Consider the following 55,889-nt stretch of genomic DNA (forward strand, 5'->3'; position numbering starts at 1 on the left):
CGTGGCCGCGCTCGGCGGCGCGGCCTGGTTCCTGCAGCCCTTGTGGCGGCCGCTGCTCGGCGCCGCACCGGCGCCTGCGCTGGCCGAGACGCGGCCGGCACCCGCGCCCGAGCCGGCGCGCAGCCTCATGCCCGCGCCCGCCCTGCCGGGCGTGGCCGGCCCCGTCGTGCTGGTGCCGCCCGCCACGCGCGTGACGAATGGCGCGACGGCGACGATCACGCGGCTGCACGTCTCCCCGGCGGGGGAGGCGCCGGGCGGGGAGGACTGGCTCGGCGCGGCGCAGATCACCCCCGGCAATGCCGTGCTGGTGCGCGCGCCGCCGGGGCGGGGTTGCCTGTTCGACCTGCGGGCCGTCTATGTTGACGGCGCCACCGAGGATCGTCCTGGAACAGACCTGTGCGCCGTGTCGGAACTGCGATTCGAAGGGGGCAAGACGGCCTCCGCCGCGCCGCGGCGGTGACGCTGGCGGCCCTCGCGCTCGGCGCGCAGGCGGATGCGCGGGCCCGCAGCTTCACCTTGGTCAATGCCGGCCCCGCCACGATCCTCGCCGTCGAGGTCTCGCCGTCGGGGCGGGGCCAGTTCGGGCCGTCACTGATCGGGCGCGTCGAACTGCCGCCCGGCAATGCGCTGCACATCACCATGCCGGCCCGCGCCGCCTGCCGCGGCGACCTGCGCATCCTGTGGGATGGCGGGCGCGTGGAGCAGCGCGCCGACGAGGATTTCTGCCAGGGGCCGCGCGTGCTGCGCCTTTCGACGCCCCAACCGTGAAGGAGCCCGCATGAGCCCGACCGAGACCTGGCGCGCCCGCGCCGGCACGCGCTTCGCCTGCGAGAAACGCCCCGCCGCCGGCACGCGCGGCATGGTGGTGACGAACCATCCGCTCGCCTCCGCCGCCGGGGCGGAGATGCTGGCCGAAGGCGGCAATGCCGTGGACGGCGCCATCGCCGCGCTGTTCGCGCTGTCCGTCGTCGAGCCGATGATGGTCGGGCTGCTCGGCGGCGGCATGGCGCATCTGCGCCTGCCGGACGGCACGCATACGGTCATCGACGGCATGGCGACCGTCGCATCGGCCGCGCGGCCCGACATGTTCGCGCCGGCCGAGCCCGGCAACCCGCGCAACCTCGAGGCCGTGGGCCGGGCCAATGCCGTGGGCGGGCTGGCCGTGGCGACGCCCGGCAACCTCAAGGCGTGGTGCGAGATGCTGGCGCGCTTCGGCACGCTGCCGCTGGCCGATGTGATGGCGCCGGCGATCCGGCATGCGGAACGCGGCTATCGCGCCACGCCGTATCTGGCCGAATGCGTCGCCGAAGCCGCGCCGGACATGGCGCGGGACCCCGCGATCGCCGAGATCTACCTGCCTGGCGGCGCGCCGCTGCGGCCCGGCCATCGCGTGGTGCAGGGCGCCTATGCCGAGACGCTGCGGACGGTGGCGCGCGAAGGCGCCGCGGCGCTGGACGGCGCGCTGGGCGATGCGATCGCCGCGGGGATCGCGCGCGCGGGCGGCATCGTCTCGGCGGAGGATGTCCGCGGCTACCGCACCATCGAGCGCGCGCCGCTGCGCGGGCCCTATCGCGACGTCGAGGTGCTTCTGCCGCCGCCGCCCGCCGCGTCGGGCGTGCATGTGCTGCAGATGTTGAACATCCTGTCGCACCACGACCTGCGCGCGCTCGGCTTCGGTACTGCGGACACGCTGCACCTGCTCGCCGAATGCCTGAAGATCGCCTTCGCGGATCGTGCTGCCGCGTCCGGCGACCCGGCCTTCGTCGACGTGCCGGTGGCGCGGCTGACCTCGGCCGCCTATGGCGCGGAGCGCGCCGCGTTGCTCGACATGACGCGGGCGCAGGCCTGGGGCGCTGGCGTGGCCGGTGCGGAGAGCCCGAACACGACGCACCTGACGGTCGCGGATTCCGAAGGCCGGATCGTCTGCGCGACGCAGACCATCAATTCCACCTTCGGCGCGCGCTTCCTCGTGCACGGCACGGGGATGATCCCGAACAACTACCTCGCGACCTTCGACCCGCGGCCGGGCCGCGCGCTGTCGATCGCGCCGGGCAAGCGCGTGACGACATCGATGTCCCCGATGATCGTGCTGCGCGAAGGCAAGCCGGCCTATGCACTCGGCATGCCGGGCGGCCTGCGCATCTTCGGCTCGGTCATGCAGGCGATGCTGAACCTGGTGGACCACGGCATGTCGTTGCAGGAGGCGGTGGAGGCGCCGCGGCTCTGGACCCAGGGCGACGCGGTCGAGATCGAGCCCGCCTTCCCCGAGGATGTGCGCGCCGCGCTCGCCGCGCGCGGGCACACCTTGTCCCGCCTGCCGCATGTCGGCGGCGGGATGTGCGCCATCGGCTTCGGCGCGGATGGCGCGATGGAGGGTGCGGCCTGCTGGCGCGCCGACGGCACCGCGATCGGCGTCGGCGGCGGGCTGGCAAGGGAAGGGGTGCGCTTCTGGCCGGATTCGGCCGGGCCGCGCTGAGCGAGGCCGGTCAGGCCTGCGCGGTGGGCAGCGCGATCCGCACGCGCAGACCCGGTGCCGCGTCCTCGAGCGCGATGGAGAGTCCGTGCAACTCCGCGACGGCCTTCACGAGCGCGAGGCCGAGGCCGCTGCCGGGCGTGGAGCGCGCCGCGTCCAGCCGGTGGAAGCGGCGGAAGACGCGTTCCCGCTCGGCCTCGGGGATGCCGGTGCCGTCATCCGCGACGATGATGGCCTGCGGCGTGACGCTCAGCGCGATGCGTCCACCCTCCCGCCCATGGCGCACAGCGTTCTCAACGACGTTCGCGAGCATCTGCGTCAGCAGCGCCGGGTCCCCGACGATTGTCACCCCGGGGGCGACGGTCGCGTCCAGGCGCTGCCTGCGCTCCGCCGCCGCTGGCGCATAGACCTCGGCGACGGACTCCACGATCGCCGACAGATCAACCTTCGTGAAGCCGGCGCGGCGCGTGCCCGATTCCACCTGCGCGATGCGCAGCAGCGCGGAAAAGACCTCGAGCAGCGCATCGGCCTCACGCTGCGCGGCGGCGATCGCTTCGGCGGTCGGCGCCTCGGCGGCGGCGTCGAGCCGCTGGCGCAGCCGCGTCAGCGGTGTGCGCAGGTCGTGCGCGATGTCGTCGGTCACCTGCCGCAGCGCGGCCATCAGCGCCTGGACGCGATCAAGCGTTGCGTTGATGCGCGCGGCGAGGCGGTCGAACTCGTCGCCCCCCGTGCCGACCTGCAGCCGCCGGTCCAGTTCGCCGCGCTGCACGGCGGCGAGCACGCCGTCCATCGCCGCGGCCCGCCGGGCCACGCCGCGCCCGATCAGCCAGCCGCCGGCGAGGCCGAGCGCGAGCACCGCGCCGCCGACCCAGAGCGCGCCGGCGAGCAGCCGCTGTTCCAGCGCGCGGGCAAGCGAGAGGTCGCGGCCCACGACCAGCACGCCGCCGGCGGGCAGGGGGGCGGCGAGCATCAGCACCGGCACCTCCCCGCCATCCGGGCGGCGCGCGACACCTTCCCGCCATCCCGGGGCGGCGGCCGGCCGATCCGCCAGGTTGCCCGCGACGCGCTGCCCGTCCGGCGCGGCGAGCAGGTAGAATTCCTGGCCCGTCCGGTCGGCTGCGAGGCGCGCCTCGATCGAGAGCGCGATGCCGCGCGCCCCGGACAGCGCGCCGGACTGCAGCAGCACGCCCATGCCGCGCTCGATCTCGGCAGCCGCCTGGCGCGCGGCGAAGCCCGCCGTCGTCCACCAGGCGACCCCGCCGACGAGCGCCGTGCCCGCGAGCGTCAGCAGCAGGTGCCACAGCGTGACCCGGAAGGCGGTGGTGCGGGCGAAGGCCCAGCGCGTCGACGCCTCAGCCATCGGCGCGGATGACGTAGCCGGCGCCGCGCACCGTGTGGATCAGCTCCCGCCCGAAGCCGCGGTCGATCTTGGCGCGCAGGCGGCTGACATGGGTTTCCACGACCGACGTCTTGGGGTCGAAGTGGAAGTCCCAGACGCCTTCGAGCAGCATGGTGCGCGTGACCACCTGGCCTTCCCGGCGCATCAGGAATTCCAGCAGGCGGAACTCACGCGGCTGGAGCTCGATGCGCTGGCCGGCGCGCGTCACGGCGCGGCGGATCAGGTCCATCTCGAGGTCGCCGACGCGCAGCACGGTCTGTTCGGCCTGCAACGGCGGGCGGCGGGCAAGCGCGTTGACGCGCGCGAGCAGCTCGGCGAAAGCGAAGGGCTTGGCGAGGTAGTCGTCGCCGCCGGCCTCGAGCCCCTCGACCCGGTCGCCGACGCCGGCGCGCGCGGTCAGGAAGATGACGGGCGTCGCGATGCCGGCTGCGCGCGCCGCGCGCACCATCGACAGCCCGTCGAGCTTCGGGATCATCCGGTCCACCACCATCACGTCGTGCCCGCCGCCGGTCGCGAGGAACAGGCCGTCCTGCCCGTCCGTGGCGCGGTCCACCACATGGCCGGCTTCCTCCAGCCCGCGCGCGACGAAGCGGGCGGTCTCGGCATCGTCCTCGACGAGCAGGATGCGCAAGGGCACCTCCGGCGCTGCTGGCCCCAGCATACGGATCGGTAAGCGGCGGGACAGGGGGCGGGCATCGCCGGGGCGCTTCCATGCGCCCATCGCCCCGCCAGCCAGGCGGGGCACCGACATCCCAGGAGACCGACCCATGGCCCTCTTCCGCACCCCGCCGCGCCGCGCGCTCGCCGCCGGCGCGCTCGCCCTCGCGCTCGGCACCACGGCGCTGACCGCGCTGCCCGGCCTTGCCGAGACCCGCGCGGCGCCGCCCATCGTCGCGCCGGCGCGCCTGGCGGGGCCCGACTTCGCGGATGTGGCGGCGCGCGTCGCGCCGTCCGTCGTGCGCATCTCCGTCGCCGAAGCCGCGCGCCCGGCCGCGCTCGACGCGCCGCGCCGCGCCGGCCAGGGCTCGGGCTTCGTGATCGACGGCGCGGGCTACATCGCCACCAATGCGCATGTCGTGGGCGAGGCGCAGCGCGTGCGGGTCGGCCTCGCCGACGGGCGGGAATTCGAAGGCCGGGTGATCGGCCTGGATCGCGCGACGGACATCGCGCTGGTGAAGGTCGAGGCCGGCGCGCCGCTGCCGGCGGTGACGCTGAGCGACAGCGACGCCGCGCGGGTGGGCGAATGGGTGATGGCGATGGGCAATCCCTTCGGCCTGGGCGGCTCGGTCACGGCCGGCATCATCTCGGCCCGCGGACGGCAGATCGGCGCCGGTCCCTATGACGACTTCATCCAGACCGACGCGCCGATCAACCCGGGCAATTCCGGCGGCCCGCTGTTCAACGCGGCGGGCGAGGCGGTGGGCATGAACACGGCGATCTTCTCGCCCTCCGGCGGCAATGTCGGCATCGGCTTCGCGGTGCCGTCGAACATGCTGCGCCAGGTGACGGCGGAGTTGCGCGAGCATGGCCGCGTGGACCGCGGGCGGCTCGGCGTCGCGCTGCAGCCTGTCGATGCCGAGATGGCGGCGGCGCTCGGCCTGGCCGGGCCGGGCGGCGCCCTGCTCTCGACGGTGGAGCCCGGCAGTGCCGCGGCGGCCGCCGGGCTGCGCCCCGGCGATGTCGTGGTCGCGGTGGCCGGGCGCGAGGTGAAGGCGCCGCGCGATCTCGCCGCCGCCATCGGCGCCGCGCGGCCGGGGAGCACCGTCGCGCTCGACGTGGTGCGCGACGGCGCGCGGGCGGAACGGAGCGTCACCCTCGGCGGGGCGCAGCGGCGCGAGGCGGCGGCGGCTGAACCGGCGAGCGGCGCCACGCCCGCGCTCGGCCTCGGCCTCGCGGCGCGTCGTGAGGGCGGCGTCGCGGTCGCCTCGGTCGTGCCGGGCAGCATTGCGGCCGAGCGCGGCCTGCAGCCGGGCGACGTGATCCGGCGCGTCGGCGGCCGTGTGACGGAGACGCCGCGTGACGTGGTCGAGGCGGTCGGCGCGGCGCGGGACGCCGGGCGCGGCTCCATCGCGCTGCAGGTCGAGCGCGAGGGGGCGAGCCGCTTCGTGGCGCTGCCGCTGCGCGCGGCCTGAGCGTCCGGCGGCCGGGACCAACCCCTTCCCGGGCGCCGGCAGGCGCCGGCCCCGCCGCGACACGGGCGGCGGCCGGTGCCGACGTGCCGCCCGGCCGCGCCGTGCGGCCGGGCGTGCCGGTCAGAAGGTCAGCACCGCGCGCATGCCGAGCACGACCGCATCGGGCAGGGCGCGCGTCCGGTCGCGGCGTTCATCGGGCTCGCCCGCCGCGGGATTGAACAGCAACTGCGCCAGCGGGCGGAGCGACAGCCGGTCCTCGATCACGACGGCGTCGTAGTTCAGTTCCACCACCGTCTCATGGCTGCGCACCGGGCGCGTCGTGCCGAAGGCGATGAGGTCGCGGTCGAAATCGCGGGAGCGCGCGCCGATGCGGGCCCACGACACTCCGAGGGAGAGCGTGTCCCCGCCGCGCCCGAAGGGGCCGCGCCAGGCGAGGCCGCCATCGAGCTGGAGATCGACCGCGTTGCGGTCGCCGGGCTGCGCGAAGGCGCGGCCGAAGACGGACACCCAGCCTTCCTCGCCACGCCAGAGCGTCGCTTCCGCCACCGCGTAGCCGCCGTAGTTGTTGCCGAAGCGCCGCGGCGTGCCGCTGCTCGCGGGATCGGCGAGCGAGAGGCCGGCATCGTCGAAGCGGACGGAATCGAAGCCGCCCGTGTGGTACCAGCCGCCGAGCTTCAGCACCCAGGGGCGGGGCGCGTCCTCGCCTTCCGGGGCTTCGCCGCCGGTCACCGCCTCGGCCAGGTAGAAGGCGCCGCCGCGCGTGCTGAACAGCGTGCCGTAGCGGTTGTGCCGCTGCGGGTCCGTGCCCTCCCCATAGGCGCCGCCGGGGTCGCCGGAGAAGACGCCGAGGCGCAGCCCCGTCGCGCCCTCCGGATCGCCGAGCGCCAGACGGATGCCCGGCGTGGCGAGCGGATAGGCCGGCCCGCCGGAGGGCAGCGCGCCGGCGAGCGCGACCGGCCATCCGAAGGTGCCGTTGACGAGGTTCGCCGCGCCGGAAGCGGCGGCGAATTCCGCATCCGCCGCCAATTGCCCGAAGCGGAGCGAGCCCCACTCGCCGAGGGACCGCTCGGCCCAGAATTCGAACAGGCGGACGGTCGAGAGCGCCTCGATGTTCGAGACCGGGGCGAGGCTGCCGACGCGCGTCGCGGTGGGCTGCCGGCCATAGATCGCGAAGGCGCTGGCCGCCATCCGCCAGCCATCGAGCCCGGCCAGCGTGCCGAGGTCCGCCGTCAGGTCGAGCCGGAGCTGCCCGACCGCCGCCGCGCCGCGCCGGATGCCGCCCGAGACGTTCGCCATCGCATCGCCGGTGAGCGTGCCGGCGAGGCAGAGGCCGGGGGCGAGCGCGGTTCCCGACTCGCAGGCGGGCGGGGTTTCCTCGGCCCGCGGCGCGGCGGGCAGGGCCAGCAGGGCAAGGGCGGCCAGGGTGGTGCGAAGGCGCATCGGGCGGATTCCGTTCACTTCATCCGCCCTTAGTCCCCCGGAATGAAGATTTCGTCGACGCGCCGGCTCAGGCGACCGGCGTGCGCCAGGCGGCGTGCGCGTCCGTCGTGCCGCGCACGACCGATTCATAGGCCTGCTGCAGCCGCATCGTGATCGGCCCTGGCTTGCCATCGCCGACGGGAAGCCTGTCCACGCTGGTGATGGGCGCGAGTTCCTGGCCGGTGCCGCAGAGGAACACCTCGTCGGACACGTAGAGCTCGGTGCGGTCGGCGCGGCGTTCCTGCACCGGCAGCCCGTGTTCGGCGGCGAGCGCAAGGACGGTGTCGCGCGTGACGCTTTCCAGGATGTCGCTGTCGCGCGTGGGGGTGATGACGACGCCGTCGCGCACCAGGAACAGGCAGGCCGCCGCCGTCTCGCTGACCTTGCCGTCGCGCGTCAGCAGGATCGGCATGTCGTAGCCATCCGCGCGCGCCTGCAGCGTCGCGATGCGCCCGGCATGGTAGTTCGCCGTCGCCTTGATGCGCGCCGGCATGGTGTTGTCGGCGATGCGGGTCCAGGAGGAGACGCAGGCGGCGATGCCGCTTTCCCGCTTCGTCGAGCGTTCGCGCGGGATGGCGGCGCAGACCCAGCCGACGGGGCCGGTGGTGGATTGGTTGCCGCGCGCCTCGATATGCACCTGCAGGCGGATGTAGCAATCGTCGTCCGGCGCGTTGGCGCGGATGGAATCGAGCACGCCCTGGCGCAGCGCGTCGCGCGAGGGTGGGCTGTCGAAGCGCATGAACTTCATGCCCTGGTCGAGCCGCGCGAGATGTTCCTCGAGCCGGAACACCGAAAGCCGCTTTGTCGAGGGGTTCATGTAGGCGCGGATGCCCTCGAAGACCGCGGCGCCATAGGCGAGGCCGACGGACAGGGCGTGGACCTTGGCGTCCTCGAAGGGAATCGCCTTGCCGTTCTGGATGATGGTGTGCGCGGTCCAGGCCATGGTCGTCTTCCTTCAGGTCAGTCGGGATGAGGTCGGTTTCGCGGGCTTCGTCGCGAGGTCGGCGGCGAGGCCCAGCGGCGCGTCGGCAAACAGCCGCGCATCCATCGGGCGCAGATCCGGCGCGATGGCGGGGCGGAAGCCCATCGCCGCGATCACGTCGCGCTCGGGGTCGAGGCCCGGCGCGATCTCGGCCAGCACGGGGCCTTCCGCTTCCAGGCGGAACACCGCGCGTTCCGTCACGTACAGCACCTTCTGCCCGCGCTGCCGCGCATAGGGGCCGGAGAAGGTGACCTGCTCCACCCGCGCGACCGCCTTGGGCTTGCCGCCCGCGGTCAGCGTGCCGCCGAAGACGAGGTTGCGCGCGCCCTGGCTGATGTTGATGAAGCCGCCGGGCCCGATCAGCTTGTCGCCGAAGCGGGAGACGTTGACGTTCCCCTCGGCGTCGAACTCGGCGAAGGAGAGGAAGGCGAGGTCGAGCCCGCCGCCGTCGTAGAAATCGAACTGGTAGGGCTGGTCGACCTGCGCCTGCGGGTTCATCGCCGCGCCGGCCTCGTTCCCCGAGGCGGGCGCGCCGCCGATATTGCCCTGCTCGTTGGTCAGGCAGACGGCGTCGAGCACCGCTTCCTCGGCCGCGACATTGGCGATGCCCGTGAAGATGCCCGATCCGAGGTTGCAGACGGCGCCGCGGAACAGCTCGAGCGCGCCGCGGCGCGCCACGACGCGCCGCGGGCCGGGGCCGAGGCGCGGGATGTCGCCGAGCGGGATGCGGAACTCGCCTGAATAGGCGGGCGAGTAGAAGGTCCCGAAGGTCTGCCACTGCCCCGGCTCGACGACGACGAGATCCACCAGGATGCCCGGGATCTTCACCATCTTCGGGTGGATCGAGCCTGCGCGCGCGATGCGTTCCACCTGCACGATCACGATGCCGCCGCAGCGCTTCGTCGCCTGGGCCTCGGACAGCATCTCGAGCGTCACCGCCTCCCTCTCCATCGAGACGTTGCCGTCCTCATCCGCCGTCGTGCCGCGCAGGAAGGCGACATCGACGTGGTAGGGCTTGAAGAAGAGGTATTCCTCGCCGCGGAAGTCGACGAGCTCGACGAGCGGCTCCGTCGCACTCGGCGATTGCGCGCCGCCGCCCAGGCGTGGGTCGACGAAGGTGTGCAGGCCCGTCTTGGTCAGCAGGCCCGGCCGTCCGGCCGCCATTTCCCGCATCAACTGGCTGAGCGCGCCCTGGGGCAGGGACCAGGCCTCGATCTCGTCGCGGAAGGCCATGGCGGCGACGGGCGGGCTGTTGACGTAGGAGCCGGCGATGTTGCGCTTCAGCAGGCCCTTCTGCGCGAGGTGCCCCAGGCCGCGATTCTCCCCATCGCCCACGCCGACCGGGTGCAGCGCGGTGATGGCGCGCGGCGACCCGCTCTCTCGGAACCGCTTGCCGAGGGCCGCGAGCAGCGCGTCCGGCACGGCATGCCCGCCGCCGGAGCCGCCGATCAGCAGCGTATCCCCGTCGCGGACCAGCGCGGCCGCTTCCTCGGCCGTGGCTCGGCGCATGGCGTTTCCTCGTCACCCTTCGGCGCCTAGGCTAGCCGCACGGCGTGTGGCGGCAAGGGGAGGACGCGATGGACGGCGAGGTTCACCTGTTGAAGGGGGCGGATGGGGTCGCCGAGCTCGTGATCGACCGCCCCGCCAAGCACAACGCCGTCACGCCGGCCATGGCCGCGGCGATCGCGGCGCATGCGCGCGCGGTCGACGCTGATGGCGATGTGCGCTGCCTGCTGCTGCGCGGCGCGGGCGACCGGGCCTTCTGCTCGGGCACGGACCTCAATGCGCTCGCCGCCTATCCGGATCTGTGGGCGTTCCGCAACCGCGTCGAATACAGCACAGCGATCCGCGACATGCGCAAGCCCGTCGTGGTGGCGATGAAGGGCTGGGCGCTGGGCGGCGGCTTCGAGATGGCGCTCGCCGCCGATATCCGCGTCGCCGGGCGCAGCCTCAAGGCCGGCTTCCCGGAAGTGACGCGCGGCTGGGTCGGCGGCGGCGGCGCCAGCCAGATGCTGCCGCGCCTGATCGGCTACGGCCAGGCGATGCGCCTGCTGCTGACGGGGGAGAATGTGGCGGCGGAGGAAGCCCGCGCCCTCGGCATGGTGGAGATCGTCGCGGAGGATGCGGAGCATGAGGAGCTGGCGCGCGGCATCGCGCGGCGCATCGCCTCCTTCAGCCCGGTCGCGACGCAGAGCGTCAAGGCCTCCGTCCGCATGGCGCTGGCCGCACCGCTGCCGGCGGGCCTCGCCTATGAGAACGAGATGAACGTCCTGTGCTTCGCCGCCGGGGACCACATGGAAGGCATCCGCGCCTTCGCCGAGAAGCGGGACGCCGCCTTCAAGCGCTGACCCGGCCGCGCTAGATTGGCGCGGCAAGGCCGGAGGAGGCACGCATGAGCGCGGCGAAGGACATGGCGGGCGATGCCCCGCTGCTGCTGCGGGAGGATGGCGCGGACGGCGTGACGGTGCTGACGCTGAACCGGCCGGCGGCGCGGAACAGCCTCTCGCTCGTGATGCTCGAGACGCTGGAGAACGCCTTCGCCGCGATCGGCGAGGATGCCCGCGTGCGCTGCCTGGTGCTGGCGGCGAACGGGCCGGTGTTCAGCGCGGGGCATGACCTCAAGGAAATCACGGCGCACCGGCAGGACCCGGATGGCGGCCGCGCCTTCTACGACCGAGCCATGTCGACCTGCGCGCGCGTGATGCAGGCGATCACGGCGCTGCCGCAGCCCGTCATCGCGGCGGTGCAGGGGGTGGCGACCGCGGCGGGCTGCCAGCTGGTCGCGACCTGCGACCTGGCGGTGGCGGCGGAGGATGCGCGCTTCGCCACGCCGGGCGTCGATATCGGCCTGTTCTGCACCACGCCCTCGGTGCCGCTCGCGCGCGCGGTGCCGCGCAAGGCGGCGATGGAGATGCTGCTGACGGGCGAGATGGTCGATGCGCCGACCGCGCTGCGCATCGGCCTCGTCAACCGCGTAGTGCCGGGGCCGCTGGTGATGGAGACGGCGCTCGGCCTCGCGCGGCACATCGCCGCGCGCTCCGCGCTGACCGTGCGGACCGGCAAGCGGGCCTTCTACGCGCAAATCGAGCAGCCGCTGGCGGAAGCCTACGCGCAGGCCGCCTGCGTGATGACCGAAAACCTGATGGCCCATGACGCGGCGGAAGGCATCGGCGCCTTCGTGGCGAAGCGCAAGCCCGTCTGGGAAGATCGCTGAGGACCGGCATGACCGACTACGAGACCGGGTTGGCGCGCAACGCCGCCAACCACCAGCCGCTGACGCCGCTGCTGTTCATGGAGCGCGCGGCGCAGGTCTTCCCCGACCATCTCGCCGTGGTGCATGGCGCGGTGCGGCGCAACTACCGGGAATTGCGCGATCGCTGCGTGCGGCTTGCGCACGCCCTGTCGCGGCGCGGCATCGGGCGCGGGGACACGGTCGCGGCGCTGCTGCCGAACATTCCGGAGATGCTGGAATGCCACTACGGCGTGCCGATGGCCGGCGCCGTGCTGAACACGATCAATACGCGGCTCGATGCCGGCACCATCGCCTATATCCTCGACCATGGGGAGGCAAAGGCGATCGTGGTGGACCGGGAATTCATGCCGATGCTGCGCGTCGCGCTTGCCCAGGCCAAGGCCCGCCCGCTGGTGATCGAGGTGGCGGACCCGCTCGCGCCCGCCGCGCTGCAGGGGGAGACGCTGGGCGGCATCGCCTATGACGCGCTGCTCGTGGAAGGCGACGCGGCCTTCGCCTGGCCGATGCCGGCCGACGAATGGGACGCGATCACGCTGAACTACACATCCGGCACCACGGGGCGGCCCAAGGGCGTGGTGTACCACCATCGCGGCGCGCAGCTGCTGGCGGTGGGCAACGTGCTGTCCGCCGGGATGGGCAAGCATCCGGTCTATCTGTGGACGTTGCCCATGTTCCACTGCAACGGCTGGTGCTTCCCCTGGACCGTCACGGCGCAGGCCGGCGTCCATGTTTGCCTGCGCGCCGTGCGCGGGCCCGACATGTGGCGGCTGATGGCCGAGGAAGGCGTGACCCATATGTGCGGCGCGCCGATCGTGATGGCGACGATGCTCAATACGCCGGAGGCGGAGAAGCGCGCCCTCGCGCGCCAGGTGCAGTTCGTCGTCGCCGGCGCCCCGCCGCCCGAGGCGGTGCTCGCCGCCATGCGCGCGGCCGGCTTCGCCGTCTGCCATGTGTATGGCCTGACGGAGGTCTATGGCCCCTCCGTCGTCAACGAATGGCACGAGGCGTGGAACGCGAAGCCGGGGCCGGAGCAGGCCGCGCTGATGGCGCGCCAGGGCGTGCGCTACCTGGCGCTCGAGGGTCTCGACGTGATGGACCCCGCGACGATGCGGCCCGTGCCCGCCGACGGCGCGACGCTCGGCGAGGTGATGATGCGAGGCAATGTCGTGATGAAGGGCTACCTGAAGGACCCGGCCGCGACGAACGCGGCCTTCGCCGGCGGCTGGTTCCACACCGGCGACCTCGCGGTGAAGCATCCGGACGGCTACATCCAGCTCAAGGACCGCTCGAAGGACATCATCATCTCGGGCGGGGAGAACATCAGCTCGATCGAGGTGGAGGACGCGCTCTACAAGCACCCCGCCGTCGCGGTGGTGGCGGTGGTGGCAAGGCCGGACGAGAAATGGGGCGAGACGCCCTGCGCCTTCGTCGAGCTCAAGCCGGGCGCATCCGCGACGGCGGAAGAGCTGATCGCCTTCGCGCGCGAACGCCTCGCGGGGTTCAAGGTGCCGCGCCACGTTGTCTTCGCCGAACTGCCGAAGACATCCACGGGCAAGATCCAGAAGCACGTCCTGCGCAGCCAGGCGAAGGGGGAATGATGGACGTCGACAAGGTTCTGGCCGCCGCGGCGGCGGGGCGGGAGGCGTCGCGCGCGCGCTGGTTCGAACTGCTGCGCATCCCTTCGGTCTCGGCGCAGCCGGCCCATGCCGGGGATTGCCGGCGCGCGGCCGAATGGGTGCGCGCGCAGCTCGCGGGCATGGGCTTTCTCGCCCAGGTGCGGGAGACCGGCGGGCATCCGGTGGTCGTCGCGCAGCATCCCGGGCCGACGGGCACGGGGCCGCACCTGCTGTACTACGGACATTACGACGTGCAGCCGCCGGAGCCGCTGGAGCTCTGGTCGAGCCCGCCCTTCGAGCCGGTGATGACGGAAGGCCCGAACGGCCCGCGCGTGGTCGCGCGCGGCGCGGTGGACGACAAGGGCCAGACCATGACCTGGCTGGAGGCGCTGCGCTTCTGGCACGAGACCGCGGGCGGCCCGCCCTGCCGCGTCAGCGTGCTCATCGAGGGGGAGGAGGAGGTCGGTTCGAAGAACCTCGCCGCCTTCCTCGAAACTCATGCCGAGGAACTGCGCGCCGATGTCGCCGTGGTGAGCGACACCAACCAGTGGGATGCGGCCACACCCGCGATCAGCACGCGGCTGCGCGGCATGCTCTACACGCAGATCGACATCCGCGCCGCGAACAAGGACCTGCATTCGGGCCTGTTCGGCGGATCGGCGCTGAACCCGATCAACCTGCTGACGCGCATCCTGGGCGAGCTCAAGGACGAGGCCGGGGTGATCCAGATCCCCGGCTTCTACGACGACGTGCCGGAACTGCCGGCGGCACTCGCCGCGCAGTGGAACGCGCTGGGCTTCGACGAGCGCGCCTTCCTGGGCGGCGTCGGCCTGTCCGAGCCCGCGGGCGAGATGGGCCGCGGCGCGCTTGAACGGCTCTGGGCGCGGCCGACCGCCGACGTCAACGGCATCTGGGGCGGCTATACCGGCGAAGGGTCCAAGACCGTCATCCCGGCGGAGGCGCATGCGAAGGTGAGCTTCCGCCTCGTGCCCGGCACCTCGCCGACCAAGGTGCTGGCGGGGCTGCGCGACTTCATCGTCGCGCGACTGCCGGAGGATGCCCGGGTCTCGATCCAGGTCTTCTCGATGAGCGAGGGGATCAAGGTACCGGCCGATAGCCCCTATGTCGAGGCCGCGAAGGGCGCGCTCGCCGCGACCTTCGGCCGCGCGCCGGTGCTGATGGGCTGCGGCGGGTCGATCCCGGTCGTGTCCAGCATGAAGCAGATCCTCGGCCTGGACAGCCTGCTGGTCGGCTTCGGGCTGGAGGACGACCAGGTGCACAGCCCGAACGAGAAGTTCGACCTGGCCTGCTTCGAGAAGGGCATCGACAGCCACATCAGGCTGCTCGACGCGCTGTCGCGCATTCAGCCGCGATAGGCGGTGCCGTCGGTCACGTATCCGGCGGCGATGTCGGCGGCCAGCGCGCCGGGATCGCGCGCGCGCGGGTCGCCATGCCCGCCGCCGCCGGGTGTTGCCATCGAGACCGTGTCGCCGCGCTTGAGAACGTATTGCCGCTTGGGGTCCGTGCGCTCGCCATTGATGCGCAGTTCGCCCGGCGCGCCGGCCTTGCCGCCCTCGACGCCGAAGGCGGGGAAGATGGTGCGTTCGGCGAGGAAGGAGACGGCGATGGGCGTCTCCGACCGGCTCTCGATCAGGATTTCCTGGCCGAGGCCGCCGCGATGCCGCCCGGGGCCGCCAGAGTCCAGCCGCAGCCGCTTGTGGTGGAAGCGCAGCGGGGCGATGTGCTCGCTGATCTCGACCGCGGTGGAGGAGACGTTGGACGGCCAGGACAGCGTCGTCACGCCATCCCCGCGCATGTTCCCGCCCATGCCGCCATTGTAGAAGAACATGTTCGCGTAGGGCTTTCCGCCGGGGCGCACGCCCGACTGGTTCATCCCCCACATGGGCGAACCGCAGGCGGCCATCACGCGGTCCGGCACCACCTGGCCGAGGCAGCCGAAGACCAGCATCGGCAGGTAGTGCCCGATCAGCATGCGCGATCCGCCGGGCGCGGGGAATTGCGGGTTCACGATGCATCCCGGGGGGGCGACGATGCGGATCGGCCGCCAGGCGCCCTCGTTGTTCGGCAGGTTGGGGGAAGTGCAGACCTTCACCCCGTACATCGACATGGCATAGGTGTAGCAAAGCGCGCAGTTGATCGCCCGGTCCACCTGCGCATCCGTGCCGGTGTAGTCCATGGTGATCTCGTCGCCCTTCACCGTCAGCGCGAGGCGGATGGTGATGGGCGTGTCCATCAGACCATCGGTCTGCAACTCGCTGCGGTAGGTGCCGTCGGGCAGGGCGGCGATGGCGGCGCGCATAGCGGCCTCGCAGCGGCCCTGGATCTCGGCGGCGAGGTCCGTCAGGTCCGGCAGTCCGGCCTGGCGCATCAGCCCGACGAGCCGGTCCTCCATCAGGTCGAGTGCGACCACCTGCGCCCAGAGGTCGCCCAGCGTCTGGTCGGGCGTGCGCACGTTCTGGCGCAGGATCGCGACCAGCGTCTCGTCCGTCGTGCCCGCGCGCATCAGCTTCAGCGGCGGGATCTGGAGGCCTTCCTCGAAGACCTCCCGTGGCTCGGGGCTGCGGATCTTGCCGCCGATGTCGGGTGCATGCGCCGTGCTGGCGCTGAAGGCGACCAGGCGGCCATCGAGGAAGATCGGCTTGGCCACCGTGATGTCCGGCAGGTGCCCGGTGCCGAGCCAGAGGTCGTTGGTGATCAGCACGTCGCCGGGGCTGAGCGTCTCGGCCGGGAAGAAGCGGATGAAGTGCTTCACCGTCTCGGGCAGCGTGCCGATGAAGGACGGGATGCTCTCCGTCGCCTGCACCAGCGATTCCCCCCGCGCATCGGTGACGACGCAGGAAAAGTCGTAGGATTCGCGCACCAGCGTGGAGAAGGAGGTGCGCACCAGCGCCGCCGCCGCCTCATCCACCAGGGAGATCAGGCGCCGCCAGAGCAGTTCGAGTTCGACGGGATCGAAGCGGCGGGTCATGCGGGGTCGTCCTGCATCTCGGCGGAGAGCGATCCATCGGGCAGCATCGTGATCCGCGCGCCGGGGCCGACGATGAAGGTGCTCTCGTTCTCCTCGAACACGGCGGGGCCGTCGCAGGCGAAGCCGGGCGCGAGCGCGTAGCGGTCATAGACCGCGGTCTCCATCGTGCCGCCCGCATCGGGGAAGTGGACGGCGCGCATTCCTTTCAGCGCGGCCCCGGCGGGATGCGCCGGCAGGCGGAGCAGGCCCTCCGCGCCCGGCACCGGGGCGGTCAGCGCGAGCCGCAGCGCGACGAACTGCGCCGCGGCCCCCGGCGGCGTGCGGGCGAACAGGGCGCGATAGGCGGCTTCGAAGGCCTCCCGCACCGATGCTTCGTCCAGCGTGCCGGGCAGGGCGACGGTGATCTCGCTGCCCTGGCCGATGTAGCGCATGTCCGCCAGCCGCGTGACGACGCGGCGGTCGAGGTCCGCGCCCGTGCCGTCCACCAGCGCCAGCGCCTCCTGCTCCAGCCGCGCGAACAGCGCCTCGATCCCGGCCCAGTCCGCCGTGGCCAGCGGCACGTTCAGCGAGGCGACGCGATCGACGCGCGCGGGGGCCATCAGCATGCCGATGGTGCTGCCCGCGCCGGCGCCGGGCGGGCAGACGACGCGCCGCACGCCGAGCTTGCGCGCGACGTTCCAGGCATGCACGGGCGCCGCGCCGCCGGTCGCCATCAGCGCGTATTCGCGCGGGATGCGGCCCCGTTCCGCGATGGCGACGCGCGCAGCGCCCGCCATGTTCTCGTTCACCACGTCATGGATGCCGAAGGCGGCGCGATCCGCGCCGATGCCGAGGTCCGTCGCCAGCGCGCCGAGCGCGCGCCGCGCCGCGTCCATGTCGATGCGCATCGCCCCGCCGAGGAAGAAATCGGCGTTGAGGTAGCCCAGCGCGAGGTCCGCATCGGTCACCGTGGGCTGCGTGCCGCCGCGCGCGTAGCAGGCGGGGCCGGGCTGCGCGCCGGCGCTCTCGGGCCCCACATGCAGCGTGCCGAGCTCCGAGCGCCGCGCGATGGACCCGCCGCCGGCGCCGATCTCGATCAGCTCGACGGTCGCGATCTGCACCGGCAGGCCCGATCCGCGCAGGAAGCGCTTTTCCCGCGCCGCCTCGAAGCCCCAGGCGACCAGCGGCTGCCCGTCATCGACCAGGGCGAGCTTCGCCGTGGTGCCGCCCATGTCGAAGGCGAGCACGCGGTCGAGCCCCGCATGGCGGCCGAACCAGGCGCCCGCCAGCGCGCCCGCGGCGGGCCCGGATTCCAGCAGCTGGACCGGCGCGCGCTTGGCCTCGGCCACATGCGTCAGGCCGCCATTGGACAGCATCAGGAACAGCCCGCCCGGGATGCCGGCCGCCTTCAGGTCCTGCTCGAGCCGATCGAGGTAGGTCTCCGCGATCGGGCGGACATAGGCGTTGCAGACGGTGGTGCTGGCGCGCGGGTATTCGCGGATCTCGGGCGCGATGTCGCAGGAGAGGGAGAGCGACAGCGCGGGGAAGCGCCGCGCGATGGCCTCGGCCGCCGCGCGTTCATGCGCGTCGTTGGCGTAGGCGTGCAGGAAGACGATGGCGAGGCTCTCGACGCCGTCGGCGACGAGCGCCTCCGCCTCCCTCAGCACGTCGTCGATGTCGAGCGGCACCTCGACGCTGCCATCGGGGGCGAGCCTTTCGCGCGCCTCCCGCCGCCAGGGGCGGGGCACGATGGGCTTCGGCATCTCGATGAACAGGTCGTAGAGCTCGTATTTCCGCTCCCGCCCGATCTCGAGCACGTCGCGGAAGCCGGCGGTCGTCAGCAGGCCGGTGCGCGCGCCCTTGCGCTCGATCAGCGCATTGGTGAAGAGCGTCGTCGCATGCACCACGCGGCCGATCTCGCCGGGCGCGATGCCGTGGGTTTCCAGCAGCCGCCGCGTGCCGGCCAGCACGCCGCGCGCCGGATCGTCGGGCGTCGTGCTTTCCTTCCAGATGAAGGCGCGGCCGGTGGTGGGGTCGAAGGCGACAAGGTCGGTGAAGGTGCCGCCGATGTCGATGCCGAGCGAAAGCGTCATCCGTCTGCCCTGATATTCGCCGCGCGCGCGACCGCGCCCCAGCGTTCGCGGTCCGCGCGGATCCGCGCGGCGAAGGCGGGCCCGATCTCGGGCAGCGGGTCGAGCCCGCGCGCCGCCAGCACGGGCAGCGTCTGCGGGTCCGTCATCGCCTCGGTGAACAGCCGCGCTGTCGCCTCGGCGATCGGCGCGGGCAGCGCGGCGGGGCCGAACAGGCCGAACCAGTTGTTGATCTCGAGCGCCGGGTAGTCGCGCGTCAGCAGCGGCAATTCCGGCACCATGGCCGAGGGGCGCGTGGCGGCGAGCCCGAGGCCCTTGACCTGCCGGTCGCGGATCATCGTCGCGAACTCCGCGACATTCCCGAAGAAGATGTCGACCCGCCCGGCCATCAGGTCCATCCCCGCCGGCGCGCCGCCGCGATAGGAGACATGGACCATCTGCAGCCCGGCTTCGCGCGCGAGGTATTCGGCGGCGAGTTGGTTGGTCGATCCGTTGCCGGTGGAGGCGTAGGTCACGCGCCCGGGCCTCTCCTTCGCCCAGGCGACGAATTCCGCGAGCGTCGAGAAGGGCGCGTCCGGCCGCGCGATCAGCGCCATCGGCGTGCCGGCCAGGTTGCACACCGGCAGCAATTCGCGGTCGAGGTCGAGCGGGATGGTGGAGCCCGGCACCGCGGGCGCGACGCTCATGTTCCCCATGATGCCGATGCCGACGGTGAGCCCGTCCGGCGCGGCGCGCGCCGTGCCCTGCAGCGCGATGAAGCCGAGCGCGCCGGAGCGCGTTTCGACCACCACCTGCCGGCCGGTGCGGCGCGCGATCGCCTCCTGCGCGATGCGCGCGACGATGTCGACTGCACCGCCCGGCGCGAAGCCGGACAGCACGCGGATCGGCGGCGCCGTTCCCTGCGCCCGCGCGCCGCTCGCCATGAGCGCGGCGGCCCCGCCGAGAAGCCCGCGTCGCGATGCCTGGATGCGCGCCATGATCCGCCCCTGTCGCTGCGTCATGTCGATCATGCGTCCGTCCCCGGATGGTGGGAAGGGCAGGGGGCGCGCTAGACTGGTAGCATGAGCGGTTTCCACGGCGTCTTCCCCTATCTCGTCTCCCCCATCGCGCCGGATGGCGCGGTGCTGGAGGGCGAGCTCCGCCGCCTGGTGGAGCATCTCATCGCGGCCGGCGTGCATGGGCTGACGCCGCTCGGCAGCACGGGGGAATTCGCCTACCTCGACGCGGCGCAGCGGCGGCGCATCGTCGAGATCGTGGTCGACCAGGCGCGCGGCCGCGTGCCCGTGGTGGCCGGCGTCGCGGCGACCACGACGGCCGACGCGGTGCGGCAAGCGCGCGACTACGCGGCGATCGGCGCGGATGGGATCCTCGCCATCCTCGAAGCCTATTTCCCGGTGAGCGATGCCGGCATCGTCGCCTACTTCACCGCGGTGGCGGATGCGACCGACCTGCCGACGGTGCTCTACACCAACCCGAACTTCCAGCGATCCGACCTCTCGCTGCCGGCGATCGAGCAATTGTCGCACCACCCCCGCATCGGGCTGATCAAGGACGCCTCCACCAATACGGGGCGGCTGCTGTCGATCATCAATCGATGCGCCGGGCGGATGGAGGTGTTTGCCGCCTCCGCCCACATCCCGGCCGCGGTGATGCTCATCGGGGGCAAGGGCTGGATGGCGGGGCCCGCCTGCGCGATCCCGCGCGAGAGCGTCCGCCTGTTCGAGTTGTGCCGCGCCGGCCGTTGGGATGCGGCGATGGCCTTGCAGAAGGCGTTGTGGCGGGTGAACGAATTGTTCGCCGCGCATTCGCTGGCCGCCTGCATCAAGGGCGCGCTGCAGATCCAGGGTTTCGCGGTGGGCGACCCGATCCCGCCCCAGGCGCCGCTCTCGGCCGAGGGACGCGCGGCGGTTGAGCGCGCGCTCGGCCTCGCCGCGCAGGCGCTGGCGGAGGCGCCGGCGGCGTGAGCGCGCCCAGCCACCGGACGCTTGCGCTGATCCTCGGCGCGCTGGCGGGGATGGGGCCCTTCTCCGTCGACATGTACCTGCCGGCCTTCCCGGCGCTGGCGCAGTCGCTCGAGACCACGCCGGGCGCGGTGCAGGGGACGCTCGCGGTCTATTTCCTCGGCATGGCGGTGGGGCAGGTCTTCTACGGGCCGGTCGCGGACCGCTTCGGGCGGCGCGCGCCGTTGTTCGCGGGGCTCGGCCTGTTCGCGCTGGCCTCGGCGGTCTGCGCGGCGGCGCCGGATATCGGATCGCTGACGCTCGCGCGGCTGGCGCAGGCGCTGGGCGGCTGCTCGGGCATGGTCATCGCGCGCGCCGTGGTGCGGGACGTGACGGATGAACGCGGCGCGGTGCGACTGATGGCGTCCCTGATGCTGGTGATGAGCATCGCGCCGATCGTGGCCCCCCTGGTCGGCGGCGCGATGCTGCCGGTGTTCGGCTGGCGCGGGATCTTCGTCGTGCTGGCGCTGTACGGCGCGGCGATGATGCTGCTGATCGCGCTGTACCTGCCGGAGACGCTGCCGCCCGAACGCCGGCGCCGGGACGGCCTGGTCGCGACGCTGGGCATCTGGTGGGGCCTGCTTCGGGATGCGCGCTTTATGGGCCATGCGCTGGCCGGCGGCTTCATCATCGGCGGCATGTTCGCCTACATCATCGGCTCGCCCTTCGTGTTCATGGAACTGCACGGCGTGCAGCCCGGGCATTACGGCTTCTATTTCGGGGCGAATGCCGTCGGCATCATGGTGGTGGGGCAGGTGGCGTCGCGGCTCGCGCAGAAGGTCGCGCCGGCGCGGCTGCTGCCGGTGGTGCTCGCCGTCGCCGCCGTCGCCGGGCTCGCGCTGTTGCTGGTGACGGCGACCGGTGCCTTCGGGTTCCGCGGCATCGTCGTCGCGCTGTTCGGCTATGTGGCGATGATCGGGGCGGTGATGCCGCTGACGGTCGCCCTCGGCATGGGGCCGCATGGCAGGATCGCGGGCAATGCCTCGGCGCTGATGGGCACGCTGCAATTCGGCATCGGCGCTGCGGTCGGCGCGGTGCTGGGCCTGGCGCAGGACGGCACGGCGCTGCCGATGGCGGCGGTGATCGCGGCCTGCGGCGTGGCGGGGTGGGCGGCGCGCGCGACCCTCGCCCGATGAGTGCGACGCGGCTGATCCGTCCGGCGCTGGAGGCGCTGGGCGGCTATGCCGACGCGCTGGATGCCGGGTGGTCGCCCTTCAATGTCGGCGGCGAGGCGGTTGTCCGCGCGCATCTCGCTGCGATCGCGCGCGACGCGGAATCGTTCTTGGCCAGCCTTGAGGACCCCGAGGCGCTGGCCGGCCCGATCACCCTGCCCGATGGCACGACGGTGCCGCGCCTGCCGAGCGTCACGCGCTGGATCTGGGATGGCGAGTTCTGCGGCGCGATCCACCTGCGCTGGCAGCCCGGCACCTCCGCCCTGCCGCCGCATGTGCTGGGCCATGTCGGCTATGCCGTGGTGCCGTGGAAGCGCGGGCAGGGGCATGCGACGCGCGCGCTGGCGCTGCTGCTGCCGGAGGCGCGGTCGGTCGGCCTCGCGCATCTCGACCTGACGACAGATCCGGGGAACATCGCCTCCCGGAAGGTCATCACCGCCAATGGCGGCATGGCCCTGGGACACTTCCGCAAGGACGCCGCCTATGGCGGCGACGACGCCCTGCTCTACCGGATCGCGCTATAGGTGATGGTTTCCAAAGGCCTCTCGGCCTTTGGTGGGGTGGTCCGGAGGGGCGACGCCCCTCCGTCTTTACTGCCGCGCCCGCTCCGCATGCTTGCCCATGGTCGCATAGGGCGCATAGGGCGGCACTGCCCCGATCGCGCGCATGTCGACCTCCACCAGCGCTGGCCCCTTCACGGCGAATGCCTGGGACAGCACCGCGCCCACGCTTTCGGCGCTGCTGACCTTGAAGAAGGGCAGCCCCGCGAGGGCGGCGAGCCCGCCGAGGTCCGGCGTCAGCAGATCGTGCCCGAACTGCCGCCCATCGGCGACCGCGTCCTGGATGTGGCGGATCACGCCGTAGCCGCCGTCGTTCATCACCATGGTGACGAGGTCGGGCCTTTCCTGCGCCACGGTCCAGAGCTCGCACATGCCGAGCGAGAAGCCGCCATCGCCGCACATGGCGATGGTCTTGCGCCCGTCCGCCGCGATGGCCGCGCCGATGCCGAGTGCGAGTCCCGGCCCGATCGCCGCGCCCACGGGATGCACGGCGGTGAGCGGGTCGTAGATCGGGAAGATGCGGTTGCCCCAGGTGGAGTTGGATATGGTGATGTCGCGCACCCAGACGCCGTCGCGCGGCAGGGCGGCGCGGATCGCGTCCGGGAAGCCGGCATAGGGCCCGAGCGTCGCGAGGTATTCGTCCCGCGCCCGCGCATGCATGGCGGCAAAATCCTCGGCGAAGCCGTGGTCGAGCGCGGTTCCGCCCGACAGGCGCTCCGCGATCCCCTCCATCGCCAGCGCCGCGTCGCCATGGACGAACAGCGTGTTCGGATAGGTGCGGCCATTCGCCGTGGCGTCGCAATCCACGTGGATCAGCGTCTTGGGCAGCTTGAGCGAGAAATCGCCCGTCTCGTGCCCGCGCAGGCGCGAGCCCACGACGAGCATGGCGTCCACGCTCTCATAGAAGGACTGCACGCGCGGGGAGCCGTTGCCGTGCAGCCCGCCGAGCGTCATCGGATGGTCCTCGGGGACGATGCCGCGCCCGTTCCAGGAGGAGACGGCGCCGAAGCCGAGGCCCATCAGCCGCATCGCCGCCGCGCGCGCCTGCTTGGCGCCATTGCCGAGCCAGAGCATGGGCCGCTTCGCCGCGGCGAGGATTTCCGCCGCGGCGTCGAGCTCGGACGGGTTCGGCGGCAGCGGCGCGGCGATGGGCAGCGCGAGCGCATCGAGCCCCGCCGGCCGCGCGATCGGTGCGCGCTGCAGGTCGATCGGGATCTCGACCGAGACCGGCCCGCGCGGCGCGGACAGCGCCTCGGCCGCCGCGCGCACCAGCACGCCGAAGGCCTCGTTCGCGCTGCGCACGCGATAGGCCGCCTTGCAGGCGGCGGCGAGCATCGCCGTTTGGCCCGGCACGTCGTGCACCGTGCCGGCATCGCGGTCGATGTGCTTCGTCGCCGTCTGGCCGGTGATGTGCAGCACGGGGGACCCCGCGAAGCGCGCCTCGACCAGGCCGGGGATCGCGTTCGCCATGCCGGGGCCGGTGCTGGTGAACAGCACGCCGAGATGGCCCGAGACGCGGGCATAGGCATCGGCCATGTGCGCCCCGCCCATCTCGCCCCGCGCCATGACGTAGCGCAGCGCGTTGCGCTGCCCGATCGCGTCCAGCATCGGGATGTTGTGCACCGAGACGATGCCGAAGACGGTGGAGACGCCGATGCGCGGCAGGATGTCCGCGACGAGATCGGCGACCGTGTACTGGCGTTCCATGCGCGACGTTCCCCCGAGAATGCCGGGGAGTGTGCCACGCCGGCGGGGGCTGCAAAGGCCCCCGCCGCGCATGGCGCCTATCTGGCCCGCGTCTCGGCCAGGTGGTCGAAGCGGCGGGTGTAGGTGCCCAGGCCCATGGTCTGGGACCGCAGCTCGATGATCAGGTCGTGCAACTCGGATTCCGGCACCAGCGCCTGCACCTCGTCCCAGCCGGGCCAGTCGGGCTTCTCGGCATAGCCGAGGATCTGCCCGCGTCGCCCGGTCAGCAGGCGTTGCGCCGCGGCGGTGCCGTCCTGCGGCACCAGCACCGTCACCTGGTCGACCGGTTCCAGCACCACCGGCTCGGCCTTCGACAGCGCCTCCTGCATCGCCATGCGCGTCGCGGTGGCGAAGGCCATGTCGGAGGAATCGACGCTGTGGAAGGCGCCGTCGAGCAGCGTGACCTGGACATCGACCACGGGGTTGCCGAGCGGGCCGCGGCGCGCCGCTTCCTCCGCCGCCTCGCCCACCGCGGGGATGAACTTGCGCGGGATGGCGCCGCCGACGATGCGGTCCTCGAAGACGAAGCCGTCCCCGCGCGTGCGCGGCGCGACTTCCAGCGTCACGTCGGCGAACTGGCCGTGCCCGCCGGTCTGGCGGCGATGGCGGGCGTGGTGGCGCGCCGGGTGGCGGATGGTCTCCTTGAAGGCGATGCGCGGCCGGCTGGTCGCCACGCGCACGCCATGCGCTTCGGCCAGCCGCGCGACGGCATGGCCCAGATGCAGGTCGCCCTGGCCCGCGAGCAGGATCTGCCCCGCTTCCGCATCGTGGATGACCGAGATCGAGGGGTCTTCCTCCGCCAGCCGCGCCAGCGCGCCCGACAGGCGCACATCGTCCTTGCGGTCCTCGGTCGCGATCGCAAGCGCGAAGACGGGCTGCGGCGCGGCCGGGAAGGGCAGGGTGGGCGCGCTGCCGGAAGGGGAGAGAACATCCCCCGTCGCGGCCGATTCGAGCCGGCCCAGGGCGACGACCTCGCCCATCCCGGCTTCCGGCACCTTCGCGGCCTCGCCACCCATGTATCGGGTGATGCCGCCGATGCGGCCGCCGCCCAGCGTCGCGCCATCCTTCACCGCGCCGCGCCAGATCCTGGCGAAGGAGAGCTTTCCGCCATGCCCGGCATGGAGGGTGCGGAAGACCTGCGCCAGCGCCTCGCCCTCCTGCGCGATGCCGCGCCGCGCGGCGGTCACCTCCGGCCCCGGCACGTCGTGGCGCAGCGCCTTCCACAGGCGCAGCACGCCGTGGCGGCGCTCCGCGGCGCCGATCAGCACCGGGTCGAGCGCGCCGGCCACGACATCCGCGTGCATGGGGCGATAGAGGTCGTCGGGTGTCGGGACGGTGTCCTCGACCACCATTTCCAGCAACGAATCGTCGTGGTCGGCCAGCGCCTCGGCCAGCGCGGCGCGGGCCTCGGCCTCCCGCGCCATCATCTGTTCGGGGATGCGGATGAGGTCGGAGGGGGCGCCGCGGCGCCAGCGATAGGCGCGCTCGCTGACCAAGTCGACATAGCCGGTGACCTCCCCGCCCTCCCGGATCGGCACCTGGCGGAGGACGAGCGGCCGGCGGGAATGGGCCTGGAGCGCGGCGAGGGTGTCCCGCACATGCGTCTCGCCCAGCGTGTCGGCCTTGTTGACGAAGACCATGGCGGGCAGGCCGGCGGCTTCCAGCGCGTGGAAGGCGGGGGCGAGGGTGGCGGCGCGGCCGGGGTCGGGCTCGCAGACGATCAGCGCGAGGTCGGCCACGGCGAGCGCGGCCGCCTGCTCCTGCGCGAATTCGACCGAGCCCGGGCAGTCGAGCAGCGCCCAGGCATCCCCCATGAAGGTGCAATGGCCCAGCCGGGCTTCGGTCCCCATGGCGCGCTGCCGGGCGTCGCCGTTGCGGCGCCCGGGGGGGCTGCCGGCGGCGGCAAGCAGGGCCTCGAACAGGGTGGATTTGCCGCTGCCCTGGGGACCGATCAGGACGACGGCGCGGGGCCGTCTCGACGGGCTACGGGCCTCATTCGGACCGGAATTCATGGCGTTTGCCTCCCTCCGAGCCTTGGCCTGGCTTTGCGCCGGCCGTGTTGGACGGCGGCCCGGCGGAGGGCCGCCGGGAGGAAGCCTAGCGCCGCCCTGGTCGCCATGCGGGGAAAAATCGCGCCCGGTGGCTGCGCACGATGGTGCCACAGGGTGTGGCATGCTCGCCACACTGGCGCGGATATGTCGGAAGGGGCGCCCGGACCTTGCCCCAAGCCGTGTCGGTTGTGGTTAAAGTCCGTCCGACCCCGGATTGGGGTGAAGTCTCTTGCACCGGCGTCGCCGGTGCGTGATCCGGATGCGAGGAATGACGATGAGCTTCAGGAAGACGCTTCTTGCCGCGACGCTGCTGTCGCTGCCGATGGCGGCGAACGCGCAGAGCTGGGACCCCCGGGTGCAGGGCGTGTATGTCGGCGCCGGCCTTGGCGGGAACTACCTGATGGGCAGCTCGGACAGCATCGGCGCTGCCCCGGCGCGCACGGTCGAGCCGGGCTTCGAGTGGGGCTGGGCCGGCGTGCTCAGCGTCGGCTACGGCTTCGGCAACGGCCTGCGCCTCGAGCTCGAGGGCAGCTACCGCACCAACGACATCGACGTGATCAAGGGCGCCCCGGGCAACTACAGCCGCGCCGGCGGCTCCGCCCAGTCCTACGGCGCGATGGTCAACGCGCTGTATGACTTCAACCTCGGCGGCATCGCCCCGTATGTCGGCGTCGGCCTCGGCTACCAGATCCACAACTATGACAGCGTGCGGGGCGTCGCCGGCACGTCGACCGTCACGCTCGACGGCGACGAGGGCAACTTCGCCTACCAGGCGATCGTCGGCGTCGCGCTGCCGATCGACGCGGTGCCGGGCCTCGCGCTGACGGCCGAGTACCGCTTCATGGGCACGCTCGGCCATGACATCGACGGCTCGATCGCGACGACCGGTGCGCCGACGCAGCGCGCGACCTTCGAGGCGGACAACTTCAACCACTCGATCATGTTCGGCGTGCGCTACAACTTCGGCCGCTCGGCCGCCCCGGTGGCCGCGGCCGCCGCGGCCCCGGCGCCGGCGCGCACCTTCCTCGTGTTCTTCGACTGGAACCGCGCCGACCTGACCGCCCGCGCGCGTCAGATCATCGGCGAGGCCGCCCAGGCGCGCCGCACGCAGCAGGTGACCCGCATCGAGGTGAACGGCCACACCGACACCTCGGGCTCCGCCCGCTACAACCAGGGCCTGTCCGAGCGTCGCGCCGCCGCGGTTGCCGGCGAGCTGGTCCGCCTGGGCGTGCCGCGGAACGAGATCGTGACGCGCGGCTTCGGCCAGAGCCAGCTGCTCGTCCCGACCCCGGACAACGTCCGCGAGCCGCAGAACCGCCGCGTGGAGATCGTCCTCCGCTAAGCGGGGGCGCTCGACGCGACATCTACCGGAAGGGCCGCCGAAAGGCGGCCCTTTCTGCGTTCAGGGGGGCAGCGCCACGCCCGTAACGCGCGCGGCGCCGGACAGGCGCAGCGCGGCACCCAGGATCAGCCCGGCCGCGCGGAAGGCTTCCGCGCGCGCCAGGCCCGCATCCAACGCCGCCGCGACCTCCGCCGCGCTCAACGCGCCGACCGCCACAGTGACCAACCGATCGCCCAGGTCGCTATCCGGATCGAGGCTCGCCGCCGGCGCCCGCCGCACCGCCGTGCTGTCCACATCCACCGCATTTGCGATCAGCGTCGCCGCCGCGTCCGCCGTCGCGGCATCCCGCGCCAGCACCGTCACCGCATCGGCGATGCCGAGCGAGAAGGACCGCCCATGCCGGCCCGAAGTCGCGACTCCACCGATGCCGCTGCCATCCGTCACGCGCAGCGCACCATCCATGGCGAGCGACTCCGGCGTCGCGGCAAGTCCGATCGCGAGCGACTCGCCCGGCGCGACATGCAGCGCGATGTCCCCGCCATCGTTCACATAGGCCCGCGTGAGCGGCGCGGCCGCCAGCATCGCCGCCAGCACATGGTCCGCGACGGCGCCGGCGACGGCCGCCATCGGCGTCAGGAAATGCGGGCTGAAGGGCGTGCAGGCCGCGACCATGCGCCGCGCGACGGGATGCGTGACGCGCGGCGCGCGATCCATCGGCTTGCGCAATTCGGCCCGTTCCGCCGCGAGGCCGGGCAGGATCCCCGGGAACAGCGCCATCGCCGCGCGCTCGGCCGCCGCGACGTCCGATTCGCGTCCCCAGGCGCCGATCACCAGGTCGATCGGGCCGTGGCTGAGATGCAGCCGGCCATCCGCGAGCCGCTGCGCGACCGGCGGCTGCATCGCCTCAGCGCGGGAAGGGCCAGGGGTTGGCCTGGTGCCAGGTCTCGACGCGGAGGTCCTCGCCGAGTCCGCGCAGCACCTCCTCGACCGGCTGCACCTGGTCCATGTGGCCACCGAGTCGCCGGTACAGGTCGCGCGGCAGGGTGAATTCGATCGGCGCCACGATCGCAGGCGTCGGCACCGTGCCGAAGGCGCGCCGGGGCATGCGCAGCACATCCGCCATCACCGTGATGCCGCCGCCGGGCCAGAGATAGACGGGCGCGCCGCCCATGGTGACGCGCGTTTCGCCGGCCGCGACGGATCGCGTCAGCAGCACCGGATTCTCGGTCACGCCCGCGCGCAGCGACCCGCCGGCGCCGGCCATGAACAGCACGGAGCAGAGCGAGGGCTCGCAATTCTCCCCGATGCGATCCACCACGCGGCGCACCGCCTCGGGCATCTCGGCCTCGACCGGGCGCAGCGCCTCGTCCAGCACGCAATAGAGCGCGTGGTCGCCGGTCGTGCTCGTCATCAGCAGGCGCAGGCCGGGCCAGGCGATGGCGGGGTCGATGCGCTCGATGACCTCGAGCGGGTCGGTGATATCCGTCCCGCCCCAGCCGAGCCCCGGCCGCGCCACCTGGAAGTAGCGCCCGGGCGTGGAGCGCCGGCCACGCACGCGGATGCCCGCGGCGCGCATGTGCAGCACGCGGCCGGCCTGGTGCTCGGTCAGCACGCCGGTGATGTGGTCGTCGACGACGATGACCTCGTCCACATGGCCGAGCCATTGCTGCGCGAAGATCCCGACCGTCGCGCTGCCGCAGCCGACGCGCATGCGCGTCTCCGCCACGCCGTCCACGATCGGCGCCGCACCGGCCTGGACGACGACGCTGTGGCCACCATCGATCGTCATCTCGACGGGCGCGGCCTCGCACAGCTTCAGAAGCGTGTCGCAGGTGACGACGCCTTCCTTCTTCGACCCGCCCGTCAGGTGGCGCACGCCGCCGATGGACAGCATCTGCGACCCGTATTCGGCTGTCGTGACGTGGCCGACCTGTTCGCCCTGCACGCGCACCGCCGCGGCTTCGGGGCCGAGGTGCCGGTCGGTGTCGATCTTCACCTTCACGCCGCAGTAGCTGAACATGCCTTCCGTCACGACGGTGACGGTGTCGATGCCCGCATGGCTGGCGCCGACGATGAAGGGCGCTGGCTTGTAGTCGGGATAGGTGGTGCCGGCGCCGATGCCCGTGACGAAGACGCGCGAAGGATCGAGCAGCGCGCCATCCCATTCCGCCTGGGCGAAGGGCACGAGCGGCGCATTGCCTTCCATCGCCTGCGTCAGGGCGAGCGCGGGATCGGTACGCACCAGCACGCCATCGTGGTTGGCGTAGCGCGAGCACGCGCCGGCGCGGCCGGGGCGGATGCGGCAGAGCACGGGGCAGGCGTCGCAGCGGATGATGCCGTCGCCCTCGGCGGCGCCGAACTTCTCGCCGCGTTGGGCGCGGCTGGATCTGGCGCTGTCCATCGCCATCAGTCCCCAACAGCCAAGGAAGGGAGGGGGCCCGGGGGAGGTTCTCCTCCCTCGAGTCCCGCAAACAGCCGATGCGGCAGCACCGGCACCTCCGTCATGCGCACGCCCGTCGCGTGCCGGATGGCGGACAGGATCGCCGGCGCCGTCGGCACCAGCGCCGGCTCGCCCACGCCCTTCGCGCCGAAGGGACCCTCCGGCTCGGGATCCTCGATCAGATGGATGCGGATCGCCGGCATGTCGCCCGCGGTCGGGATCAGGTAGTCGTGCAGGCTCTCGGTGCGGCCGGGGATGAATTCCTCCATCAGCGCGAGCCCGAGGCCCTGCGCGATGCCGCCATGGATCTGCCCGGCGACGAGCAGCGGATTCACCGCGCGCCCGACATCCTGCGCCACCGCGATCTCCTCCACCTTCACCGTCCCCAGCGCCGTATCCACCCGCACCAGCGCGACCTGCGCGGCGAAGCCGTAGGTGGCGTAGGGCACGCCCTGGCCATCGGCGTCGAGCGGCACGGTCGGCGGATCGTAGCGCGCTTCCGCGACCAGGTCGGCATCCAGCGCGGCGAGGTCGATGACGCGCCTGGTGTGCGCATCCCGCACCGTCAGCAGCGACCCGTCCAGCGCGAGCGTCGCGCCATCTCCCGCATTGGCCAGCGCGAGGATGCGCGCGCGCAGCGCCTTCGCCGCCTCGGCCGCCGCGCGGCCGCTGACGAAGGTTTGGCGGGAGGCGGAGGTCTTGCCCGCATCCGGCGTCAGCGCCGTGTCGCCCAGCACCTGGCGCAGGGAGGCCAGCGGCAGGCCGAGCGCGTCGGCGGCGATCTGCCCGATCACCGTCGTGCTGCCCTGGCCGATGTCGACCGCGCCGTTGAACAGCGTGAGCGTGCCGTCGCGCGCGAGGCTGATGCGCATCGTGGACGGGTTCGACAGCGCCGTGTTGCCGCAGCCGTACCACATGCAGGCGATGCCGGCGCCGAGGCGATGGCGCGCATGCGCCGCGTTGTGCGCGGCGACACGCGCGAGCAGCGCCTCCCATTCCGGCTTCAGCGCATCGAGGCATTCGGGCAGGCCCGCCGAGGCGTGCAGCACCTGGCCTGACGGTGTGACATCGCCCTTGCCGAGCGCGTTGCGCCGCCGGATCTCCCAGCGATCCATGCCGAGCGCGATGGCAAGGTCGTCCACAAGCGCTTCGGTCGCAATTGCCGCCTGCGGCACGCCGAAGCCGCGGAAGGCGCCGGCCGGCGTGTCGTTGGTGTAGACCGCGCGGGTGCGGTTCAGCACGTTCGGCACGCGATAGGGGCCGGAGGCGTGCACCGGCACGCGGTTCGCGACCGTCGGGCCCCAGGACGCATAGGCGCCGGTGTTGAAGTCGCCATCGAGCATGAAGGCGGTGAAGCGCCCTTCTGCATCGGCGGCCATGCGCGCATGCAGGATGGCCGGGTGGCGCTTGGTGGACGCCGCCATGCTCTCCGTGCGCGTATAGGTCATGCGCACCGGGCGCTTGGCGACGCGCGCCGCGACCGCGAGCAGCGGCTGCACCGAGACGTCGAGCTTGCCGCCGAAGCCGCCGCCGCAGGCGGTCGGCACGATGCGCACGGCATCTTCCGCCACGCCGAGTACGCGCGCCGTCTCCTCCCGGTCCATCACCGGCGCCTGGGTGCAGGCGAAGACGGTCATGGCGCCGTCCGCGCCAGGGATGGCGTGGCCGGCCTCGAGCTCGATATAGGCGTGCTCGACGAAGGCGGTGCGGAAGGTGCCTTCGGCGCGGGCGGCGCTCGTCGCGAAGGCGGGTTCCGCGTTGCCGGTGCGCAGATGCCCGCGCACCAGGATGTTCCCCGGGGCGTGGTCGTGCAGCCGCGGCGCATCCGGCATCGACGCGGCATCGACGCCGTGCAGCGGCGGCAGGACTTCCCACGCGACCGGCAGGTCGGCGTCGCGCACCGCGGCGAGCGTGGCGCGATCGCCAAGCAGGCCGAGCACAGCCTCGCCGCGATAGCGCACATAGCCATCCGCGAAGACCGGCTGGTCCTTGAGGTTCGGCATGATGCCGAAGCCGTTCAGCCCCGGCACGTCGCGCGCCGACAGGATCGCTTCCAGACCCAGGCGCCGCCGCGCGGCGTCGAGGTCGCCGAGCGTGAAGCGCGCATGGGCATGCGGCGACCGCACCACGCGCAGCCAGAGCGCATCCGCAGGCGCGTCGTCGGCGCCATAGAGTTCCGTGCCGGCGACCTTCGGCGCACCGTCCAGGCGCGGGATCGCCGCGCCGACGCGGCCATCGGCAGGCGGCGCGATGACCGTGCCGCGCGCCGCGTCCAGCACCGCATCGATAATCTGCAGGTAGCCGGTGCAGCGGCACAGCACGCCGCCCAGCGCATCCTCCACCGCCGCCCGGTCGGGTGCGGCGTCCCGCCGCAGCAGGTCGAGCGCGGCCATCAGCATCCCCGGCGTGCAGACGCCGCATTGCGCCGCGCCACGCGCGAGGAAGGCGGCGCGGAGGCGGTCGAGCAGCGGGTCCGCGGCCTCGACCGTCGTGATCTCCGCCCCTTCCGCCTGGGCGGTGGACACCAGGCAGGCGCAGACCTGCACCCCGTCCATCAGCACCGTGCAGGCGCCGCAATCGCCGGCGTTGCAGCCTTCCTTCGTGCCGGTCAGGCCGAGCCCTTCCCGCAGCGTGTCCGAGAGCGGCGCGAAGGGATCGGCCGCGACCTCCCGGCGCGCGCCGTTGACGGTCAGCGCGATCATGCGGCGAACCCCGCGAGCAGGTCGCGCAGCAGCACCAGCGCCGCATCCATGCGATAGCCGGCGGTGGCGCGGACATCGTCGATCGGCGCGAGCGGCGCGAGATGCGACGGCTGCGGCACGCGAGGCATCTCGGATGGATGCAGGCCGAGCAGCGCCGCCTCGAGCGCCGCCAGGCGGCGCGCGACCGGCGAGCAGGCGCCGATGGCGATGCGCGCCTCGGAAACCCGGTCGCCCTGCGTCGCGATCACCGCCGCGGCCATGGCGATGGAGATGACGAGGTAGCGCCGCGCGCCCAGCTTCTCGAAGCGCCCGCGCGCGCCGTCGCATCGCGGCACGTGCAGCGCTGTCACGATCTCTCCCGGTGCGAGCGCCGTCGCGCGGTAGCCGGTGAGGAATTCCGCCACCGGCAGACGGCGCGTCGCGTCGCGCGAGGCGAGCTCGACCTCCGCCTCCAGCGCCAGCAGGTTCGGAATGCCATCCCCGGCCGGGGACGCGGTGACGAGGTTGCCCGCGATGGTACCGCGGTTCTGCACCTGGCGGCCGCCCACCTCCCGCGCCGCGGCTTGCAGCCCTTCGAACATCGGCGGCAGCCGGGCATCCGCGATGTCGGTCCAGCTGCTGCGCGCGCCGATGCGCCAGCCTTCCGCCGTCTCGACGATGCCATCGAGACCCGGCACGGCGGAGAGATCGAGCACCGGCGTCGTCCAGGGCTCGCCCCAGGCGGCGCGCGCCGTGCGCAGCGGATGGATGTCGGTGCCGCCGGCGAGTGGCAGGGCGCCCGTCTCGGCGCGGATCGCGAGCGCTTCCTCCAGGCTGCGCGGGCGGAAATAGCCGGTCATGCCGCGCGGCTCCTGCGCAGGGCTTCGGTCGCCGCGGCATCGACGGCGCCGTCGCGCAGCACCACGCCCCACAGCGCGGCCGCCTGCGCTGCATCGTAGGTGCCGCGCCGCACGTCGCGCGCGACGTGCGCCGGGTCGCGCCCGAGCGGATCGCCGTAGCCGCCGCCGCCGGGCGTCTTCACCTCGACGCGGTCGCCGGGGGCGAGCGCGATGCCCTGGTCCTTCGACAGATGCGGCGGGATGGTCGTGGTGCCGCCGCGATGAATGCGCACTTCGTTCGGCGCGCCGTCGCCACCGCCGAGCACGCCGGGCGGGCCGAAGCGGCCATGGTCCATGACGAAGGACGCGCGCGCCTCGCCGCGCAGCAATTCCACCTCGTAGTGCACGCCGAAGCCGCCGCGATGCATCCCCGCGCCGCCCGAGCCCTCCCGCATCGCGAAGCGGCGGAACAGGATCGGGTAGTATTGCTCCATCACCTCGACCGGCGCCGTCTTGCTGATGCCGATGGTGGAACAGCCGTTCGACAGCCCGTCCTCCCGCGCATTGCCGCCATAGCCGCCGCCGGTGATCTGGTACATCACGTAGCCCGCGCCGCGCGCCGGATCGACGCCGCCGAGCGCGAAATTGCCCGAGGTTCCGGCGGGCGCGGCGGTGACTTCGTCCGGCAGCGCCTGCACCAGGCAGAGGAAGACCGCCTCCGCAATGCGCTGGCTGACTTCCGCCGCGCAGCCGCTGACCGGCCGCGGGTAGCGCGCATCGAGGAAGGTGCCCTCGGGCCGGATGATCTCGAGCGGCGCGAAGGTGCCGGCATTGATCGGGATGTCGGGGAAGATGTGCTTCACGCCCAGGCACACCGCAGAATAGGTGGTGGCCCAGACCGAGTTCATCGGCCCCGCGCAGGGCGGCGAGGAACCGGCGAAGTCGAACAGCAGCGCATCGCCGCGCCGCGTCACGGCCAGCGCGATGCGCAGCGGTTCGTTCACCACGCCGTCGGAATCGACGAAGGCCTCCGCGCGCCAGATGCCTTCCGGCATGCGGCGGATTTCGGCGCGCATGCGCTCCGCGGCACGTTCCCGGATCAGCGCGATGGCGCCGCGCAAGGTCTCCGCGCCATAGCGCGCGATCATCTCGCCAAGGCGCCTTTCGCCGACCAGCAGCGCCGCGGCCTGCGCCTTGATGTCGCCGATGCGCTGGTCGGCCACGCGGATGTTGGACTGGATGATGGAAAGGATCTCGCGATCCATCTCGCCGCGCTTGAACAGCTTCACCGGCGGCAGGCGCAGGCCTTCCTGTTCGACCTCCGTCGCGTGGGCCGAGAAGCCGCCGGGGACCATGCCGCCCGTGTCCGGCCAATGGCCGGTGTTCTGCAGCCAGCAGAACAACTCGCCATCGACGAAGAAGGGGCGGGCGAAGCGCACATCCATCAGATGCGTGCCGCCCAGATAGGGGTCGTTGACGATGTAGACGTCGCCCGGTTCCGGCGGCGCGACGGCGCCTTCGCGGATCAGGCGGATGATGTGCCCGGCGCTGTGCTGCATGGCGCCGACGAAGACCGGCAGCCCGCCTTCGCCTTGCGCGATGAGCGCGCCGTCCTCGGCGGCGTAGATGCCGTCCGACCGATCGTCCGCCTCGGCGATGACCGGCGAGAAGGCGGCGCGGGAAAAGGCCAGGTCCATCTCGTTGCAGACCTGCGTCAGGCCGGCCTGGATGACGGCGAGGGTGAGGGCGTCCATCACGTGAAAAGGTCGGGGGAGTGAACTCCCCCGACCCCCCTCCTTTTTCTGTCTGTTGGGGACTGACAGCCGGTGTCGGTGCGAATCATGCCCGTACCCTCAGATTGCCGAGCGCATCCACCACCGCCTCGCTCCCCGGCTCGAGGATGATCGTCGCATCCGCCTGCTGCAGCACGGCCGGGCCCGCGATGCGTGCGCCTTCGGCCAGCGCCTCCCGCCGCCAGACGGTCGCGTCATGCCACGCGCCGCCGGCATAGAGGCGCCGCGCGCCGAGCCGCGCCTCGCCCTTCTCCGTCGCGGCCAGCGCCCGCAGGTCGAAGGGCGGCCGACGGCCGACGACGCTCGTCGTCAGGTTCACGAGCACCGCGCGGATTTCCGGCAGGCGCACCTGGAAGCGCGCGAAATAGGCCTCCTCGAAGGCGGCCTGCACTTCGGCGCGCGTCGGCGCGGCGGATCCGAGCGGCACGCGGATCAGATGCGTCTGCCCGCGGAACTGCATCTCCGCCACGTGGCGGATCTCGACGCGCTCAACCTCGGCGCCGCCGGCCTCGACACCGGCACGGCCGCGCGCGACCTGCGCCGACAGCACCTCCGCGATCTCGGCCTCGGCGATGTCGTCCAGCCCGCGGTTCAGCGTGTTGACCACATCCTGCCGCAGGTCGGCGACCAGGCAGCCGAGCGCATTGGTCAGTCCGGGGCGGAAGGGGACGAAGACCTCCGGGATGCCGATCTCCCGCGCCAGCGCCACGGCATGCAGCGGCCCCGCGCCGCCGAAGGCGAACAGGGAGAAATCGCGCGGGTCATGCCCGCGGGAGAGCGAGACCATCCGGATCGCGCCCGCCATCAGCACGTTGGCCAGGCGGATCACGGCTTCCGCCGTCTGCTCCGGCGCCATGCCGAGCGGCGCGCCGATCTCTCGCGCGAAGGCCTCGCGCACTTCCTCGACGCCGACGCGGCGGCCCGTGGCGAGCAGCGCATCCGGGTCGAGCCGCCCGAGCAGGAGATTCGCATCCGTCACGGTCGGCCGCGTGCCGCCGCGGCCGTAGCAGATCGGCCCCGGCGCGGAGCCCGCGCTTTCGGGCCCGACCCGCAGCATGCCGCCGCGATCGATCCAGGCGATGGACCCGCCGCCCGCGCCGACGGTGCGCACATCGACCATCGGCAGGTGGATCGGCAGGCCGTAGGCGATGGAGAGTTCCGCCGAGACCTCCGGCACCCCGCCCGCGATCAGCGCGACATCGGTCGAGGTGCCGCCCATGTCGCAGGTGATGGCGTTCGCGACGCCCGACTGCGCCAGCGTCGCGGCCGCGGCCATGACGCCCGAGGCGGGGCCGGACATCACGGTCTTGGCCGCTTCCGCGGCGACGGCGCGCGCGGGCACGGTGCCGCCATTGCCGTTCATCACCAGCAGGTCGCGCCTGTGCCCGGCTTCCGCGAGCCGGTCCTGCAGATGCCGGATGTAGCGGTCGAGCACCGGCTGAACGGCGGCGTTCACGCTTGCCGTGGTGCCTCGCTCATACTCGCGGAACTCCGACAGCAGCGCATGGCCGAGCGTGACATAGGCGTTCGGCCAGATGGCGCGCGCGATCTCCCCCGCGCGCCGTTCATGCGCGGGGTTGGCGTAGGCGTGCAGGAAATGGATGACGAGCGCCTCGCAGCCTTCGGCGAGCAGCGCGCGCACCTCGCGTTCCACCGCAGCCTCATCGAGCGGCGTCACCACGGCGCCGCGTGCATCCATCCGCTCCGCGACCTCGCGGCGCCATTCGCGCGGGATCAGCGGCTCGAAGGACCCGGTCATGCCATAGGCGCGCGGGCGCGTGCGGCGGCCGAGTTCCAGCACGTCGCGGAAGCCCTCGGTGGTGATCAGCCCGACCTTGGCGAGCTTGCGTTCCAGCACCGCGTTCGTCGTCGCCGTGGTGCCGTGCACGATCAGGTCGAGCGCGGCGGGCGTGGTTCCCGCAGCCTCGATCGCGGCCAGCACGCCGCCGGCCTGGTTCGCGGCGGTGGTCGGAACCTTGGCGATGCGGATCGTGCCGTCATCCTCCTGCATCACCAGGTCGGTGAAGGTGCCGCCCACGTCGATGCCGGCGATGCGTCGTGCCATGCGGGTCACACCGTCAGGTAGGCGCGGCGGACATCCTCGTCCGCCTCCAGCGCCGCGATGGACCCCTGCCAGCGCACCGTGCCCTTTTCCAGGATCAGCGCCCGGTCGGCGACGGCGGCCGCGAAGTCGAGATTCTGTTCCGAGACGAGCACGGCGATGCCTTCCGCCTTCATCCGCAGCACGGCGTCGGCCATCTGTTCGACGATCACCGGCGCGAGCCCCTCGGAGGGTTCGTCGAGCAGCACGGCTTCCGGATTGCCCATCAGCGTGCGTGCGATGGTCAGCATCTGCTGTTCCCCGCCCGACATCGCGCTGGCGCGGCGATGGCGCATCTCGGCGAGGTTGGGGAAGACCTCGAAGAGCCGCTCCGGCGTCCAGGGCGCGCGTCCGGCGGGCGGGGCGCGGCGGCCGACCTCGAGGTTCTCGAACACCGTCAGGTCGGTGAAGATGCGCCGTTCCTCGGGCACGTAGCCGAGTCCAAGGCGTGCGATGCGGAAGGGGGCCATGCCCGCGATCTCCTGCCCCGCGAAGCGCACCGAACCGGCGCGTGGCGGCAGCAGCCCCATGATGGCCTTGAGCGTGGTGGATTTCCCCGCGCCGTTGCGGCCCATCAGCGCCGCCACCTCCCCGCGCGCGAGGTGCAGTTCCACGCCGAACAGCACCTCCGCCGGGCCGTAGCCGGCGCGCAGGCCGGCGACGTCGAGAACGGGATCAGCCATGGGAGCGCCGCGCGCGTTCGGCCGCGCGCGTCCCGGAATGACCGAGATAGACGCGCTGCACCTCGGGGTCCGCGCGCACCTGCTCGGGGCTGCCGCGGGCGATGATCTCCCCGCGCACCAGCACCAGGATGCGGTCGGCATGGGCGAAGACGGCGTCCATGTCGTGCTCGGTGAACAGCACGCCGATGCGCTCCCCCCGCGCGATGCCGGCGACCAGCGCCATCAGCGCGGAGCGCTCGGCCGGCGCCATGCCGGCGGTGGGCTCGTCCATCAGCAGCAGGCGCGGCGCGGCGGCGAGCGCGATGGCGAGCTCGACGCGCTTCACGTCGCCATAGGCGAGCTCCCCGATCGGGCGGCCGGCCTGCGCGGCCATGCCGACGCGGTCGAGCAGCGCGAGTGCCGCGTCCCGGTGCATCGCCATGGCATCGGGCAGCAGCATCCGCGTCTGGCCGTGATGCGCGATCAGCGCCATCTGCACATTGCCGAGCACGGAGAAGGACAGGAAGGTCTGCGCGACCTGGAAGGTGCGCCCCACCCCCATGCGGCACACCGCGCGCGGCGGCATGCCGGTGATGTCCTGCCCGGCCAGCGTGACGCGCCCCGCATCCGGGCGCAGCTGCCCGCCCACCATGTTGAAGGTGGTGGACTTGCCGGCGCCGTTCGGGCCGATGATGGCGAGCATCTCGCCGCCTTCGAGCGCGAAGGAGACATCCTTCGCTGCCAGTACGCCGCCGAAGCGCTTGGTCAGCCCTTCCGCCGAGAGCAGCGTCATGCGCGCCGCCTCCGCAGCGTGTCCCAGGCGCCGGCGAGGCCGCGTGGGAAGACGAGCACCATGGCAATGATCGACAGGCCGAGGAACAGCCGCCAATGGTCGGTCAGCGGCATGAAGAAGTCCTTCGCCGCGTGGAAGGCCGCGGTGCCCGCCACCGGGCCGAGCACCGACTGGATGCCGCCGAGCAGCAGCATCGACAGGAAGTCGACGCTCATCGGGATGCCGAGCAGCGTCGGGTCGATCGAGCCCTTCGAGAAGGCGTAGAGCCCGCCCGCCAGCCCCGCCGCCGCGCCCGCCAGCGTGAAGCCGAGCCAGCGATGCATGCGCACGTCGACGCCGATCGCATCCGCGCGCTGCGCCGAATCCCGCGCCGCGCGCAGCGTCGCGCCGAAGGGCGCATGGATCACGCGCCGCAGCAGGATGATGGCGGCGACCGTCACGGCCGCGACGAGGTGGTGATAGACCTCCCGCGACGCCGCCCAGCGCGACGGCCAGACGCCGACCAGGCCGTTGTCGCCGCCCGTCACCTCCACCCACTGGAACACCACCGCATAGGCGATCTGCGCGAAGGCGAGGGTCAGCATGGCGAGGTAGATGCCCGACAGCCGCACGACGAAGAAGCCGAACAGTGCCGCGAAGGCGCCGCCGGCGATGGGTGCGGCGAGCAGCGCCGGTTCCATTGGCAGCCCCGCCTTGACCACCAGCAGCCCCGCTCCATAGGCGCCGAGCCCGAAATAGGCGGCATGGCCGAAGGAGACGATGCCGCCATTGCCGACCAGGAAGTTCAGCGAGAAGGCGGCGAGCGCGAGGATCAGCACCTCGGTCCCCACCTTCACCGCATAGGCGTCGAGCAGGGGCAGCGCCAGCACGGCGGCGATCCCGACGGCCGCCAGGACCCTGCCCGCGGCATCGAGCGGGCGCGGGTCGAGGATGCCTTCCGGCAGCACCACGCGCCCCGCCGCCGCTTCCGGCTTGCCGAGCAGCCCCCAGGGCTTGACCACCAGCACCACGGCCATCAGCAGGAAGACCAGCACCAGCGTGATCTTGGGGAAGATCAGCACGCCGAAGGCCTGCAGCTGCCCGATCAGCAGCGCGGCGATGAAGGCGCCCGGCACGCTGCCCATGCCGCCGATCACGGTGACGACGAAGGCCTCCGTGATGATGGACAGGTCCATCTGCGAATTGGCGCTGACGCGCGGGATCTGCAGCGCGCCGCCGAGTCCCGCCAGCGCCGCGCCCAGGAACAGCGTGCCCGTGAACAGCATCGCCTGGTTTACGCCGAGCGCGCCGACCATCTCGCGGTCCTGGGTCGCGGCGCGGATCAGCACGCCGAAGCGCGTGCGGTGCATCAGCAGCCACAGCAGGCCGAGCACCGCCGGCCCGACGGCGATCAGGAACAGCTCATAGGCCGGGAAGCGCTGGTCGAGGATGAACACGCCATGCCGCAGCCCCGGCGCGCGCGGGCCGGGAATGTCCACCGGCCCCCAGACCAGCAGCACCAGGTCCTGCACGATCAGCACCACGCCGAAGGTCGCCAGCAGCTGGAACAGTTCCGGCACGCGGTAGATGCGCCGCAGCAGCAGCACCTCCATCGCCACGCCGAGCGCGCCGACGGCCAGGGCGGAGACCAGCACGCCCACGAAGAACAGCCAGGGCGAGCGGTCGATCTCCAGCAGCCAGGGCACGAGCGTGACCGCGATATAGGCCCCCAGCATGTAGAAGGAGCCATGCGCGAAGTTCACGATCCGCGTCACGCCGAAGACGATCGTCAGCCCCGACGCGATGACGAACAGCGATGATGCGCTGGCCAGCCCCGACAGGGACTGGACCAGCAGGAAGTCCCATTGCACGAAGCGTCAGGTCCGGCGCGCGGCGCGCACCTCCTCCTCGGAGAACATGTAGTTGGCGCCGTCGGCATAGCGGATGTTGCGCATCGTGCCCTGCCGGCCGCGCAGCGCGGTCTCGCCCACCCAGGTGCCCATGGTGCCCTGCTGGTCGATGCCGCGCATCGTCACCGGGCCGACCACCGTGTCGGTGCGCAGGTCGCGCAGCGCGTCGACCAGCGCCTCGTTGTCCAGCGAGTTCGCCTTGTTCAGCAGGTTCGCGATCACCTGCACCGTGACGTAGCCGAGCAGCGAGCCCTTGCGCGGCGTGTCGTTGAAGCGCGCGCGGTAGCCGTCCACGAAGGCCTGGTGCGTCGGCATGCCCGTGACCTGGTCCCAGGGATAGCCGGTGACGATCCAGCCTTCCGGCGTCTCCTCCCCCAGCGGGATCATGTATTCGGGCTCGCCGGTCAGCAGGGAGACGACGGTGCGGCGTTCGAACAGGCCGCGCGTGTTGCCTTCGCGCACGAAGGCGGTCAGGTCCGCGCCGAACAGGACGTTGAAGATGCCGTCCGGCCGCGCCTGGCCCAGCGCGCCGACCGTCGCCCCCGCATCGACCCGGCCGAGGGCGGGGAACTGTTCCGCCACGACCTCCGCACCCGGGATGGCGGCGGGCAGCAGGCGCTTGAAGTTGGCCGCGGCCGACTGGCCGTATTCATAGTTCGGCGCGACGATGGCCCAGCGGCGCACGGGGCGTCCCCGGATCGCCTCGACCAGCATGCGCGTCTGCATGTAGGTGCTGGGGCGCAGGCGCCAGGTGTAGCGGTTGCCCTGCGCCATGGTCAGCGCGTCGGTCAGCGGCTCGGTCGCCAGGAACAGTCGCTTGCGCTGGTTGGCGAAGTCCGCGACGGCGAGCCCCACATTCGACAGGAAGGTGCCGGCGAGGAAGGCGACGTTCTCGCGCGTCAGCAGTTCCTCCGCCACGCGCACCGCGTCGCCCGGCGTCGATCCGTCGTCGCGGAAGACGAATTCGATGCGCCGCCCGCCCATCACGCCGCCGGCGGCGTTCACAGCGTCCTGCGCCTGTTGCATGGCGTTGCGGTAGGGCACCGCGAAGGCGGCCATGCGGGAATAGGAATTCAGCTCCCCGATGCGGATCGGCGCGTTCTGCGCGAAGGCCGGCCGCGCCAGCGGCAGCAGCGCGGCCGCGCCAAGGGCGCGGCGGGAGATGGCGAAGCGGGACATGCGGAGGCCTCCTGTCGTTGGGGGGATGTTCGCGAGGCCGGCGGCCCGGCGCAATGGGGTCGTTGCGCTTGACCTTTCCCGCCGGGGCGTGGCCATGTCCGACCCTGATGGAAGCAGATGCCGACCTGCCCGCGCTGCTTGCCGCCGTCGCCGCGGGTGACCGCGCGGCGCTGCGTGGCGTGTATGAACGGCAGTCGGTTCGCCTCTTTGGTGTGGCGAACGCCATCCTGCGCGACAGGGACGCCGCCGCCGACGCGCTGCAGGACGCCTTCGTGAAGGTCGCGCGCCGCGCGGGGCAGTTCGACCCGGCGCGCGGCGCGGCGGAAGCCTGGCTCGCCTCCATCGTCCGCCATGCCGCGCTCGACATCATCCGCGCCAGGGGACGGGAGACGCCGACGGACGACCCCACCCTCGGCGACGAGGCCGTCGCCCCGGAAGCCGAGGAGAAGCTGGCCGCGAGCAGCGAGGGCCGGCGCCTGCAATACTGCCTCGCGGGGCTGGAGCCGAAGAACCGCGAGGGCATCATCCTCGCCTTCGTGCACGGGCTGTCGCATCCGCAGATCGCCGCGCGGCTCGGCACGCCGCTCGGCACCGTGAAGTCCTGGATCCGCCGCGGATTGCTGGCGCTGCGGGAGTGCCTGGCATGATCCCGACCGACCCCGCCGAACGCGACGCGCTGGCCGGCGAATACGTGCTCGGCACGCTCGATGCCCGCGCGGCGGCCGAGGTCGCGCGCGCCATGGAGACCGACGCCGCGCTGCGCGATGCCGTCGCGGCCTGGGAGGCGCGGCTCGCGCCGCTGACCGTCCTCGCGCCGCCGGAAGCGCCGCCGCCGGGGCTGTGGGACCGCATCGCCGCTTCGCTCGACGGGCCGCGCGCCGCGCCTGTTGGCAAGAAGCCGGGTTTCTGGCGCTTCTGGGCGCTGGGGGCGACCGCCGTCGCGGCGGGGCTCGCCGCGCTGCTGCTGGTCCGTCCGGCGCCGGAGCCGCGGCTGATGACCGTGCTGCTCACCCAGCGCGACCAGCCCGCCTGGCTGGTGGAAGCCGATGGCGGCGCGCTGCGCCTCGCCTCGCTGAACCCGCAGCCGGTGCCCTCGGACCGCGTGATGCAGCTCTGGGCGCTGCCGCAGGGGGCGAGCGCGCCGACCTCGCTCGGCCTCATCCCGGCCGAGCAGGGGCGGCTGACCGTGACGCCGGCGACCATCCGGCCGGAGCCGGGGATGCTGATCGAGATCACGCTGGAGCCGCCGGGCGGTTCGCCCACCGGGCGGCCGACCGGGCCGATCCTGTTCATCGGTCGGCTGGCGGCGGCGCGCGGCACCTAAAAAAACTTCGCCCGCGCCTGCATCCACCCCCGCATCCGGCCCGTAAGGCGGTCAGCGGGGCCGAACGGCCTCGCCTGGGAACAGGAGAGACCGCCATGACGACCAGCCTTCGCCTCGCCCTCGCCGCCTTCGGGATGATCGCCGCGGCCAGCCAGGCCCACGCCGCGACGCTGATCGGCCTGACCGCCGACAACGCCATCCTCAGCATCGACAGCGAGACGCGCCGCGCCGGCGCGCCCATGCGCATCACGGGCGCCGATGGCCGCGTGCTCGGCATCGACCAGCGTCCGCAGGATGGCCGCATCTACGGCGTGACCGAGCGCGGGCAGATCGTGACGATCGACCCCGCGACGGGCCGCGCGACGCAGGTCAGCCGGCTGAACACCGAGTTCCAGTCCGGCGGCCGCGCCGTGGTGGACTTCAACCCCGTCGCGAACCGCCTGCGCCTGATGGGCATGAACGGCACCAACCTGCGCGTGAACGTCGACACCGGCGAAGCGGTGCGCGACGGGCAGCTGAAGTACGCCGCCGGCACGCCCTTCGCCGAGACGACGCCGCGCATCGTCGCCGGCGCCTACACCAACAGCATGACCGGCGCGCAGGCGACGGCGCTGTATACCATCGACACGCTGACGCGGTCCTACAACCTGCAGGCGCCGCCCAATGACGGCGTGCAGCAGCCGCGCGGCCAGGTGGCCGATGCGCTGCCGCCCGGCGTGGCCTTCGACATCCTGGCGGACGGGCGGGGCGGCAACATGGGCTTCGCGCTGATCGGCGGCACGCTGCATCGCGTGAACCTCGAGACCGGCGCGGCGAGCGCGCTCGGCGCCGTCGCCGGCCTGCCGGCGGCCGAGGTGATCGACATCGCCGCCACGCGCTGACGGCCCCCGCGCGCCCTCGCCCGGCCCGTCAACAGCCCCACGGCGGAGCCCTCCCGCCACCGGGCCGGAGCGAGGGAAAGCGCCACCGCCCCCGATCGGGGGCGGTGGTTGCGCGTGTGAGCGCAACAGGCGGAAGGCGCGGCGCCGCCGCGCGCGGCAGGATCGCCGCATGAGCACCTTCCGCTGCATGCCCATCGACACCGACGCCGCCGCCCGCTTCCGCGCCACCGGGCGCGACGACCGCGGCGGGCCCGTCCATCTCCGCGAGGTCACCGGGCCCGGCTTCCCGTGCCGGCATTGCCTGCGCCTCGGCCGGCCGGGGGAGCGGATGCTGCTCGCCTCCTGGGACCTGCCGCTGCCGCAGGGGCCGTACTGGACGCCATCGCCGGTCTTCGTCCACGCGCATGACTGCGCGCGCGGCGAGATCCTGGACGCGCTGCCGGAGACGGTGACGGAGAACGCCATCGTCTCGCTGCGCCACTACGATGCGCAGGGCATGGTGCTCTACGACCTCGGCGTGGTGGTGCCGGGGGAGGAAGCGGAGGCGGCGCTGCGCGCGCGGATCGACGATCCGCGCGTCGCCTACGTCAACATCCACACCGCGCGGCCGGGCTGCTGGCTCACGCGGGTGGAGAAGGCCTAGAAGCCGACGAGGTCGCCGCCCTTCAGCTTCAGCATCGCCCGCGCTTCCGCGGGGGTGGCGATCTCGAGCGACAATTCCTCGAGGATGCGGCGGATCTTCGCCACCTGCTGCGCGTTCGACGTGGCCTGCTGGCCCTTGCCGATCCACAGGCTGTCCTCGAGCCCCACGCGCACATTGCCGCCGAGCATGCCGGCCATGGTGCAGAAGGGCATCTGGTTGCGCCCGGCGGCGAGCACGGACCAGACATAGTCGTGGCCGAACAGCCGGTCCGCCGTCTCCTTCATGAACATCAGGTTGCGCGGCTCGGCGCCGATGCCGCCCAGGATGCCGAAGATGGTCTGGGTGAACAGCGGCGGCTCCACCACCTTGCGGTCGAGCATGTGCGCGAGGTTGTACAGGTGGCCGACGTCGTAGCACTCGAACTCGAAGCGCGTGCCGTGGCCCTTGCCCAGCCGCTCCACGATCTGCTCGATGTCCTGGAAGGTGTTGCGGAAGATGTAGTTGGTGGTGCCTTCCAGGTAGGGCTTCTCCCACTCGTGCTTGAAGTGCTTCACGCGCGCGGCGGACGCCGAGATGTTGAAGTTCATCGAGCCCATGTTGAGGCTGCACATCTCCGGCTTGGCCAGCAGCGGCGCGGCGAGCCGCTCATCCACCGTCATGCCGAGCCCGCCGCCGGTCGTGATGTTGATGACCGCGTCGGTGGACTGCTTGATGACCGGCAGGAACTGCATGAAGACGGCCGGGTCGGGCGTCGGACGGCCGTCGATCGGGTCGCGCGCGTGCAGGTGGATGATGCTCGCCCCGGCTTCCGCCGCCGCGATCGACTGCTCCGCGATCTCCTGCGGCGTGATGGGCAGGTGGTCGGACATCGAGGGCGTGTGGATCGCGCCGGTGACGGCGCAGGTGATGATGACCTTGGACATGGCTGGTTCCTCCGCGATGGGCGCGATCCTGCCCAAGGCGGCGGCGCGCCGGAAGGGGGCGTGACGCCGGGAGTGCCGATCCCCTAGCGTTCCAGGTTCGCAGCAGGAGCCCGCCATGACCGTCACGCTCGTCCGCGGCCGCCACGTGATCGAGCGCGTCGCGGATCGCGACCATGCTGTGATCCACGACGACGGCGCCGTCGCGGTGCAGGGGGACCGCGTGGTCGCCATCGGGCGCTTCGCCGACCTCGCGGCACGATACCCCGGCGCGGCGATGCTGGGGTCCGACCGCCACGTCGTCCTGCCGGGACTGGTGAACAGCCACCATCACGTGGGGCTGACGCCGGTGCAGCTGGGGTCGCTCGACCAGCCGCTGGAGCTCTGGTTCGCGACGCGTATGGTCGCGCGCGACGTCGACCTGCATCTCGACACGCTCTACTCGGCCTTCGAGATGATCGGCTCGGGCGTGACCACCGTGCAGCACCTGCACGGGCGCGCACCCGGCGCGATCGGGGATGTGGAACGCGCGGCGCGGCAGGTGATCGGCGCCTACCAGGCGATCGGCATGCGCGCCTCCTACTCCTACGCCTTCCGCGACCAGAACCGGCTGGTCTACGAGGACGACGCGGCCTTCATCGCCCGCCTGCCGCCCGAACTCGGCGCGCGGCTGGCCGAGAACCTCGCCCGCTTCCACATCACGGCGGACGAGTATTTCGACATGGTGCTGCGGCTGGCCGACCACGTCGCCGGCGACCCGCGCATCGCGGTGCAGCTCGCCCCCACCAACCTGCACTGGGTGTCCGACCGGGCGCTGGACGGGTTCCGGGAGGTGTCGGCGCGCCACAACCTGCCGATGCACATGCACCTGAACGAGACCGCCTACCAGAAGCGCTACGCCCGGCTGCGCGGCGGCGGCACGGCGCTGGACCACATCGCCCGGCACGGGCTGCTCGGGCCGAGGATGACGCTGGGGCACGCCGTCTGGCTGACCGAGGCCGACATGGACCGCGTAGCCGAGACCGGCACGCTGATCTGCCACAACGCGAGTTCCAACCTGCGGCTGCGCAGCGGCGTCGCCTGCCTGGGCTGCTTCGCCCGCCGCGGCATCCGCGTGGCCATGGGCATGGACGAGGCCGGCATCAACGACGACCGCGACATGCTGGCGGAGATGCGGCTGGTGCTGCGCCTGCACCGCGTCCCCGGCATGGACCCGGCCGAGGTGCCCTCCGCGCCGGAGGTGCTGCGCATGGCGAGCGAGAATGGCGGCCTGACCACGCCCTTCGGCGCCGCGATCGGCACGCTGACCCCGGGGTCCTTCGCCGACCTGTCCCTGATGCGCTGGGACAGCCTCGCCTCGCCCTATCTCGATCCGCTGATCCCGGTGGTCGACGCCGTGCTGCTGCGCGCCAAGGCCGAGGGGGTGGAGACGGTGATGATCGGTGGGGAGGTGGTGATGCGGGACCGCCGCTTCACCCGGCTGGACCGGGAGGCGGCGCTGGCCGAGCTCGCCGCGCAGCTCGCCTTGCCGCTGCGGCCGGAGGAGGAGCGCCGCCGCGCGCTGGCGCGCGACATCCTGCCCCATGTGCGGGATTTCTACGCGGGCTACCTCGATGGCGAGGTGCGGGCGCCCTTCACGGCGCCGAATTCCCGCATTTGATCCCGGCGGTCGAATGCTTCGACCGCTGGCAGGCCCTTTCTGTGCCCTCAAACGCCGGGCGCAAACTTCCAGTTTGCTTGGCTTCGCCGGACGTCCGGCGGGCCGCCTTCGCGGCCTCGGCACGAGTCAGAGACTCGTGCCGCCAGCATGACCGGCACAAAAAAGGGCGGCCGCCCCGTGGGGCGCCGCCCTTGCCGTTGCCGGCCGGGAAGGGGCCGTCAGGCCGCCTTCTTGGCCTGGGCGCGTTCCAGACGGCGCTTCAGCAGGCGCGCCTCGTCCGGCAGGCGCCGGTCCGGCGTGCCGAGCAGGAAGGCGTCGAGCCCGCCATTGTGCTCCACCGTGCGGATGCCGTTGGTCGACAGGCGCAGCTTGATCGGCGCGCCGAGGATTTCCGACCAGAAGGAGGTTTCCTGCAGGTTCGGCAGGAAGCGCCGGCGCGTCTTGTTGTTGGCGTGGCTGACGTTGTTGCCCGTCAGGACGCCCTTGCCGGTGATGCCGCAGCGGCGGGCCATGGTGGTCTTCCCGAAACGATCAGGGCGCACGGGACATTCCCCGCGCGCCGGTGGATGCGATGAAGGCGCGGCTTGTGGCCCAGACGGGCCCTTCCGTCAAGCCTGGGCCGGTGGGGGCTGGCGCGCCTCGGCCAGTTCGCCGCTCTCGACCGAGGCCAGAGCGTTGCGCAGCACGGCCGCGACCGCCCGGTCGTCCATGGTCCGCGCCAGCAGGCCCAGGGCGCCGCCAAGCAGGGCGGAGGCGATGGAGATCGGGTCGATATGCTGCTCCATCATGTACTCGATCGCCTTGTCCACCACCGATCCGGCGTGGCTGAGATCCTCGGGCGCGCCACCCATGGCGTCCTGCTGCATGCGGCGTTCTCCTTCTTTCCAGGCCAGATGGGGCGGGCGGGGGCGGTCTGTAACCCCCTGTTACGCGATGGATTCGCCAAGCCGCCCGGCGCGGGGGCGGTCGAGGTCGGCCTCGGCCTGGGCGCGGGCCGCGGCCTCGGCGGCCGCGACGGCCTGGGCCTGGCGGCGCCACATCTCGGCATAGAGGCCATCGGCGGCGATCAGTTCGGCATGGGTGCCGCGCTCGGCGATGCGCCCTTCCTGCAGCACGATGATCTCGTCCGCCTCCACCACCGTGGACAGCCGGTGCGCGATGACCAGGGTGGTGCGGTTGCGCGCCACGTCGCGCAGCGCGGCCTGGATTTCCTGTTCCGTACGGGTGTCGAGCGCGCTGGTGGCCTCGTCCAGCACCAGGATGCGCGGGTCCTTGAGAATGGTGCGCGCGATCGCGACGCGCTGCTTCTCCCCGCCCGAGAGCTTCAGACCGCGCTCGCCCACCCGGGTCGCGTAGCCTTCGGGCAGGCGGATCACGAAGTCATGCACCTGCGCGGCGCGGGCGGCGGCCTCGACCTCTTCGTCGGTCGCGCCCGGCCGGCCATAGGCGATGTTGTAGCGGATGGTGTCGTTGAACAGCACGGTGTCCTGCGGCACCACGCCGATCGCGCGGCGCAGGCTGCCCTGCGTGACGGACTGCACGTCCTGGCCATCGACCGTCACGCGCCCGCCGGTCGCGTCGTAGAAGCGGAACAGCAGGCGGGAGATGGTGGATTTCCCCGCCCCCGTCGGCCCGACGATCGCCAGCATCCGCCCCGGCGGGACGGTGAAGGTCACGCCCTTCAGGATCTCCCGGTCCGGGCGGTAGCCGAAGCGGACATCCTCGAAGCGGATCTCCCCCTGGCCCCTGGCGAGGTCCGGCGCGCCGGGCGCGTCGCGCACTTCGGCCGGGACCTCGAGCAGCGTGAACATCTGCTCCATGTCCGTCAGCCCCTGGCGGATCTCGCGATAGGCGAAGCCGAGGATGTTGAGCGGCAGGTAAAGCTGGATCAGGTAGGTGTTGACCATCACCAGGTCGCCCACCGTCATGGTTCCCGCCGCGATGCCCGACCCGGCCAGCAGCATGGTCACCGTCAGGCCGACCGCCATGATGAAGGCCTGGCCGGCGTTGAGCATGTTGAGCGTGGTCTCGGACCGGACATAGGCGCGCTCGTAGCGCGTCAGGCTGTCCTCGTAGCGCCGCGCCTCGTGGCCCTCGTTGTTGAAGTACTTCACCGTCTCGTAGTTCAGCAGGCTGTCCACCGCCTTGGTGTTCGCCTCCTCATCCGTCTGGTTCATCTGGCGACGGAAGCGCAGGCGCCAGTTGGTGAAGGTCAGGGTGAAGGCGACATAGGCCGCGATGGTGCCGAGCATCGTCAGGGTGAAGGACAGCGCGAACATCCACCACAGGATGATCGCCACGAACAGGATCTCGACGATGGTCGGGATGATGTTGAACAGCAGGAAGTTGAGCGAGGTGGCGATGCCGCGCACGCCCCTTTCGATGACCCGGGACAGCCCGCCCGTCGCGCGGTCCATGTGGAAGCGCATGGACAGCGCGTGCAGGTGCTCGAACACCTCGAGCGCCACGCGCCGCCCGGCGCGCGCCTGCACCTTGGCGAAGATCGCGTTGCGCAGTTCCGCGAAGGCCGAGGACATGACGCGCAGCAGCCCGTAGCCGAGCAGCAGCGCGACCGGCACGGTGGCCGCCGCGGCCATGCCCGATTGCGGCGCCAGCGCATCGACCGCGCGGGCATAGGCGATGGGCACCAGCACGTTCGCCGCCTTGGCGGCCGCGACCAGCACGAGCGCGGCGACGACCCGGATGCGGAGCTCCGTCTCCCCCTGCGGCCAGAGATAGGGCGCGATGCGCATCAGGGCGCGCATGTGGCCGCCGTCGGCGGTGGGCTTGGCAGGGGGCAAGCGATGGACTCCGGTCTCGGCGAAGGCAGATGGGGCCGTCCGCCCGGCGCGGGAAGCGCCCGCCCCGCATGGGAGCCATCGGCGCGGCGGATGCAAGCCCCCTTCATGCCGGCCCCGGCGGGCAACGGCCCTGGCGCCGCCGGCAGCCGGCGCGCGGCCGCCCCGCGCGCGGGCCCTGTCGCGCAATGGTCACGCGCGGCGTCAGCCCGCCGGCCGGCGCGCCGCGACCAGGAAGCCGCCTGCCACCGCGGCCGCCACCGCCACCAGCAGCCAGGGCACCGGCCCGTAGGTGCCGGCGCCGTCCCACCGCAGGGCGAGCACGAGCGGCGCCACGGTGCGCGGCAGCACCGCGAAGGCGGACAGCGCGCCGGTGACGGTGCCATAGCCCTCCCGCCCCAGGATCTCGGCCGTGCCGGCGGCACGGACGATCGCCAGCAGCCCGTCCGCCACCGCCCACAGCACGACGAAGCCGAGCGTCAGCACGAGGCTTCCGGGCCCGAGCGCGAGGCAGAGCATGCCGAGCGGCACCAGGCCCGTCGCGAAGCGCCCGACCGCGCGCATCGTGACACCCCGCCCGAGCGTGTAGAGCAGCACCCGGGCCGCCACCTGCGCCGGCCCATGCGCCGCCGCGAGCAGCAGCACCGTCGCCTCCGGCCAGCCGCGTTCGCGCAGCAGCGGGATCAGGTGCGCGGCCAGCCCCGTGCCGATGAAGGCGTGCGCGGCGAAGCACAGGGCAAGGCCGAGGAAGGCGCGCTCGCGGATCCTCTCCCGCAAGGGCCGCCCGGTCGGCGCCGCGGCGCCACGCGGCGGCACCCGCGCCTGGCGCAGCATGGCGAAGGTCAGGACCGCCGCGCCCGCCTGCAGCGCGGCCAGCGCGCCGAGCGCGCCGCGCCAGCCGAACGCGGCGATCAGCGCATCGGCCAGCGGCAGGAAGACCGTGCCGGTGAAGCCGGTGATGAAGGTGATGGCGGTGATCGTGCGCGTCGGGTCGCGCGCCTCCGCCACCACCACCGCCATGGCGGAGTTCCAAAGGCAGGCCGCCTGGGCGAGGCCGATCAGCACCCAGATCGCGATATAGGCCGCCGGGTCGCGCACCAGCGCGAGGGCCACCAGCAGCAGCGCGGCGGCGGCGGCGCCGAGGCTCATCAGCCCCCGCGGCCCGCGCCGGTCGAGCCAGCGCCCGGCCGGCACCGCCGCGATGCCGGAGGCGAGCAGCGCCGCCGTGAAGCCCGCATTGAGCAGCACGCGCGACCAGCCGAGCTCGGCTTCCATCGGCGCGACCAGCAGCGGGAAAGGCGTGTAGAGCGCGCCCCAGCCGATCACCTGCATGGCCGCGATGCCCCAGACCAGGGTGCGGTCGGACAGGCCGCGCGCGTCGCTCACACCGTGAACTGTTCCGCGATGATGCGGTCCGACAGCCCGTGGTCGGGGTCGAACAGCAGGGTCAGGGTCACGTCGCGGGCCTCCCGCACCTCGACGCGCGCCACGTCGCGCACCTCGGTGTAGTCGGCGACGGCGGCGACGGGGCGCTTGTCGCGCTCCAGGATCTCGAACACCACCACGGCGTCGGAAGGCAGCAGCGCGCCGCGCCAGCGCCGCGGCCGAAAGGCCGAGATCGGCGTCAGCGGCAGCAGATTGGCCCCCAGCGGGATGATCGGCCCATGGGCGGACAGGTTGTAGGCGGTGCTGCCCGCCGGGGTCGCGACGAGCACCCCGTCGCAGATCAGCTCGGCCACGCGTTCCTTGTCGTCCACCAGGATGCGGATCTTCGCCGCCTGGCGGCTTTCGCGCAGCAGGGAGACCTCGTTGATCGCCAGTGCCTCGACCGGCGCGGCGCCGTTCGCCTGCGCCACCATCCGCAGCGGATGCAGCGTCGCGGCCTGGGCGGCGGCAATGCGCTCGGGCAGCGCATCCTCCCGGTAGTCGTTCATCAGGAAGCCGACCGAGCCGCGGTTCATGCCATAGACCGGGATGCCGCGGCCGAGGAAGCGGTGCAGCGTCTCCAGCATGAAGCCGTCGCCGCCGAGGGCGACGATCACCTCCGCCTGCTCGGGCGGCGCCGCGCCGTAGCGGGCTGCGAGGGCTTCCTGCGCGAGGCGGGCGGGCTCGTTCTGCGCGGCGAGGATCGCGAGCCGCGGGGCGGTCACGTCGCGGCCTTCGCGACCCAGGCGCGCGCGGAGTCCCGATGCTGGTCGAGCGGCATGCCGGCGCGCACGCGCGCGGTCACGGCCGGGTCGATCCGCGCCGTCGCCCAGCCGGTGCCGTCGCTGCATTTCGCGACCACATGGCCCCAGGGGTCGACCACCAGGGAATGGCCGTAGACGCTGCGGGTCGCGCCGCGCTCCTCGTAGCTGCCGTAGGAGGCGGCGGCGAGGATCCAGCACTGGGTGTCGATCGCGCGCGCGCGCATCAGCGCTTCCCAATGGTCCTTGCCGGTCTGCAGCGTGAAGTTCGACGGGACCAGGATCGCCTCCGCCCCGCGCCGGCGCAGTTCCTGGAACAGTTCCGGGAAGCGCACATCGTAGCAGATGGTGCAGCCGAGCCGGATGCCGGCGACCTCGAAGAAGGCGAGGTCCGATCCCGCGCCGTACAGCGCGCTTTCCCGATAGCCCGTGCCGTCCGGCGCCGTGATGTCGAAAAGGTGGATCTTGCGGTAGCGCGCGAGTTCCGTCCCGTCCGGGCCGAACACCAGCGTCGTGTTGAACAGCTTCTCCCCGCCATCCTCGATGATGGAGCCGCCATGGACGGTGATGCCGTGCGCGCGGGCGAGGCCGCGCAGCATCTCATAGGCCGGCCCGCCGGCGCCGCCCGGTTCGGGCAGCAACTCGGCCGCCGCGCGGCGCGCGTCGCGCCCGCCGCCGAGATTGGTCCAGGTCTCCGGCAGGGTGACGAGATCGGGCCGGTCGGCCGCGACGGCGGATTCGATCAGGCGGCGGGCCTGGTCGAGGTTGGCAGCCTTGTCGCTGCCCTGGTTCATCTGGATGACGCTGGCGCGCATGGGCGCATCAAGCCACAGGCGGGCGGGGCGGGATAGCGCCCGCGATCAGCCCTTGGTCTGCGGCCAGTCGAGCCGTGGTTCGGCACGGCGCGCGCCGCCGCCCTCCGCGCGCGCCGCCGGCGGCGGCACCGGTACGCCGAGCCGCGGTTCCGCGGGCCCGGCGCGGCCGGGCGTGCGGGTGGGCGGCGCGACCCAATCCTCCTCGACCAGCGGACGGGCGGGTGGCGGCTGGCGGACCAGGGCGCGGATCTCGGTGCGCAGGTCGGCGAGTTCCGCCTCCACCGCCTCCAGCCGCGACTTCACGCCGAACACGGCATAGGGCATCGCCAGGAAGGCGAGCAGCGAGACGCCGAGGGCGACGAGCAGCACCAGCCCGACCCACTCCGGCAGGCCGGGGATGGTCAGGCGCGCGGTCAGCGCCTGGAGGGTGTCAGCCACCGGTCATGCTCATGTGGCGGGCCACGGCGGGGCGGTTGCGGCGACGGTCGATCACGAAGTCATGCCCCTTCGGCTTGCGCGCGATCGCGTCGCGGATCGCCTGCGCGAGCGCTTCCTCGCCCACCGAGGGGTCGCGCAGCAGCTCGCGGAACTCGGCCGCGTCGTCCTGGCCGAGGCACATGTAGAGCGTGCCGGTGCAGGTCAGCCGCACGCGGTTGCAGCTTTCGCAGAAATTGTGGGTCATCGGCGTGATGAAGCCGATGCGCCGGCCGGTTTCCTTCACCGTCACGTAGCGGGCGGGCCCACCGGTGCGGTAGTCGCTCTCCTCCAGCGTCCAGGACTGCCGCAGGCGGGAGCGGACGAGGGAGAGCGGCAGGTACTGGTCCGTGCGGTCGCCGCCGATGTCGCCGAGCGGCATGGTCTCGATCAGGCAGAGGTCGAAGCCGTGCTCGCCGCACCAGGCGACCATGCCGTCGAAGGCGTCCTCGTTCACGCCCTTCAGCGCCACGGCGTTGATCTTGATGGCGAGCCCCGCCGCCTTGGCGGCGAAGATGCCGTCGAGCGTCTGCTCGATCTTCCCCCAGCGCGTCACGGCGGCGAAGGTCGCGGGGTCGAGCGTGTCGAGCGAGACGTTGATCCGCCGCACGCCTGCGGCGACGAGGTCTTCCGACATCTTCGCGAGCTGCGTGCCGTTGGTGGTCAGCGTCAGTTCCCGCAGGCCGCCCGCGCCGAGCCGCGCGCCGAGGCTGCGCACCAGCGTCATCACGCCCTTGCGAACGAGCGGCTCGCCCCCCGTCAGGCGGATCTTGTCGGTGCCGAGGGCGATGAAGGCGCCGCAGAGCCGGTCCAATTCCTCGAGCGTCAGGATCTCCCGCTTCGGCAGGAAGGTCATGTCCTCCGCCATGCAATAGACGCAGCGGAGGTCGCAGCGGTCCGTCACCGAGACCCGGAGATAGGAAACGGCGCGCCCGAAGGGGTCGACCAGCCCGGCCGGGGAGGGGTCAAGTGCCTGCATGGGCGGGATTTGGGGCCGATGGGCCCCGCCCCGCAAGCCCCCTATCCGAACAGGGCGAGCCCGCCGGCCCCGAGCAGCACCGCCATGGCGAAGGGCCGGTAGAGCCGTTCCGGGATCACGTGGAACAGCCGCGCCCCTATCGGCACCGAGATCGCCATGACCGGCAGCAGCACGGCCAGGCGCAGCAGCACCGGCAGGTCGATCAGCCCGCCCAGCAGGGGCGGCACGACCGAGACGACGGCGATGGTCGCGAAGAACAGGATCAGGTTGGCCCGGTGCCGCTTCGCTTCCTCCAACCCCGCGAGCAGGTAGAGGATGACGGGCGGCCCGCTCATGCCGGTCGAGCCCTTCAGCAGCCCGGCCAGCGTGCCGACGAACAGGTTGAGAGGCAGCGGGCGGGACCCGCGGTAGCGCCAGCCCGACATCAACAGCAGGCCGAACACCAGCACGAAGCCGCCGATGAAGCGGCGCAGGGATTCGCCATCCGCCGTGAACAGGATCCAGGCGCCGAGCGGCGTCGCGAGCGCCGCCGCGCCGCCCAAGGGCAGCACCACCCGCCGGTCGGCGTCCTTAAGCGCCCCGGGCAGCAACTGGACGGACACGAGCAGTTCCATCAGCAGCATGATCGGCACGCCGGCCCGCGGCCCCCACAGCAGGGAATAGACCGGGGCCAGGATGACGGCCGTGCCGAAGCCGGAATAACCGCGCATCACCCCGGCCACGATGGTGGCGAGGATCGCACCCGCCAGCCGCCAGTCGCCGAGCACCGGCCAGGCCGCATCGACAAGTCCCGTCACCGCGCTGGCCCGTCCTCGATCTCGAGTGCGATCACGGCGGCATTGATCAGGACCTTGCCGGCATGCTCGAAATTGACCGTGATCCGGTCCCCGACCACCGATTGCACCTGGCCTATGCCCCAGTCGGGCTGCGCGGGGTGCCGGACGCGCATGCCGGGTTCGATGATTTCGGTCACGGGATGGGGCGGTAAGGTCCTGTCAGGAGACGAGAGGATACCGTCCGCGGCGATGATGCAAGGGATGCCCCGGGCGATGCCCCAAGAAGCCACCATGCCGGACCTGCGCCTCGTGCGCCTCGTTGGACTGCGCCTCTGCCACGACATCGGCGGCGTCGCCGGCACGATCGGCAATGCGCTGGAAATGCTCGATTCGGTCGGGTCGGAGGCGGCGACGCTCGCCACCGACGCCTCCGACGTGCTGCGCCGCCGCCTGACGCTCTGGCGCGCCCTGCTGGGCGGGCAGGGCGACATGACGCTCGACGCGCTGCTCGGACTGCTGGGCGGGCAGTTGGCCGGCGGGCGCGCGCAGGCCGATGCCGCCACGCTCGACCCCTCGACCCGCGTGCCGGAGGAGATGGTCCCCGTGCTGCTCTCGGCCATGGTGCTGGGGGGGGAGGCGCTGCCGCGCGGCGGCCATGTCCGCCTTGCCGGCGATGCGGGCCGCGAATGGGCGATCTGGCCGGAAGGCCCGAAGGCGGCCTGGCCGGCGGCGCTGCTGCGGGCGATCACGGGCGGCGCGCTGCCCGAGGACCCGTCCGGGCGCGATGTGCTCG

At 72.5% G+C, this 55,889-nt stretch carries 48 protein-coding genes and 3 pseudogenes (1 of these 51 running past the window's edge); 18 read left to right on the forward strand and 33 right to left on the reverse strand.

Features of this window, described 5'->3' with window-relative positions; genetic code table 11:
- The 3 genes and pseudogenes from J5Y09_RS20445 to ggt all read left to right on the forward strand — a co-directional run.
- Window positions 1-460: pseudogene (locus tag J5Y09_RS20445) on the forward strand (hypothetical protein); the annotation flags it as partial.
- Window positions 457-768 (forward strand): hypothetical protein, encoded by a 312-nt coding sequence (locus J5Y09_RS20450; protein WP_209353714.1) that lies wholly within the window; start codon window positions 457-459, stop codon window positions 766-768. The pseudogene J5Y09_RS20445 and the gene J5Y09_RS20450, both read left to right, overlap by 4 nt.
- A 10-nt stretch (window positions 769-778) precedes the next feature.
- Window positions 779-2,476 carry a gamma-glutamyltransferase gene (ggt, locus tag J5Y09_RS20455; RefSeq protein WP_245217289.1) on the forward strand — a complete coding sequence of 566 codons (1,698 nt, stop codon included), beginning with the start codon at window positions 779-781 and terminating at the stop codon, window positions 2,474-2,476.
- Between the two features lie 10 nt (window positions 2,477-2,486).
- Here ggt and J5Y09_RS20460 read toward each other — a convergent pair whose 3' ends face one another.
- Complete coding sequence (locus tag J5Y09_RS20460) at window positions 2,487-3,833, reverse strand: sensor histidine kinase (RefSeq protein ID WP_209353715.1); 1,347 nt, start codon at window positions 3,831-3,833, stop codon at window positions 2,487-2,489.
- Entirely contained in the window at window positions 3,826-4,503 is a 678-nt protein-coding gene (locus tag J5Y09_RS20465) for a winged helix-turn-helix domain-containing protein (RefSeq protein ID WP_209353716.1), read from the reverse strand. The genes J5Y09_RS20460 and J5Y09_RS20465 overlap by 8 nt, the downstream gene beginning before the upstream one ends.
- A gap of 136 nt (window positions 4,504-4,639) precedes the next feature.
- On the opposite strand from J5Y09_RS20465, the gene J5Y09_RS20470 reads away from it, so the two are divergent.
- Window positions 4,640-6,004 (forward strand): trypsin-like peptidase domain-containing protein, encoded by a 1,365-nt coding sequence (locus J5Y09_RS20470; RefSeq protein WP_209353717.1) that lies wholly within the window; start codon window positions 4,640-4,642, stop codon window positions 6,002-6,004.
- A 120-nt stretch (window positions 6,005-6,124) separates the two neighbouring features.
- On the opposite strand, the gene J5Y09_RS20475 is transcribed toward J5Y09_RS20470, so the two are convergent.
- The 3 genes from J5Y09_RS20475 to J5Y09_RS20485 all read right to left on the reverse strand — a co-directional run bounded on the left by J5Y09_RS20475 (window position 6,125) and on the right by J5Y09_RS20485 (window position 9,974).
- The gene (locus J5Y09_RS20475) at window positions 6,125-7,444 is read right to left on the reverse strand and encodes a carbohydrate porin (protein ID WP_209353718.1); all 1,320 of its coding nucleotides are present in this window, start codon (window positions 7,442-7,444) and stop codon (window positions 6,125-6,127) included.
- 67 nt (window positions 7,445-7,511) lie between these two features.
- Window positions 7,512-8,426 carry a branched-chain amino acid transaminase gene (locus tag J5Y09_RS20480; RefSeq protein ID WP_209353719.1) on the reverse strand — a complete coding sequence of 305 codons (915 nt, stop codon included), beginning with the start codon at window positions 8,424-8,426 and terminating at the stop codon, window positions 7,512-7,514.
- 12 nt (window positions 8,427-8,438) lie between these two features.
- Entirely contained in the window at window positions 8,439-9,974 is a 1,536-nt protein-coding gene (locus J5Y09_RS20485) for an acyl CoA:acetate/3-ketoacid CoA transferase (RefSeq protein WP_209353720.1), read from the reverse strand.
- Between the two features lie 68 nt (window positions 9,975-10,042).
- Here J5Y09_RS20485 and J5Y09_RS20490 point away from each other — a divergent pair, with 68 nt between their 5' ends.
- From J5Y09_RS20490 to J5Y09_RS20505, 4 genes are read left to right on the forward strand one after another with little or no spacing between them, the layout of a single operon-like run.
- Window positions 10,043-10,813: an enoyl-CoA hydratase/isomerase family protein gene (locus tag J5Y09_RS20490; RefSeq protein WP_209353721.1), complete on the forward strand. Its 771-nt coding sequence runs from the start codon at window positions 10,043-10,045 to the stop codon at window positions 10,811-10,813.
- A gap of 44 nt (window positions 10,814-10,857) precedes the next feature.
- Complete coding sequence (locus tag J5Y09_RS20495; protein WP_245217290.1) at window positions 10,858-11,679, forward strand: enoyl-CoA hydratase; 822 nt, start codon at window positions 10,858-10,860, stop codon at window positions 11,677-11,679.
- Between the two features lie 8 nt (window positions 11,680-11,687).
- Window positions 11,688-13,316, forward strand: a complete 1,629-nt coding sequence (locus tag J5Y09_RS20500; protein ID WP_209353722.1) for an acyl-CoA synthetase — start codon at window positions 11,688-11,690, stop codon at window positions 13,314-13,316.
- Window positions 13,316-14,710 (forward strand): M20/M25/M40 family metallo-hydrolase, encoded by a 1,395-nt coding sequence (locus J5Y09_RS20505; RefSeq protein ID WP_432761244.1) that lies wholly within the window; start codon window positions 13,316-13,318, stop codon window positions 14,708-14,710. Before J5Y09_RS20500 ends, J5Y09_RS20505 begins: the two co-directional genes overlap by 1 nt.
- On the opposite strand, the gene J5Y09_RS20510 is transcribed toward J5Y09_RS20505, so the two are convergent.
- The 3 genes from J5Y09_RS20510 to J5Y09_RS20520 are packed head-to-tail and all read right to left on the reverse strand — an operon-like array spanning window position 14,698 to window position 19,402.
- A complete protein-coding gene (locus J5Y09_RS20510) occupies window positions 14,698-16,323 on the reverse strand; it encodes a hydantoinase B/oxoprolinase family protein (RefSeq protein ID WP_209353724.1) in 1,626 nt (541 codons plus the stop codon). The genes J5Y09_RS20505 and J5Y09_RS20510 overlap by 13 nt on opposite strands.
- Complete coding sequence (locus tag J5Y09_RS20515) at window positions 16,320-18,395, reverse strand: hydantoinase/oxoprolinase family protein (RefSeq protein ID WP_209353725.1); 2,076 nt, start codon at window positions 18,393-18,395, stop codon at window positions 16,320-16,322. Before J5Y09_RS20515 ends, J5Y09_RS20510 begins: the two co-directional genes overlap by 4 nt.
- Window positions 18,392-19,402, reverse strand: a complete 1,011-nt coding sequence (locus J5Y09_RS20520; protein ID WP_209353726.1) for a Bug family tripartite tricarboxylate transporter substrate binding protein — start codon at window positions 19,400-19,402, stop codon at window positions 18,392-18,394. Before J5Y09_RS20520 ends, J5Y09_RS20515 begins: the two co-directional genes overlap by 4 nt.
- 51 nt (window positions 19,403-19,453) lie before the next feature.
- Here J5Y09_RS20520 and J5Y09_RS20525 point away from each other — a divergent pair, with 51 nt between their 5' ends.
- Genes J5Y09_RS20525 through J5Y09_RS20535 form a run of 3 tightly spaced genes read left to right on the forward strand, consistent with a single transcriptional unit; the run spans window position 19,454 to window position 22,088 of the window.
- Entirely contained in the window at window positions 19,454-20,356 is a 903-nt protein-coding gene (locus J5Y09_RS20525) for a dihydrodipicolinate synthase family protein (protein ID WP_209353727.1), read from the forward strand.
- Window positions 20,353-21,528 (forward strand): Bcr/CflA family multidrug efflux MFS transporter, encoded by a 1,176-nt coding sequence (locus tag J5Y09_RS20530; protein ID WP_342451518.1) that lies wholly within the window; start codon window positions 20,353-20,355, stop codon window positions 21,526-21,528. The genes J5Y09_RS20525 and J5Y09_RS20530 overlap by 4 nt, the downstream gene beginning before the upstream one ends.
- The gene (locus J5Y09_RS20535) at window positions 21,525-22,088 is read left to right on the forward strand and encodes a GNAT family N-acetyltransferase (RefSeq protein ID WP_209353728.1); all 564 of its coding nucleotides are present in this window, start codon (window positions 21,525-21,527) and stop codon (window positions 22,086-22,088) included. Before J5Y09_RS20530 ends, J5Y09_RS20535 begins: the two co-directional genes overlap by 4 nt.
- 66 nt (window positions 22,089-22,154) lie before the next feature.
- Here the strand turns inward: J5Y09_RS20535 and J5Y09_RS20540 are convergent, their stop codons facing one another.
- Both J5Y09_RS20540 and J5Y09_RS20545 read right to left on the reverse strand, forming a co-directional pair.
- Window positions 22,155-23,831: a thiamine pyrophosphate-binding protein gene (locus J5Y09_RS20540; RefSeq protein WP_209353729.1), complete on the reverse strand. Its 1,677-nt coding sequence runs from the start codon at window positions 23,829-23,831 to the stop codon at window positions 22,155-22,157.
- A gap of 77 nt (window positions 23,832-23,908) precedes the next feature.
- Complete coding sequence (locus tag J5Y09_RS20545) at window positions 23,909-25,882, reverse strand: elongation factor G (RefSeq protein WP_209353730.1); 1,974 nt, start codon at window positions 25,880-25,882, stop codon at window positions 23,909-23,911.
- A gap of 313 nt (window positions 25,883-26,195) precedes the next feature.
- Between J5Y09_RS20545 and J5Y09_RS20550 the strand changes: the two genes are divergently transcribed.
- Window positions 26,196-27,263 (forward strand): OmpA family protein, encoded by a 1,068-nt coding sequence (locus tag J5Y09_RS20550; protein WP_209353731.1) that lies wholly within the window; start codon window positions 26,196-26,198, stop codon window positions 27,261-27,263.
- 60 nt (window positions 27,264-27,323) lie between these two features.
- On the opposite strand, the gene J5Y09_RS20555 is transcribed toward J5Y09_RS20550, so the two are convergent.
- The 12 genes and pseudogenes from J5Y09_RS20555 to J5Y09_RS20600 form a co-directional block, all read right to left on the reverse strand.
- On the reverse strand, window positions 27,324-28,163 hold the full coding sequence (locus J5Y09_RS20555) for a UPF0280 family protein (protein WP_209353732.1): 840 nt from the start codon (window positions 28,161-28,163) through the stop codon (window positions 27,324-27,326).
- Window positions 28,164-28,167: 4 nt separating this feature from the next.
- Entirely contained in the window at window positions 28,168-29,664 is a 1,497-nt protein-coding gene (locus J5Y09_RS20560; RefSeq protein ID WP_245217291.1) for a 6-hydroxynicotinate reductase, read from the reverse strand.
- A 5-nt stretch (window positions 29,665-29,669) separates the two neighbouring features.
- A complete protein-coding gene (locus tag J5Y09_RS24870; protein ID WP_408904076.1) occupies window positions 29,670-30,818 on the reverse strand; it encodes a xanthine dehydrogenase family protein molybdopterin-binding subunit in 1,149 nt (382 codons plus the stop codon).
- Window positions 30,798-31,535: pseudogene (locus tag J5Y09_RS24875) on the reverse strand (molybdopterin cofactor-binding domain-containing protein); the annotation flags it as partial. The pseudogene J5Y09_RS24875 and the gene J5Y09_RS24870, both read right to left, overlap by 21 nt.
- A gap of 84 nt (window positions 31,536-31,619) precedes the next feature.
- A pseudogene (locus J5Y09_RS24880) lies at window positions 31,620-32,405 on the reverse strand ((2Fe-2S)-binding protein); the annotation flags it as partial.
- Window positions 32,402-33,244, reverse strand: coding sequence for an FAD binding domain-containing protein (locus J5Y09_RS20570; protein ID WP_209353735.1), 843 nt, complete (start codon window positions 33,242-33,244; stop codon window positions 32,402-32,404). The pseudogene J5Y09_RS24880 and the gene J5Y09_RS20570, both read right to left, overlap by 4 nt.
- The gene (locus tag J5Y09_RS20575) at window positions 33,241-34,977 is read right to left on the reverse strand and encodes a hydantoinase B/oxoprolinase family protein (RefSeq protein ID WP_209353736.1); all 1,737 of its coding nucleotides are present in this window, start codon (window positions 34,975-34,977) and stop codon (window positions 33,241-33,243) included. The genes J5Y09_RS20570 and J5Y09_RS20575 overlap by 4 nt, the downstream gene beginning before the upstream one ends.
- Before the next feature lie 85 nt (window positions 34,978-35,062).
- A complete protein-coding gene (locus J5Y09_RS20580; protein WP_209353737.1) occupies window positions 35,063-37,081 on the reverse strand; it encodes a hydantoinase/oxoprolinase family protein in 2,019 nt (672 codons plus the stop codon).
- 5 nt (window positions 37,082-37,086) lie between these two features.
- Window positions 37,087-37,800, reverse strand: a complete 714-nt coding sequence (locus J5Y09_RS20585) for an ABC transporter ATP-binding protein (RefSeq protein ID WP_209353738.1) — start codon at window positions 37,798-37,800, stop codon at window positions 37,087-37,089.
- The gene (locus tag J5Y09_RS20590; protein WP_209353739.1) at window positions 37,793-38,572 is read right to left on the reverse strand and encodes an ABC transporter ATP-binding protein; all 780 of its coding nucleotides are present in this window, start codon (window positions 38,570-38,572) and stop codon (window positions 37,793-37,795) included. The genes J5Y09_RS20585 and J5Y09_RS20590 overlap by 8 nt, the downstream gene beginning before the upstream one ends.
- The gene (locus tag J5Y09_RS20595) at window positions 38,569-40,422 is read right to left on the reverse strand and encodes an ABC transporter permease (protein WP_209353740.1); all 1,854 of its coding nucleotides are present in this window, start codon (window positions 40,420-40,422) and stop codon (window positions 38,569-38,571) included. Before J5Y09_RS20595 ends, J5Y09_RS20590 begins: the two co-directional genes overlap by 4 nt.
- 6 nt (window positions 40,423-40,428) lie before the next feature.
- Window positions 40,429-41,640, reverse strand: a complete 1,212-nt coding sequence (locus tag J5Y09_RS20600; protein WP_209353741.1) for an ABC transporter substrate-binding protein — start codon at window positions 41,638-41,640, stop codon at window positions 40,429-40,431.
- A 107-nt stretch (window positions 41,641-41,747) separates the two neighbouring features.
- On the opposite strand from J5Y09_RS20600, the gene J5Y09_RS20605 reads away from it, so the two are divergent.
- From J5Y09_RS20605 to J5Y09_RS20620, 4 genes are all read left to right on the forward strand, one after another.
- Window positions 41,748-42,287, forward strand: coding sequence for a sigma-70 family RNA polymerase sigma factor (locus J5Y09_RS20605; RefSeq protein WP_209353742.1), 540 nt, complete (start codon window positions 41,748-41,750; stop codon window positions 42,285-42,287).
- Window positions 42,284-42,964, forward strand: coding sequence for an anti-sigma factor (locus J5Y09_RS20610; protein ID WP_209353743.1), 681 nt, complete (start codon window positions 42,284-42,286; stop codon window positions 42,962-42,964). The genes J5Y09_RS20605 and J5Y09_RS20610 overlap by 4 nt, the downstream gene beginning before the upstream one ends.
- A 95-nt stretch (window positions 42,965-43,059) precedes the next feature.
- The gene (locus J5Y09_RS20615) at window positions 43,060-43,845 is read left to right on the forward strand and encodes a DUF4394 domain-containing protein (RefSeq protein ID WP_209353744.1); all 786 of its coding nucleotides are present in this window, start codon (window positions 43,060-43,062) and stop codon (window positions 43,843-43,845) included.
- Window positions 43,846-44,014: 169 nt separating this feature from the next.
- Entirely contained in the window at window positions 44,015-44,488 is a 474-nt protein-coding gene (locus tag J5Y09_RS20620; protein ID WP_209353745.1) for a DUF1203 domain-containing protein, read from the forward strand.
- Here J5Y09_RS20620 and kce read toward each other — a convergent pair.
- Window positions 44,485-45,411: a 3,5-dioxohexanoate:acetyl-CoA acetone transferase gene (gene kce / locus J5Y09_RS20625; protein ID WP_209353746.1), complete on the reverse strand. Its 927-nt coding sequence runs from the start codon at window positions 45,409-45,411 to the stop codon at window positions 44,485-44,487. The genes J5Y09_RS20620 and kce overlap by 4 nt on opposite strands.
- Window positions 45,412-45,526: 115 nt before the next feature.
- Between kce and J5Y09_RS20630 the strand changes: the two genes are divergently transcribed.
- Entirely contained in the window at window positions 45,527-47,068 is a 1,542-nt protein-coding gene (locus J5Y09_RS20630; RefSeq protein WP_209353747.1) for an amidohydrolase family protein, read from the forward strand.
- A 218-nt stretch (window positions 47,069-47,286) separates the two neighbouring features.
- On the opposite strand, the gene rpmB is transcribed toward J5Y09_RS20630, so the two are convergent.
- The 10 genes from rpmB to J5Y09_RS24470 form a co-directional block, all read right to left on the reverse strand.
- Window positions 47,287-47,580, reverse strand: a complete 294-nt coding sequence (rpmB, locus tag J5Y09_RS20635; protein ID WP_198374788.1) for a 50S ribosomal protein L28 — start codon at window positions 47,578-47,580, stop codon at window positions 47,287-47,289.
- A 96-nt stretch (window positions 47,581-47,676) separates the two neighbouring features.
- Window positions 47,677-47,934 carry a hypothetical protein gene (locus J5Y09_RS20640; protein ID WP_209353748.1) on the reverse strand — a complete coding sequence of 86 codons (258 nt, stop codon included), beginning with the start codon at window positions 47,932-47,934 and terminating at the stop codon, window positions 47,677-47,679.
- A 60-nt stretch (window positions 47,935-47,994) separates the two neighbouring features.
- Window positions 47,995-49,833 (reverse strand): ABCB family ABC transporter ATP-binding protein/permease, encoded by a 1,839-nt coding sequence (locus J5Y09_RS20645; protein ID WP_209353749.1) that lies wholly within the window; start codon window positions 49,831-49,833, stop codon window positions 47,995-47,997.
- Between the two features lie 237 nt (window positions 49,834-50,070).
- The gene (locus J5Y09_RS20650) at window positions 50,071-51,252 is read right to left on the reverse strand and encodes an MFS transporter (protein ID WP_209353750.1); all 1,182 of its coding nucleotides are present in this window, start codon (window positions 51,250-51,252) and stop codon (window positions 50,071-50,073) included.
- The gene (locus tag J5Y09_RS20655) at window positions 51,249-52,016 is read right to left on the reverse strand and encodes an NAD kinase (protein ID WP_209353761.1); all 768 of its coding nucleotides are present in this window, start codon (window positions 52,014-52,016) and stop codon (window positions 51,249-51,251) included. Before J5Y09_RS20655 ends, J5Y09_RS20650 begins: the two co-directional genes overlap by 4 nt.
- Window positions 52,013-52,867, reverse strand: a complete 855-nt coding sequence (locus J5Y09_RS20660; protein ID WP_209353751.1) for a carbon-nitrogen hydrolase family protein — start codon at window positions 52,865-52,867, stop codon at window positions 52,013-52,015. The genes J5Y09_RS20655 and J5Y09_RS20660 overlap by 4 nt, the downstream gene beginning before the upstream one ends.
- A gap of 45 nt (window positions 52,868-52,912) precedes the next feature.
- Window positions 52,913-53,305 carry a hypothetical protein gene (locus tag J5Y09_RS20665; protein ID WP_209353752.1) on the reverse strand — a complete coding sequence of 131 codons (393 nt, stop codon included), beginning with the start codon at window positions 53,303-53,305 and terminating at the stop codon, window positions 52,913-52,915.
- Window positions 53,298-54,320: a GTP 3',8-cyclase MoaA gene (gene moaA, locus J5Y09_RS20670; protein ID WP_432761243.1), complete on the reverse strand. Its 1,023-nt coding sequence runs from the start codon at window positions 54,318-54,320 to the stop codon at window positions 53,298-53,300. Before moaA ends, J5Y09_RS20665 begins: the two co-directional genes overlap by 8 nt.
- Window positions 54,321-54,361: 41 nt before the next feature.
- Window positions 54,362-55,117 carry a sulfite exporter TauE/SafE family protein gene (locus J5Y09_RS20675; protein ID WP_342451519.1) on the reverse strand — a complete coding sequence of 252 codons (756 nt, stop codon included), beginning with the start codon at window positions 55,115-55,117 and terminating at the stop codon, window positions 54,362-54,364.
- Window positions 55,114-55,269: a DUF3553 domain-containing protein gene (locus tag J5Y09_RS24470; RefSeq protein WP_245217296.1), complete on the reverse strand. Its 156-nt coding sequence runs from the start codon at window positions 55,267-55,269 to the stop codon at window positions 55,114-55,116. Before J5Y09_RS24470 ends, J5Y09_RS20675 begins: the two co-directional genes overlap by 4 nt.
- Before the next feature lie 100 nt (window positions 55,270-55,369).
- Here J5Y09_RS24470 and J5Y09_RS20685 point away from each other — a divergent pair, with 100 nt between their 5' ends.
- Window positions 55,370-55,889, forward strand: the 5' portion of a protein-coding gene (locus J5Y09_RS20685) for a histidine phosphotransferase family protein (protein ID WP_245217292.1). It continues 104 nt past the right edge of the window; the window shows 520 of its 624 coding nt (coding positions 1-520); its start codon is at window positions 55,370-55,372; the stop codon falls past the right edge of the window.

The organism is Roseomonas nitratireducens (assembly GCF_017813355.1).
Classification (GTDB): domain Bacteria; phylum Pseudomonadota; class Alphaproteobacteria; order Acetobacterales; family Acetobacteraceae; genus Neoroseomonas; species Neoroseomonas nitratireducens.

What these genes read in the sequence shown, in the direction of transcription:
- ggt (WP_245217289.1), top strand. Translation starts at nt 779, where the DNA reads ATGAGCCCGACCGAGACCTGGCGCGCCCGCGCCGGCACGCGCTTCGCC.
- J5Y09_RS20460 (WP_209353715.1), bottom strand. Translation starts at nt 3,833, where the DNA reads ATGGCTGAGGCGTCGACGCGCTGGGCCTTCGCCCGCACCACCGCCTTC.
- J5Y09_RS20470 (WP_209353717.1), top strand. Translation starts at nt 4,640, where the DNA reads ATGGCCCTCTTCCGCACCCCGCCGCGCCGCGCGCTCGCCGCCGGCGCG.
- J5Y09_RS20475 (WP_209353718.1), bottom strand. Translation starts at nt 7,444, where the DNA reads ATGCGCCTTCGCACCACCCTGGCCGCCCTTGCCCTGCTGGCCCTGCCC.
- J5Y09_RS20480 (WP_209353719.1), bottom strand. Translation starts at nt 8,426, where the DNA reads ATGGCCTGGACCGCGCACACCATCATCCAGAACGGCAAGGCGATTCCC.
- J5Y09_RS20485 (WP_209353720.1), bottom strand. Translation starts at nt 9,974, where the DNA reads ATGCGCCGAGCCACGGCCGAGGAAGCGGCCGCGCTGGTCCGCGACGGG.
- J5Y09_RS20490 (WP_209353721.1), top strand. Translation starts at nt 10,043, where the DNA reads ATGGACGGCGAGGTTCACCTGTTGAAGGGGGCGGATGGGGTCGCCGAG.
- J5Y09_RS20495 (WP_245217290.1), top strand. Translation starts at nt 10,858, where the DNA reads ATGAGCGCGGCGAAGGACATGGCGGGCGATGCCCCGCTGCTGCTGCGG.
- J5Y09_RS20500 (WP_209353722.1), top strand. Translation starts at nt 11,688, where the DNA reads ATGACCGACTACGAGACCGGGTTGGCGCGCAACGCCGCCAACCACCAG.
- J5Y09_RS20505 (WP_432761244.1), top strand. Translation starts at nt 13,316, where the DNA reads ATGGACGTCGACAAGGTTCTGGCCGCCGCGGCGGCGGGGCGGGAGGCG.
- J5Y09_RS20510 (WP_209353724.1), bottom strand. Translation starts at nt 16,323, where the DNA reads ATGACCCGCCGCTTCGATCCCGTCGAACTCGAACTGCTCTGGCGGCGC.
- J5Y09_RS20515 (WP_209353725.1), bottom strand. Translation starts at nt 18,395, where the DNA reads ATGACGCTTTCGCTCGGCATCGACATCGGCGGCACCTTCACCGACCTT.
- J5Y09_RS20520 (WP_209353726.1), bottom strand. Translation starts at nt 19,402, where the DNA reads ATGATCGACATGACGCAGCGACAGGGGCGGATCATGGCGCGCATCCAG.
- J5Y09_RS20525 (WP_209353727.1), top strand. Translation starts at nt 19,454, where the DNA reads ATGAGCGGTTTCCACGGCGTCTTCCCCTATCTCGTCTCCCCCATCGCG.
- J5Y09_RS20535 (WP_209353728.1), top strand. Translation starts at nt 21,525, where the DNA reads ATGAGTGCGACGCGGCTGATCCGTCCGGCGCTGGAGGCGCTGGGCGGC.
- J5Y09_RS20540 (WP_209353729.1), bottom strand. Translation starts at nt 23,831, where the DNA reads ATGGAACGCCAGTACACGGTCGCCGATCTCGTCGCGGACATCCTGCCG.
- J5Y09_RS20545 (WP_209353730.1), bottom strand. Translation starts at nt 25,882, where the DNA reads ATGAATTCCGGTCCGAATGAGGCCCGTAGCCCGTCGAGACGGCCCCGC.
- J5Y09_RS20550 (WP_209353731.1), top strand. Translation starts at nt 26,196, where the DNA reads ATGAGCTTCAGGAAGACGCTTCTTGCCGCGACGCTGCTGTCGCTGCCG.
- J5Y09_RS20555 (WP_209353732.1), bottom strand. Translation starts at nt 28,163, where the DNA reads ATGCAGCCGCCGGTCGCGCAGCGGCTCGCGGATGGCCGGCTGCATCTC.
- J5Y09_RS20560 (WP_245217291.1), bottom strand. Translation starts at nt 29,664, where the DNA reads ATGGACAGCGCCAGATCCAGCCGCGCCCAACGCGGCGAGAAGTTCGGC.
- J5Y09_RS24870 (WP_408904076.1), bottom strand. Translation starts at nt 30,818, where the DNA reads ATGGATCGCTGGGAGATCCGGCGGCGCAACGCGCTCGGCAAGGGCGAT.
- J5Y09_RS20570 (WP_209353735.1), bottom strand. Translation starts at nt 33,244, where the DNA reads ATGACCGGCTATTTCCGCCCGCGCAGCCTGGAGGAAGCGCTCGCGATC.
- J5Y09_RS20575 (WP_209353736.1), bottom strand. Translation starts at nt 34,977, where the DNA reads ATGGACGCCCTCACCCTCGCCGTCATCCAGGCCGGCCTGACGCAGGTC.
- J5Y09_RS20580 (WP_209353737.1), bottom strand. Translation starts at nt 37,081, where the DNA reads ATGGCACGACGCATCGCCGGCATCGACGTGGGCGGCACCTTCACCGAC.
- J5Y09_RS20585 (WP_209353738.1), bottom strand. Translation starts at nt 37,800, where the DNA reads ATGGCTGATCCCGTTCTCGACGTCGCCGGCCTGCGCGCCGGCTACGGC.
- J5Y09_RS20590 (WP_209353739.1), bottom strand. Translation starts at nt 38,572, where the DNA reads ATGACGCTGCTCTCGGCGGAAGGGCTGACCAAGCGCTTCGGCGGCGTA.
- J5Y09_RS20600 (WP_209353741.1), bottom strand. Translation starts at nt 41,640, where the DNA reads ATGTCCCGCTTCGCCATCTCCCGCCGCGCCCTTGGCGCGGCCGCGCTG.
- J5Y09_RS20605 (WP_209353742.1), top strand. Translation starts at nt 41,748, where the DNA reads ATGGAAGCAGATGCCGACCTGCCCGCGCTGCTTGCCGCCGTCGCCGCG.
- J5Y09_RS20610 (WP_209353743.1), top strand. Translation starts at nt 42,284, where the DNA reads ATGATCCCGACCGACCCCGCCGAACGCGACGCGCTGGCCGGCGAATAC.
- J5Y09_RS20615 (WP_209353744.1), top strand. Translation starts at nt 43,060, where the DNA reads ATGACGACCAGCCTTCGCCTCGCCCTCGCCGCCTTCGGGATGATCGCC.
- J5Y09_RS20620 (WP_209353745.1), top strand. Translation starts at nt 44,015, where the DNA reads ATGAGCACCTTCCGCTGCATGCCCATCGACACCGACGCCGCCGCCCGC.
- kce (WP_209353746.1), bottom strand. Translation starts at nt 45,411, where the DNA reads ATGTCCAAGGTCATCATCACCTGCGCCGTCACCGGCGCGATCCACACG.
- J5Y09_RS20630 (WP_209353747.1), top strand. Translation starts at nt 45,527, where the DNA reads ATGACCGTCACGCTCGTCCGCGGCCGCCACGTGATCGAGCGCGTCGCG.
- rpmB (WP_198374788.1), bottom strand. Translation starts at nt 47,580, where the DNA reads ATGGCCCGCCGCTGCGGCATCACCGGCAAGGGCGTCCTGACGGGCAAC.
- J5Y09_RS20640 (WP_209353748.1), bottom strand. Translation starts at nt 47,934, where the DNA reads ATGCAGCAGGACGCCATGGGTGGCGCGCCCGAGGATCTCAGCCACGCC.
- J5Y09_RS20645 (WP_209353749.1), bottom strand. Translation starts at nt 49,833, where the DNA reads ATGCGCGCCCTGATGCGCATCGCGCCCTATCTCTGGCCGCAGGGGGAG.
- J5Y09_RS20660 (WP_209353751.1), bottom strand. Translation starts at nt 52,867, where the DNA reads ATGCGCGCCAGCGTCATCCAGATGAACCAGGGCAGCGACAAGGCTGCC.
- moaA (WP_432761243.1), bottom strand. Translation starts at nt 54,320, where the DNA reads ATGCAGGCACTTGACCCCTCCCCGGCCGGGCTGGTCGACCCCTTCGGG.
- J5Y09_RS24470 (WP_245217296.1), bottom strand. Translation starts at nt 55,269, where the DNA reads ATGCGCGTCCGGCACCCCGCGCAGCCCGACTGGGGCATAGGCCAGGTG.